General features: G+C 32.7%; 52 protein-coding genes, 1 tRNA gene and 1 pseudogene (1 of these 54 running past the window's edge). 4 read left to right on the top strand and 50 right to left on the bottom strand.

What is annotated here, in order from left to right:
• The 26 genes from carB to bshC form a co-directional block, all read right to left on the bottom strand.
• A protein-coding gene (carB, locus tag KA893_RS09645; protein WP_041080425.1) for a carbamoyl-phosphate synthase large subunit crosses the window boundary here: on the bottom strand, nt 1-2357 show its 5' portion. It extends 817 nt beyond the left edge of the window; the window shows 2357 of its 3174 coding nt (coding positions 1-2357); it begins with the start codon at nt 2355-2357; the stop codon falls past the left edge of the window.
• Entirely contained in the window at nt 2350-3450 is a 1101-nt protein-coding gene (locus KA893_RS09640) for a carbamoyl phosphate synthase small subunit (protein WP_002483526.1), read from the bottom strand. Before KA893_RS09640 ends, carB begins: the two co-directional genes overlap by 8 nt.
• Nucleotides 3450-4724 (bottom strand): dihydroorotase, encoded by a 1275-nt coding sequence (locus KA893_RS09635; protein WP_069821924.1) that lies wholly within the window; start codon nt 4722-4724, stop codon nt 3450-3452. The genes KA893_RS09640 and KA893_RS09635 overlap by 1 nt, the downstream gene beginning before the upstream one ends.
• On the bottom strand, nt 4721-5623 hold the full coding sequence (locus KA893_RS09630) for an aspartate carbamoyltransferase catalytic subunit (RefSeq protein ID WP_069821923.1): 903 nt from the start codon (nt 5621-5623) through the stop codon (nt 4721-4723). Before KA893_RS09630 ends, KA893_RS09635 begins: the two co-directional genes overlap by 4 nt.
• A 33-nt stretch (nt 5624-5656) precedes the next feature.
• Entirely contained in the window at nt 5657-6964 is a 1308-nt protein-coding gene (locus KA893_RS09625; protein WP_002483529.1) for a uracil-xanthine permease family protein, read from the bottom strand.
• Between the two features lie 273 nt (nt 6965-7237).
• Nucleotides 7238-7765, bottom strand: a complete 528-nt coding sequence (pyrR, locus tag KA893_RS09620) for a bifunctional pyr operon transcriptional regulator/uracil phosphoribosyltransferase PyrR (RefSeq protein WP_002483530.1) — start codon at nt 7763-7765, stop codon at nt 7238-7240.
• Nucleotides 7766-8249: 484 nt separating this feature from the next.
• Nucleotides 8250-9167, bottom strand: a complete 918-nt coding sequence (locus tag KA893_RS09615; RefSeq protein ID WP_002483531.1) for an RluA family pseudouridine synthase — start codon at nt 9165-9167, stop codon at nt 8250-8252.
• Between the two features lie 12 nt (nt 9168-9179).
• On the bottom strand, nt 9180-9656 hold the full coding sequence (gene lspA / locus KA893_RS09610) for a signal peptidase II (protein WP_011303317.1): 477 nt from the start codon (nt 9654-9656) through the stop codon (nt 9180-9182).
• A 194-nt stretch (nt 9657-9850) separates the two neighbouring features.
• On the bottom strand, nt 9851-10645 hold the full coding sequence (locus KA893_RS09605; protein ID WP_002483533.1) for a VOC family protein: 795 nt from the start codon (nt 10643-10645) through the stop codon (nt 9851-9853).
• 251 nt (nt 10646-10896) lie between these two features.
• Nucleotides 10897-13647: an isoleucine--tRNA ligase gene (ileS, locus tag KA893_RS09600; protein WP_129303510.1), complete on the bottom strand. Its 2751-nt coding sequence runs from the start codon at nt 13645-13647 to the stop codon at nt 10897-10899.
• A 242-nt stretch (nt 13648-13889) separates the two neighbouring features.
• Nucleotides 13890-14492, bottom strand: coding sequence for a DivIVA domain-containing protein (locus KA893_RS09595; RefSeq protein WP_069825833.1), 603 nt, complete (start codon nt 14490-14492; stop codon nt 13890-13892).
• 139 nt (nt 14493-14631) lie between these two features.
• A complete protein-coding gene (locus KA893_RS09590) occupies nt 14632-15462 on the bottom strand; it encodes a YlmH family RNA-binding protein (RefSeq protein WP_046199697.1) in 831 nt (276 codons plus the stop codon).
• 56 nt (nt 15463-15518) lie between these two features.
• Nucleotides 15519-15809, bottom strand: a complete 291-nt coding sequence (locus KA893_RS09585) for a YggT family protein (protein WP_002483537.1) — start codon at nt 15807-15809, stop codon at nt 15519-15521.
• Nucleotides 15810-15822: 13 nt separating this feature from the next.
• A complete protein-coding gene (locus KA893_RS09580) occupies nt 15823-16428 on the bottom strand; it encodes a cell division protein SepF (RefSeq protein ID WP_041080414.1) in 606 nt (201 codons plus the stop codon).
• Nucleotides 16429-16433: 5 nt separating this feature from the next.
• A complete protein-coding gene (locus KA893_RS09575) occupies nt 16434-17108 on the bottom strand; it encodes a YggS family pyridoxal phosphate-dependent enzyme (RefSeq protein ID WP_194375933.1) in 675 nt (224 codons plus the stop codon).
• Nucleotides 17109-17125: 17 nt separating this feature from the next.
• The gene (pgeF, locus tag KA893_RS09570; RefSeq protein WP_041080412.1) at nt 17126-17914 is read right to left on the bottom strand and encodes a peptidoglycan editing factor PgeF; all 789 of its coding nucleotides are present in this window, start codon (nt 17912-17914) and stop codon (nt 17126-17128) included.
• 448 nt (nt 17915-18362) lie between these two features.
• A complete protein-coding gene (gene ftsZ, locus KA893_RS09565) occupies nt 18363-19535 on the bottom strand; it encodes a cell division protein FtsZ (RefSeq protein ID WP_002483541.1) in 1173 nt (390 codons plus the stop codon).
• A 29-nt stretch (nt 19536-19564) separates the two neighbouring features.
• Nucleotides 19565-20995 carry a cell division protein FtsA gene (gene ftsA, locus KA893_RS09560; RefSeq protein ID WP_037538572.1) on the bottom strand — a complete coding sequence of 477 codons (1431 nt, stop codon included), beginning with the start codon at nt 20993-20995 and terminating at the stop codon, nt 19565-19567.
• A 104-nt stretch (nt 20996-21099) separates the two neighbouring features.
• Nucleotides 21100-21987, bottom strand: a complete 888-nt coding sequence (locus KA893_RS09555) for a cell division protein FtsQ/DivIB (protein WP_002483543.1) — start codon at nt 21985-21987, stop codon at nt 21100-21102.
• 15 nt (nt 21988-22002) lie between these two features.
• Nucleotides 22003-23352, bottom strand: a complete 1350-nt coding sequence (gene murD, locus KA893_RS09550; protein ID WP_002483544.1) for a UDP-N-acetylmuramoyl-L-alanine--D-glutamate ligase — start codon at nt 23350-23352, stop codon at nt 22003-22005.
• Between the two features lies 1 nt (nt 23353).
• The gene (gene mraY, locus KA893_RS09545; protein ID WP_041080411.1) at nt 23354-24319 is read right to left on the bottom strand and encodes a phospho-N-acetylmuramoyl-pentapeptide-transferase; all 966 of its coding nucleotides are present in this window, start codon (nt 24317-24319) and stop codon (nt 23354-23356) included.
• Nucleotides 24320-24512: 193 nt separating this feature from the next.
• Nucleotides 24513-26747, bottom strand: a complete 2235-nt coding sequence (locus KA893_RS09540) for a penicillin-binding protein (protein ID WP_194375932.1) — start codon at nt 26745-26747, stop codon at nt 24513-24515.
• A complete protein-coding gene (ftsL, locus tag KA893_RS09535) occupies nt 26728-27120 on the bottom strand; it encodes a cell division protein FtsL (protein WP_037538581.1) in 393 nt (130 codons plus the stop codon). The genes KA893_RS09540 and ftsL overlap by 20 nt, the downstream gene beginning before the upstream one ends.
• A gap of 14 nt (nt 27121-27134) precedes the next feature.
• Complete coding sequence (rsmH, locus tag KA893_RS09530; protein ID WP_194375931.1) at nt 27135-28070, bottom strand: 16S rRNA (cytosine(1402)-N(4))-methyltransferase RsmH; 936 nt, start codon at nt 28068-28070, stop codon at nt 27135-27137.
• A gap of 14 nt (nt 28071-28084) precedes the next feature.
• Nucleotides 28085-28516 carry a division/cell wall cluster transcriptional repressor MraZ gene (gene mraZ / locus KA893_RS09525; protein WP_011303330.1) on the bottom strand — a complete coding sequence of 144 codons (432 nt, stop codon included), beginning with the start codon at nt 28514-28516 and terminating at the stop codon, nt 28085-28087.
• A gap of 149 nt (nt 28517-28665) precedes the next feature.
• Entirely contained in the window at nt 28666-30279 is a 1614-nt protein-coding gene (bshC, locus tag KA893_RS09520) for a bacillithiol biosynthesis cysteine-adding enzyme BshC (RefSeq protein ID WP_115347437.1), read from the bottom strand.
• 263 nt (nt 30280-30542) lie between these two features.
• On the opposite strand from bshC, the gene KA893_RS09515 reads away from it, so the two are divergent.
• The gene (locus KA893_RS09515) at nt 30543-30983 is read left to right on the top strand and encodes an N-acetyltransferase (protein ID WP_037538588.1); all 441 of its coding nucleotides are present in this window, start codon (nt 30543-30545) and stop codon (nt 30981-30983) included.
• Nucleotides 30984-31097: 114 nt separating this feature from the next.
• Here KA893_RS09515 and KA893_RS09510 read toward each other — a convergent pair whose 3' ends face one another.
• From KA893_RS09510 to KA893_RS14050, 4 genes are all read right to left on the bottom strand, one after another.
• Nucleotides 31098-31781 carry a YjjG family noncanonical pyrimidine nucleotidase gene (locus tag KA893_RS09510; RefSeq protein ID WP_041080405.1) on the bottom strand — a complete coding sequence of 228 codons (684 nt, stop codon included), beginning with the start codon at nt 31779-31781 and terminating at the stop codon, nt 31098-31100.
• A gap of 134 nt (nt 31782-31915) precedes the next feature.
• The gene (locus KA893_RS09505) at nt 31916-32050 is read right to left on the bottom strand and encodes a beta-class phenol-soluble modulin (protein WP_002483553.1); all 135 of its coding nucleotides are present in this window, start codon (nt 32048-32050) and stop codon (nt 31916-31918) included.
• A gap of 598 nt (nt 32051-32648) precedes the next feature.
• Nucleotides 32649-34532: a glycosyltransferase family 2 protein gene (locus tag KA893_RS09500; RefSeq protein WP_075339739.1), complete on the bottom strand. Its 1884-nt coding sequence runs from the start codon at nt 34530-34532 to the stop codon at nt 32649-32651.
• A 481-nt stretch (nt 34533-35013) separates the two neighbouring features.
• Nucleotides 35014-35313, bottom strand: a complete 300-nt coding sequence (locus KA893_RS14050) for a P-loop NTPase family protein (RefSeq protein WP_228481166.1) — start codon at nt 35311-35313, stop codon at nt 35014-35016.
• A gap of 381 nt (nt 35314-35694) precedes the next feature.
• Here KA893_RS14050 and KA893_RS14245 point away from each other — a divergent pair.
• Nucleotides 35695-36319 (top strand): annotated as a pseudogene (locus KA893_RS14245) (LysE family translocator).
• Between the two features lie 558 nt (nt 36320-36877).
• Here KA893_RS14245 and KA893_RS09485 read toward each other — a convergent pair.
• From KA893_RS09485 to KA893_RS09460, 6 genes are all read right to left on the bottom strand, one after another.
• Nucleotides 36878-39409, bottom strand: coding sequence for a heavy metal translocating P-type ATPase (locus KA893_RS09485; protein ID WP_210125758.1), 2532 nt, complete (start codon nt 39407-39409; stop codon nt 36878-36880).
• A gap of 18 nt (nt 39410-39427) precedes the next feature.
• Nucleotides 39428-39742 (bottom strand): ArsR/SmtB family transcription factor, encoded by a 315-nt coding sequence (locus KA893_RS09480; RefSeq protein ID WP_041080402.1) that lies wholly within the window; start codon nt 39740-39742, stop codon nt 39428-39430.
• A 140-nt stretch (nt 39743-39882) separates the two neighbouring features.
• The gene (locus tag KA893_RS14180) at nt 39883-40335 is read right to left on the bottom strand and encodes a DDE-type integrase/transposase/recombinase (protein ID WP_256121641.1); all 453 of its coding nucleotides are present in this window, start codon (nt 40333-40335) and stop codon (nt 39883-39885) included.
• Nucleotides 40336-40344: 9 nt separating this feature from the next.
• Nucleotides 40345-40791: an IS3 family transposase gene (locus KA893_RS09470; protein WP_194375930.1), complete on the bottom strand. Its 447-nt coding sequence runs from the start codon at nt 40789-40791 to the stop codon at nt 40345-40347.
• Nucleotides 40752-41435, bottom strand: a complete 684-nt coding sequence (locus KA893_RS09465; RefSeq protein WP_002483560.1) for a helix-turn-helix domain-containing protein — start codon at nt 41433-41435, stop codon at nt 40752-40754. Before KA893_RS09465 ends, KA893_RS09470 begins: the two co-directional genes overlap by 40 nt.
• An 85-nt stretch (nt 41436-41520) precedes the next feature.
• A complete protein-coding gene (locus KA893_RS09460; RefSeq protein ID WP_011303344.1) occupies nt 41521-41628 on the bottom strand; it encodes a putative holin-like toxin in 108 nt (35 codons plus the stop codon).
• A 475-nt stretch (nt 41629-42103) separates the two neighbouring features.
• On the opposite strand from KA893_RS09460, the gene KA893_RS09455 reads away from it, so the two are divergent.
• The gene (locus KA893_RS09455) at nt 42104-42592 is read left to right on the top strand and encodes a P-loop nucleotide/nucleoside kinase family protein (protein WP_081324772.1); all 489 of its coding nucleotides are present in this window, start codon (nt 42104-42106) and stop codon (nt 42590-42592) included.
• A gap of 27 nt (nt 42593-42619) precedes the next feature.
• On the opposite strand, the gene KA893_RS09450 is transcribed toward KA893_RS09455, so the two are convergent.
• Nucleotides 42620-42784 (bottom strand): YolD-like family protein, encoded by a 165-nt coding sequence (locus KA893_RS09450; protein WP_081324771.1) that lies wholly within the window; start codon nt 42782-42784, stop codon nt 42620-42622.
• Nucleotides 42785-42977: 193 nt separating this feature from the next.
• Between KA893_RS09450 and KA893_RS09445 the strand changes: the two genes are divergently transcribed.
• Nucleotides 42978-44024 (top strand): tyrosine-type recombinase/integrase, encoded by a 1047-nt coding sequence (locus KA893_RS09445; protein WP_069821913.1) that lies wholly within the window; start codon nt 42978-42980, stop codon nt 44022-44024.
• A gap of 52 nt (nt 44025-44076) precedes the next feature.
• On the opposite strand, the gene KA893_RS09440 is transcribed toward KA893_RS09445, so the two are convergent.
• From KA893_RS09440 to zapA, 13 genes are all read right to left on the bottom strand, one after another.
• A tRNA-Arg gene (locus KA893_RS09440) sits at nt 44077-44150 on the bottom strand.
• 288 nt (nt 44151-44438) lie between these two features.
• The gene (locus KA893_RS09435; RefSeq protein WP_002483627.1) at nt 44439-44948 is read right to left on the bottom strand and encodes a YfcE family phosphodiesterase; all 510 of its coding nucleotides are present in this window, start codon (nt 44946-44948) and stop codon (nt 44439-44441) included.
• Entirely contained in the window at nt 44945-45529 is a 585-nt protein-coding gene (locus KA893_RS09430) for an XTP/dITP diphosphatase (protein WP_002483628.1), read from the bottom strand. The genes KA893_RS09435 and KA893_RS09430 overlap by 4 nt, the downstream gene beginning before the upstream one ends.
• A gap of 2 nt (nt 45530-45531) precedes the next feature.
• The gene (gene racE, locus KA893_RS09425) at nt 45532-46341 is read right to left on the bottom strand and encodes a glutamate racemase (protein ID WP_041080350.1); all 810 of its coding nucleotides are present in this window, start codon (nt 46339-46341) and stop codon (nt 45532-45534) included.
• A gap of 209 nt (nt 46342-46550) precedes the next feature.
• Nucleotides 46551-47372, bottom strand: coding sequence for a succinate dehydrogenase iron-sulfur subunit (sdhB, locus tag KA893_RS09420; RefSeq protein ID WP_002483630.1), 822 nt, complete (start codon nt 47370-47372; stop codon nt 46551-46553).
• Nucleotides 47373-47374: 2 nt separating this feature from the next.
• Nucleotides 47375-49138 carry a succinate dehydrogenase flavoprotein subunit gene (sdhA, locus tag KA893_RS09415; RefSeq protein ID WP_002483631.1) on the bottom strand — a complete coding sequence of 588 codons (1764 nt, stop codon included), beginning with the start codon at nt 49136-49138 and terminating at the stop codon, nt 47375-47377.
• Between the two features lie 44 nt (nt 49139-49182).
• A complete protein-coding gene (locus KA893_RS09410) occupies nt 49183-49794 on the bottom strand; it encodes a succinate dehydrogenase cytochrome b558 subunit (protein ID WP_011303381.1) in 612 nt (203 codons plus the stop codon).
• A 328-nt stretch (nt 49795-50122) separates the two neighbouring features.
• The gene (gene uvrC / locus KA893_RS09405) at nt 50123-51910 is read right to left on the bottom strand and encodes an excinuclease ABC subunit UvrC (RefSeq protein ID WP_041080349.1); all 1788 of its coding nucleotides are present in this window, start codon (nt 51908-51910) and stop codon (nt 50123-50125) included.
• A gap of 205 nt (nt 51911-52115) precedes the next feature.
• Nucleotides 52116-52430: a thioredoxin gene (gene trxA / locus KA893_RS09400; protein ID WP_002483634.1), complete on the bottom strand. Its 315-nt coding sequence runs from the start codon at nt 52428-52430 to the stop codon at nt 52116-52118.
• A gap of 81 nt (nt 52431-52511) precedes the next feature.
• A complete protein-coding gene (locus KA893_RS09395; RefSeq protein WP_041080347.1) occupies nt 52512-54860 on the bottom strand; it encodes an endonuclease MutS2 in 2349 nt (782 codons plus the stop codon).
• A 9-nt stretch (nt 54861-54869) separates the two neighbouring features.
• A complete protein-coding gene (gene polX / locus KA893_RS09390) occupies nt 54870-56582 on the bottom strand; it encodes a DNA polymerase/3'-5' exonuclease PolX (RefSeq protein WP_194440765.1) in 1713 nt (570 codons plus the stop codon).
• A 111-nt stretch (nt 56583-56693) separates the two neighbouring features.
• Nucleotides 56694-57215, bottom strand: a complete 522-nt coding sequence (locus tag KA893_RS09385) for a CvpA family protein (RefSeq protein ID WP_041080344.1) — start codon at nt 57213-57215, stop codon at nt 56694-56696.
• Nucleotides 57212-57481, bottom strand: coding sequence for a cell division protein ZapA (zapA, locus tag KA893_RS09380; RefSeq protein WP_002483638.1), 270 nt, complete (start codon nt 57479-57481; stop codon nt 57212-57214). Before zapA ends, KA893_RS09385 begins: the two co-directional genes overlap by 4 nt.
• Nucleotides 57482-57671: the final 190 nt, after the last annotated feature.

Below are 57671 nucleotides of genomic sequence, written 5' to 3'. Positions count from 1 at the left end.
ACAGCAATGGAATCACCTGAATGGACTCCCGCTCTTTCAATATGTTCCATAATACCTGGTATAATCACTGTTTCACCATCAGAAATCGCATCTACTTCAATCTCTTTACCTGTCAAATATCTATCGACTAATACCGGATGGTCTGGACTTGCTTTAACTGCTTGATTCATATAGTCTTCTAATTCTGCATCACTATTAACGATTTCCATAGCGCGACCACCTAATACATAAGAAGGTCTGACGACGACTGGATAGCCAATACTGCGTGCATTTTCTAATGCTTCTTGTGGTGACGTTGCAGTTTTACCATTAGGTTGTGGTACATCAATCGTGTGTAATAACGCTTCAAACTCTTTACGGTCTTCTGCTCTATTTAAATCTTCTAATGATGTTCCTAAAATCTTCACGTCATGTTTCGCTAGTTTATCGGCTAAGTTAATGGCCGTTTGCCCACCAAACTGTACAACGGCACCTTTAGGTTGCTCTAAATCTATAATGTTCATGACATCTTCTTCAGTTAATGGTTCAAAGTATAATTTATCCGAAATAGAAAAGTCGGTCGAAACAGTTTCTGGATTGTTATTAACTATAATCGCTTCGTAGCCCGCTTGTTGAATCGCCCATACAGCATGTACAGTGGCGTAATCAAATTCTACACCTTGTCCAATTCTAATAGGTCCTGAACCTAAGACAAGAATTTTTTCTTTCTCTGTGACTACAGATTCATTTTCATATTCATACGTGCCGTAATAATAAGGCGTAGCAGATTCAAATTCTGCAGCACATGTATCTACCATTTTATACACTGGTATAATGCCGTTTTGTTGTCTTAAATCGTACACTTCTTCTTCTGTCATATCGAATCGATGTGCGATTACTCTATCACTAAAACCGTAATTTTTTGCGAATTTTAAATAATCAATGTCACCTTTATTTGATTTCAAATCGTGTTCAATATCTATGATGTGTTGGAATTTATTTAAGAAGAAGTAATCTATTTTTGTCATTTCATGTATTTCTTCTAATGTAGTACCTCTGCGAATTGCCTCACCTATAAAGAATAAACGTTCATCATCTTGGTCTTGAATACGTTCTTTAATATAACCTAAATCAAATGTTTCACCATTAGGTAATCCTAAGTGATGTACACCATATTCTAAGGAACGAATTGCTTTTAGTAGTGATTCTTCATATGTTCTACCAATTGCCATTACTTCACCAGTTGCTTTCATTTGAGTTCCTAAGACACGTTCTCCTTTTTCGAATTTATCAAATGGGAAACGAGGAATTTTAGAAATTACATAATCTAAAGTTGGCTCAAATGCTGCATAGGATGTTTCTGTTATCGGATTTAACATTTCATCTAGTGTTAAACCAATAGAGATTTTAGCTGCTAATTTAGCAATCGGATAGCCCGTTGCTTTTGAAGCTAATGCAGATGATCTTGAAACACGTGGATTCACTTCAATAATATAATAATCTAATGAGTGTGGGTCTAATGCTAATTGCACATTACATCCACCTTCTATACCGAGCGCTCGAATAACTTTCAATGATACATCACGTAACATTTGATACTCTACATCTGATAGTGTTTGGCTTGGTGCAACAACGATTGAATCACCTGTATGTATGCCGACAGGGTCAATATTTTCCATATTACAAACTACGATTGCGTTATCGTTTTTATCACGCATAACCTCATATTCTATTTCTTTAAATCCTGCAATTGATTTTTCAATTAGACATTGTGTTGCCGGACTATAATGTAGACCGTTTGTTACAATTTCTTTGAATTCTGCATCATTGTGACAAATACCGCCACCTGTGCCACCCATTGTGAATGCAGGTCTAACGATGAGTGGATAACCCACTTCTTCTTTAAAAGCAAAAGCTTGTTCAACTGTATTAACGATATCACTTTCAGGAACTGGTACGCCTAAATCGTTCATAAGTGTTCTAAATAACTCTCTATCTTCCGCTTGTTGAATTGATTCCAATTCAGTACCTAATAGTTTTACATTATTCGCTTCTAGTTCACCACTATCATGCAACTGAATCGCCATATTCAAACCAGTTTGGCCACCAAGTGTAGGTAATAATGCATCTGGTTGTTCTTTACGTATAATACGTGCGATGAAGTCATGTGTTAAAGGCTCAATATAAACTTTATCTGCAATTTCGTTATCCGTCATAATTGTTGCAGGATTGGAATTCACTAAAATGACGCGGTATCCTTCTTCTTTTAACGCAAGACAAGCTTGAGTTCCAGCATAATCAAACTCTGCAGCTTGACCGATAATAATTGGTCCTGATCCTATTACTAAAATGGTTTCTATATCTTGACGTTTAGGCATTATTTGTAAGCTCCTTTGTTTTATATTCATTTATCATGTCTATAAATTCATCGAATAAGTAGTTTGAATCTGATGGTCCTGGACATGCTTCTGGATGATATTGTACTGAAAAAGCTGGTAATGATTTATGTCTCAAGCCCTCAACCGTATCATCATTAATTGCAATATGTGTCACTTCTAGGTCAGTATTTTTTAGAGATGCTTTGTCAATGGCATAACCATGATTTTGACTTGTTAAAGCTATCTTTCCAGTTTTTAAATCTTTAACCGGATGGTTAGCCCCTCTATGACCAAATTTCATCTTAAATGACGTAGCACCTTGTGATAATGCAAATAATTGATGTCCTAAACAAATACCAAAAAATGGTATTTTCCCTAAAATGCCTTTAATCATTTCAACAGCTACATGGACTTCTTCAGGGTCACCTGGGCCATTTGACAGCATAACACCATCAGGTGACATACGAATAATCGCTTCTGCTGAAGTGTCATAAGGCACTACAGTTACATTACAACCACGCGCGTTTAATTCTCTAACTATGTTTTGTTTTTTTCCAAAATCTACTAGTACGACGCTAAGTCCATAACCTGTAGAAACATATGGTGATTTAGTAGAAACAGTTGTGACTTCATTTCGCGGCAATTCAACGGATTGCAGCTTTGCAATCATTGAATCAATTTCACTTTTTTCATCTGTAAAACCTGCTTTTAATACACCATGGTTTCTTATTTTACGTGTAATGCTACGTGTATCTACACCTGAAATACCTGGTATATCATATTCTTGTAATACTTCATGGAATGTCTTTTGCTTTCTGAAATTACTTGGTTGGCGACTCGCTTCTTTCACTACAACACCATTTAACGTTGGAACAAGTGCTTCAAAATCATCTCTGTTAATACCATAATTACCAATCAATGGATAAGTAAATGTAATAATTTGACCAGTATATGATGGATCTGAAATTGTTTCTTGATAACCAGTCATAGCTGTGTTAAATACAATTTCACCTAATGTTAATTGATCTGAACCTATTGGATAACCTTCATAATATGAACCATCTTCTAATACGAGATAACGTTTTTTCAACATTATTTTTCCTCCTCAAATTTAACTTCGCCTTCAACCATTGTTAATACGGGTGTACCGTAAACTTTGTAACCGATAAATGGTGTATTGGTTCCTTTAGATGCAAAATCTTCTGCTTTAATTTCGCTTTCTTCTTCTAAGTTAATGACTGTTAAATCTGCTAAATAACCTTCTTCCAATCTTCCAAAAGGTAAATCAAATGTTTGTGCAGGTTTGATTGTTAAATAATCTACCAATTGTTGAAGTGTCCAATCTCCATTTTTAACGAAATGAGTGTATAGTAATGGGAACGCTGTTTCACTTCCAACTATACCAAATGGTGCTTTCGTCATTGGCTGATTCTTTTCTTCTGCTGCATGTGGTGCATGATCCGTAGCTATACAATCAATCGTGCCATCTAATAAACCTTCTAATAATGCCTCTCTATCCTCTTTACTTCTTAAAGGCGGGTTCATTTTATAAATAGCATCATCACCTGGTACATCATCTTCTGTTAATAATAAATGGTGTGGTGTGACTTCAGCAGTTACATGAATGCCTGCCTTTTTAGCATCTCTAATTGTTCTGACACTTTCCTTTGTAGATACGTGACATACATGATAATGTGCGCCTGCTGCTTCTGCCAGTAAAACATCTCTCGCGATTTGTACTGCTTCACATATATTTGGAATACCTGGTATACCTAACGCTTCACTACGCTGACCTTCGTGCATCGCTCCGCCGTATATTAAACTGTTATCTTCACAATGTGCAACAACTGCTTTATTTACTTTTGCAGCCGCTTGCATAGCTTCGTACATCATGCTAGCTTGTTGTACACCAACACCATCATCTGTAAATGCGAATGCACCGTTGTTAGCAAGTGTTTCAAAATCCACGTGTTCTTTCCCAGCCTGTCTAACTGTGATTGCTGCATATGGCAATACTCTTACTTGTGCATTTTCTTCAATTAATTGGTTTAAGCGATTCAGATTTTCTTCTGAATCAGGCACAGGTTTCGTATTCGGCATTGGACATACTGTAGTAAATCCACCTCTCGCCGCTGCTTTCGTACCCGTTTCTATTGTTTCTTTGTGTTCACCGCCTGGTTCACGTAAATGGACATGGACATCAACTAATCCTGGCGAAACGAATTGTCCTTTAACGTCTATGACTTCAGTCTCTGATGTATCATCAATGTGTGGTGCGATTTTTTTAATATGTTGTCCCTCAATTAAAATCGATACCGTCGTTAATTCAGCATTTTTTAAGATTTTTGCATTTGTTAATAATTTCATTTTGCTGTTGCCCCTTCCGTTTGTAAGATATGATCTATAACTGCCATACGTATATACATACCATTTTCCATTTGTTTAAAAATACGTGATTTCAGTGCTTCTACTAATGTATCTTCAATTTCTACACCGCGATTTACTGGTGCAGGATGCATGATAATTGCTCGATCTTTCAATAAATCATAACGTGATTGCGTTAAACCAAAATTTTCATGATATTGACTCACTTCAAAGCTAGTAACTTCACTATCCTCATGTCTCTCGTGTTGGACTCTTAACAACATGACAATATCGATTCGATCGATCACTTCATCAATATCAACATAAGGTGCTTCTAATGTTTCATCTTTCCATTCATTTGGACTAGAGAACATGACATGCGCACCTAATGCTGTTAGACTTTGGTAATTACTTTTCGCTACACGTGAGTTCTTGACATCACCACAGATAAGTACATTCAAACCTTCAAAAGTCTTGTATTCTTCATAAATTGTCATGAGGTCTAGTAAACTTTGTGTCGGATGTTGTCCGCTACCATCTCCAGCATTGATGATAGGTATATTTAAATGCTTTAATTCATCATAATAAGTTGTTTGTGAATGTCGAATAACTAACACATTGGCGCCAATTTGTTCCAGCGTTTTACAAGTATCATACAATGATTCACCTTTTTGAACGGATGATGTACTTGTCTCAAAATCTATTAACTTTAGTCCTAATTTTTGTTCCGCTACTAAAAAACTACTTTTTGTACGTGTGGAATTTTCAAAGAATAGATTAGCGACAAATTTATCTTCAAAACATCCTGGCTGCGCGTTACCATTTTTAAAAGCGCTCGCACGTTGTATTAGATCGTAAATTTCAGTCGTATTTAAGTATTCCATTGAAAGTAAATTATCCATTTTTATTCAGCTCCCTCATCATCAGAATTTCTTTTAATTATTGGTTGGTGCTGTTTTAGGTAAAATCAAGTTAAGTATAATACCTGCTAACGCTGCTAATGCCATACCTTCTATTTCTAAGTTAATCCCTAATCCATTTAAATTGAATACTAGATTGCCAATACCAATAACAAGTATGACCGATGCAATGACTAGGTTTCTATTGCTCGCAAAATCTACTTCACTTTCCACTAACATCCTCAAACCACTTGCTGCGATAATGCCAAATAACAGGATGGATACCCCACCCATGACTGGGGTTGGTATAGATGAAACCAGTGCTGTAAATTTCCCGACAAATCCTAAAATGATTGCAATGACTGCTGCACCACCAATCACATAAACACTATAAATTTTTGTGATTGCTAAAACGCCGATATTTTCACCATATGTTGTACTTGGAGGACCACCGATAATACTTGCAAACATCGTTGAAACACCATCACCAATGATTGATTTGTCTAAGCCTGGATCCTTGAAAAAATTACGTCCTACAATCTTATTGATAACCATTTGGTGCCCGATATGTTCACTTACCGTCACAAATACAATAGGTATCAAGACGAGTATGAGTCCTAGATGAAACGAAGGTGTATAATCTTTAAATGGTATGTAGACTTCTGGAAACTGTAGCCATTTCGCTTTAGCAATCGGTGCAAAGTTGACTAATCCCATACAAGCCGAAACGATGTAACCTGTTATGATTCCTATTAGAACAGGAATGAGTGATAAGAATCCTTTAAAATAACCTTGAACAATGATTGTTACTAATAACGTAATCATAGCTACAATCAAGTAACTTAAGTTGTAACCTTTCATGTCCCCTGAGTTCTCAAACATGGCCATATTAACTGCTGTTGGTGCTAAACTCAATCCTATGACCATAATCACTGGTCCTACAACAACAGGTGGCAAAAGATGCATAAGCCAGCCCGTACCACTCAATCTAATTGCTAAGCCTATTAATACGTACATCACGCCGCTCATAAAGAGTGCCATCAGCATATCACCAAGGCTATGAGAATTTAACCCTGTTATAATCGGTGTGATAAATGCAAAGCTCGATCCTAAATATGCTGGTATCTTAGCTTTTGTTATTAGGATATAAAGCAATGTTCCTATACCTGATGCTAAAAGCGCTGATGATATGGGTAATCCAGTTAAAAATGGTACAAGTACGGTCGAACCAAACATTGCGAATAAATGCTGTGTACTTAAAAATGCCCACTGTCCAATTTTTGGTTTATCTTGTACATCTAATACTGGCTTGACTGTCCGTTCAAACATTGTTTCATTTTCCATGGTTATGCTTCCTCTCATAAAAAAATCTCTTTACATTAAATTCATGTAAAGAGACTAAAAAGTATATTATCTAATTTACTCATGCACATATAAAAAGTTATGTAACTTCTATAATATTAATGTGCTTTAAAAATAAAGTTAGATAATTGAAGAGGTTGTTTCATTAATTGTTTAATTTATAAACGGATGTATTACAATAAAACATTTATCGATATTATTGCATCCGTTTAACCCTCTTCCCTTTTTCAGTCTCTCGTACCGAATTAAAAGGTGTTATTCAATTACAACTGCATTTCTTTCATCTATTTCTTCTAAATATACTGAAACATCTTCTTCCTTGGCTGTCGGGATATTTTTACCTACAAAGTCAGCTCTTATTGGTAACTCTCTATGCCCTCTATCTACTAGTGTCGCTAGCCCAATCTTCTTCGGCCTAGCATACTGTAACACTGCATCTAGTGACGCTCTTACAGTTCTACCAGTATATAAGACATCATCGATAATAATGACTACTTGATTAGTAATGTTTACATCAATTTCATATGATCTTTCATCTACTTGATTTATCGTTTGTTTCAAATCATCTCTAAATTGTGTTATATCGATTGTACCTGTAGGCACAGCAATTTCATCAATTTGCTCAATTTTTTGTTGAATTCTTCTTGCTAAAAATGCGCCACGTGTCTTAATACCTAATAAGATTAAATTATCAGTACCTTTATTATATTCTAAAATTTCGTGTGCAATACGTGTCACAGTACGTTGAATTGCCGCTTCATCCATAATAATGCGTTCTGACATCTTAGGCACCTACCTTTTAAAATGATGATGATATAAAGAAAACCTCATGTCTTTATTAAGACATGAGGTTTGTTAAAGTGTATGACAAACGTATAAGAGACATATGCTTTCTTATCCAAGCTGATTTCTCTTTACAGTGTTTTTACTAACGACTGTATCTTCCGTTGCGTTATATGATACTAACTACAACAGGTATTTTTCTCAAATGAGAAAAATATTGTTTGTCTACCTTTAATAAATACATGTCTTCGAAGCCTCTCTGGACTTACAATTAAAGACGTACGCTCTTTATTAAACTGTCACCATACTACCATGAAACGCATTCACTTGCAAGCCACTTAAGAAATAAACACAGTAGTGAGACAGAAAACGGTATGCTTGTTTCAATTTAAAATGTGTATCTTTAGTGGAAATGACAGTGTGATTAATTAAAAATTAGGCACTATGAATGTTTAATAATCCATTTTATAAAATTTTATCATTTTTATTTATCACTTCTACGTAATTCTGATAATAACTGTTCAAAATCTTCAGGTAATGCAGTTGATTTTTCAATATACTCATGTGTAACTGGATGTTCAAAGCCAATAATTCCAGCGTGTAGCGCTTGGCCACCTATATCTAATGTTTTTTTAGGGCCATATTTGGGGTCACCAACTAATGGATAACCAATATATTTCATATGCACACGGATTTGGTGGGTACGTCCGGTTTCTAATTGACACTCTATTAATGTGTATTTATTAAAATGTTCTAAAACATTAAAATGTGTAACCGCCTCTTTACCATCATCCACAACATCCATAGATTGACGATCGTTTTTATTTCTACCAATCGGCGCATCAACAGTACCATAATCATGAGGAATATTACCATGTACCAAAGCGACATATTTACGTGTCACGGTTTTATTAACGAGTTGATCAACTAAACTACGATGTGCCACATCATTTTTAGCAACCATGAGTAAGCCTGAGGTATCTTTATCAATACGATGTACAATACCTGGACGTATTTCACCATTAATACCTGATAAATTTTTCATTTGATACATTAGACCATTCACTAATGTACCGGTATAATGACCTGCAGATGGATGCACAACCATACCTTTAGGTTTATATACAATCGCTACATCATCATCTTCATAATAAATATCTAAATTTAAATTTTCTGGTTGAATATCCGCTTCAACGGTTTCTTTTTCGGTTACAACAATGTGATCATTCATTTTTGTCTTATAATTAGATTTAATGACCTGATCGTTTACTTTTACTAGAGAAGCTTTAATCCAGTCTTGAATTTGTGTACGTGACCACTCCGAATGATATTCAGGTAGTAATTTATCGATACGTTGGCCTGTATCTTCTGGATTTTCAATCTTAAACTCATGTATATCCATACAATATCTCTCCTATTCTTCTTTCTTCATATCTGTTAGCAAAGCGATAATAATTAATAAAACGCCTATCGTTAAACTTGAGTCAGCTACATTAAATATTGGAAAATTATATCCAAAGATATATGTATCTACAAAGTCTACAACTTCTCCATGTAACACACGATCGATGAAGTTCCCTAATGCACCAGCAAACAATAAACTAATTGCGATTTGCATCAATAAATTGTTTTTCGCTTCTTTAATATAAAATACGATGAGTACAACCAGTATAATGATTGTGATAATAAAGAAAAAACTCATCTTTCCACTTAAAATTCCCCAAGCTGCACCATCATTACGATGCGAAGTTATATTTAAAAAGTTGGGAATAACTTCAAATGAATCTCCCACTTTCATTGAACTAGCAATAATAAATTTTGTGATTTGATCTAATACTAATATAATGATTGTTATGAATAAAGAAATACCAATATAGTACTGACGTTTCATGTCCGTACCTCCTATTCTACGTTCAGTCGCTTTTACAACAACTCTCATTATATCCTACTCAAACTTATAAAAAAAGTTACAGTTTCATTATCTGTAAAAAAACTACATTTCCTATACGAAATTTTGACGTTTAAAATTATACCGATGCAATCAGGAAATTTCTAACTATGCTTTTCATTTTTTATTTCGCTTCTTTATATCACTTTGTAGAAATTGAATCTAAATTGAATCCCATCGGGTCCAGTTAAGCGTTTATGAGTCGATTCAGGATAATGGTAATCTACACAAGCCAAACCATAGGTACGTTCATTTTCAATACGTTTGATACTAGAGTACCAATTATTCACAACGATATGCTGATGATAACCATTTGATGATAAATATACTGAATGATTGGTTTCTAAAGCGGATGGTTCTAAACCAAAAAATCGCTTGTAATATAATTTAATACGTTTTAACTCTATTGTCTTTAGATTAATATAACCAATAATACTTTCATCTGGAATGCCTTGCCACTTTTCATTTGATACATAAGTCAATAGATGTGGCACATTAATCGGTTGGGTCTCTAATACAACTTGTCCATTTTCAAAAGACCAATCTTCCATTGGATTATCGACATAGAATTCAAGTCCATTGCCTTCAGGATCCTCTAGAAAAATTGAGGTAGCCGTTTCGTGTTCACCGCCGTTAACTGGAATTGTATATTCACTTAACTGTACAAGTAAATCTGCTAAGTCTGTCTTTGAAGGTAACTTTATAGCTAAATGAAATAAGCCAGCTTCCGATGTTAATGGCTCTCTCCCCATATTTATTTGATTTAATGTTAAAAAATGATTCATATTTCCTATTTCATAATGAACAATAGATAGTGATTCATTCACTACATTCAATCCTAATATGTCTTGATAAAAATGCTTCATTGATTCTTTATCTCTTACATTTAATGTGATGCCATTTACAAAATGCGCACTTTGATTATGAAACATGACAAACACCTTTCCAAATGCCAATTTCTTATTCATTAAAATGACACTTTACGTTTAATTTTTATCTATCTACCTATGCTAATTCATACGTCCTTCATTATTGATATTACTGTACATCCGCGCCATTAGCTTTTTATTTTCACTAAATTATAACAACAATTATTGCCATAAGAAAAGGTTACTTAATTTGCTTAATGCAAATATAAGTAACCTTTGAACTTATTGAATCATTTTTACTTACTTTCTAATTCTTATACAAGTGTTTTTACAACTGCTTGACAACGAGGACATAAGTTATCTAATTCACCTACTGAACCTAATTCCTCACTATAATTCCAACAACGTTCACATTTTTCTCCATGAGCATGTTCGATACGGATATCACCATGTTGATATGCAACACCGTCATCTACTTTATCGACAACTTCAGCTTGAGAAGTGATAAATAGTTGTTGTAAATCTTTGAATTGTTGTAAGAATGTCGTCGCATCGAAGTTTTCATTAGAGCCAATCACAACTTTTGCTTCGAGTGATTTACCGATTACTTTTTCATTACGTGCAACTTCTAATGCACGGTTAACATCATCACGTAAGTTCATAAATGTATTCCATCTATCAACAAACGCTTGATCAATTTCTACGCGCTCTGGCATATTTGTTAAATGTACACTCTCTTCTTCTACGTGTGGAATATGAGACCAAACTTCTTCAGCAGTATGAACTAAGATCGGTGCAAGTAGTTTTGTCATATCTACTACAATTTGGTATAACACCGTTTGCATGCTGCGACGTTTGTGTGAATCACGTTCTTCAATATATAGAATATCTTTACCATAATCTAGATAGAAATTACTTAATTCCACATTGATAAAGTTTTGAACTTCTTGGTAAATATCTAAATAATCATAGTTATCATAGTGATCTAATGTGTTTGCAGTAAATTCACGTAATCTATTTAATATATATTTATCTACTTCTAGTAAATCTTTTTCTGCGATAGCGTCTGTGGCAGGGTTATAATCACTCACATTTCCTAGCATAAATCTTAGCGTATTTCTAATCTTACGATATACATCAGAAGATTGTTTTAAGATTTCATCAGATATACGAACATCTGCTAAATAATCTACACTACTTACCCATAGACGTGCAATGTCTGCACCTTTTTGTTTAACGATTTGATCAGGAACAATCACATTTCCTAATGATTTACTCATTTTTTTACCTTCGCCATCCATGACAAAGCCATGAGAAAGTAACATTTTATATGGTGATTGTCCCCTTGTAGCTACAGAAGTTGTTATTGAAGAGTTAAACCAACCACGATACTGGTCACTACCTTCAAGATATAAATCTGCAGGATATGATAATTCTGGACGTGCCTCTAATACACCGCGGTGTGAAGAACCTGAATCAAACCATACATCCATGATATCCGTTTCTTTTGTGAATTCGCCGTTAGGGCTACCAGGATGTGTAAAACCTTCTGGCAGTAAATCTTTCGCTTCACGTTCAAACCAAATATTTGAACCATTTGCTTCAAATAAATCTGCAACATGGTTTACGGTCTCACTTGTCATGATGATGTCACCATTTTCTGCATAAAATACTGGTAATGGCACACCCCATACACGTTGGCGAGAAATAACCCATTCTCCACGATCACGAATCATATTATAGATACGTGTTTTACCCCAATCAACTTTGAATTGCGTATCGTCTATTGCACTTAAGATGTCCTCACGTACTTTATCAATAGAAGCAAACCATTGTGGTGTCGCTCTAAAGATCACTGGTTTCTTAGTACGCCAATCATGAGGGTAACTATGTGTAATAAATTCTAATTTTAATAATGAGCCATCTTCTTTTAATAAATCTGTGATTTCTTTGTTTGCTTTATCATAGAACATGCCTTCAAATTGACCTGCTTCATCAGTGAACACACCTTTATCATCAACAGGACTGATAACAGGTAAATTGTATTTTTGACCAACAATATAGTCATCTTCACCATGACCTGGTGCTGTGTGTACACAACCCGTACCTGCATCAGTAGTTACGTGTAACCCGTTGATAACTAATGATTCACGATCAAAGAATGGATGTTGCGCTTTAATGTACTCTAAGTCTTTACCTTTGAATTCTTTTTCTAATTCTAAAGTATCTTCGTCCCAATCTAGCGCTTCAGCCACATCACTCGCTAAATCTTTACCGATAATATATTTTTTGCCGTTAACATTATATTGACCATAAGTTAAATCTGGGTGTACTGTAATGGCAACATTTGAAGGTAAAGTCCATGGTGTTGTTGTCCAGATGATGAATTGTGCATCGTCATCTACAATACCTTTACCATCTATAACATCAAAAGCTACATAAATAGACGGTGAACGTTTATCTTGATATTCAATTTCAGCTTCAGCTAATGACGATTCACTTGATGGTGACCAATAAACAGGTTTTTTACCTTTATAAATTAATCCTTTGTCTGCCATTTCACCAAACAAACGAATTTGAGCTGCTTCATATTCAGCTTTAAGCGTAATGTATGGATTATTAAAATCACCTTTCACACCTAAACGTTTAAAATCTTTTTTCTGGTTGTCGATTTGTTCTAATGCAAATGCTTCACATTTTTTTCTAAATTCAGCGATTGATAGTTCTTTACGTTTAACGCCCTTTTTAGTCAATGCTTGTTCAATTGGAAGACCATGTGTATCCCAACCTGGAACGTATGGTGCATAGTAACCACGCATGGATTTATATCTCGTAATAATATCTTTAAGAATTTTATTTAAGGCATGGCCCATGTGTAAATTACCATTCGCATACGGTGGTCCATCATGTAAAATAAATGACGGATTACCTTCATTTTTATCTAATACTTTTTGATAAATATTTTTGGCATCCCATTCTTCTTGTATTTTTGGCTCTTTATTTGGCAAACCTCCACGCATTGGGAAATCTGTTTTTGGCATTAACAACGTATCTTTATAATCCATTTTCAATACACTCCTTCTTCCGATTTTCTAAGTTAGTTCATTTTATACAATAAAAGAACCCTAAGTTCAATTAACAGGGACGATATTGACCGCGTTACCACCCTGGTTAACTCAACTTAGAGTTCTCTCATTTATGTTATATAAGTTGTGACAACAGTGATATTAGAAACGCACATATGAAAGGCTCTCACTATTCCTAACTCGCTTTGATATGTGTTTCGTTTCAAACGTGTCTGTTATCCTTATGCTTTATTCGAATCATCATTTGATTGTGCAGTATTATCTGCTTCTGCTTTTGCTTTCATAGCTTTTTCTTCTTCAGTTAAATCCTTTTCATTCAAATGATTAATATTTTCTTGAGTCACTTGTTCAGAATCCAAATCATAATTTAATAAGTAATCCCAATCTTCACTTTTAAGTAAATCTAATTGTGCTTCAACTAGCATACGGAAACGCGATCTGAAAATTTTTGATTGACGTTTCATATCTTCTGTTTGGAAAGATAAGCGACGTGCTTTTTCCACACCATCATTAACAATTTTATCCGCTTCTGCTTTTGCTTTTGCTACTGTTGCTTCTGCTTCTTTTGTAGCAGCTGCTTTAGTTTCCTCACCAGCATGTTTTGCTTGAATTAAAGCATCACTTACGGATTGATGTACATCCTTGTAAGATTGAATATTTGTTTCTTTATCTTCAATGACTTTTTCTAACTGAGCTTTGTCTTCTTTTAGACGTTCAATTTCATTACTTAATTGTTCTAAATAGTCTTCAACTTCTTTAGGTTCAAACCCACTTTTTACTTGAGTAAATGTTTTGTTTTTTATTTCACTTGGTGTAAAAGGCATACATGATCCTCCTTCTATAATACACTATTATCAGCTTTGATTAAATAAGATAAATAGTGTTTTTCCTACAATATTCTTTTATAATATATCATTTAGTTAATTGTGCAAAGTGTTTATATTCGCTTTCATAAACTTCATATTATTTAAACAGCGTTTTATATGAAATGCGTATTTTATCTTTTTTTGTTTTACCACCAATATCAGTAATCATCGCTCTTCCAAATCCTTGGATAGACAACAAATCCCCACTATCTAGTTGGAAATCTGCAGCATCAATCACTGTATGGTTGACTTTAACACGCTTTTTATCAATAAGTTGCTTAGCTATCGAGCGTGATTTACGTACCATCTCTTTTAATACGACATCTAATCTTAAACCACTAACAGTCGTTTCAAAAGATTGCCAATGCTCTTTTGATTGTATCATATCTTTTATAGGAATAGAATTAAGTTTAACTGAAGCACCTTTGATTTTAGTTAATTCCAATATAATATAAGATTCTAATTGTTTTGTCAAAGTAAATTGAATTCGATCATCTACAACAATGTCACCTAGTTGATCTCTTTCAATACCTAAAGACATGATTGTACCCAATATGTGTTGGTGCTGTAATGTTACAAATTTTTGAGGATAATCTATTTCAATTAATACAATTTCAAATGCCTCTGCATCTGGTTGAAAATAACTTGGCGCAATCATCGCTCTTTTTCTTTCCGCGAATGGCCCACCATAAAATGTAACTTCTAAATCTTCAAAACTGCCAGCCACCACATTCATAATATACTGACCACGTGGATCTAAAAATGGCGTTAAAATAGGCGAATATTGATCATTAGCCCGATTACATTTATCTATAAGTTGATCTATTAATTCATGCTCTTCTTTTCTGAAATGCTGATATATATCTATGACGCTCACCCCAAATACAAGACAAAGCACCTCGCGTCTATGAACGTAGGTGCTTATCATTTATTTTATACGTAGTTTTTTAAATTCACTCTAAATATTAATTATTGCTTTAATCATTACATTAATTTACTCAAAATAAGATTGAAGATACTTGCCAATCCACTTCTGAATAATACAAGTACAATGATGGCAACAATTGACGAAATATCAATCATTCCGAGCGGCGGAATAATCTTACGGAATTGTTCTAAAAATGGTTCATAAATTTTGGCTAAAAATTGACCAAATCTGTTTTCTCGTGCATTTGGAATCCACGACATAAAGAAATAAACAATCATTCCATAATAATAAATTTGAACCAAGAATAAAATAAAATTAAATATATTTGCTAATAAACCTATATCCATTTATTTTTAACCTCTATTCACCTTGGTATTCCATATTTTCTATTTGATCCGTGATACTGCCAGCAACTTCAACATTGTCTGGTGTACATAAGAATATATCTGATCCGACGCGTTGGATGTCTCCACCAATCGCATATACAGTACCACTTAAAAAGTCTATGATGCGTTTAGCTGATACTTTATCGATACGTTGTAAGTTAACTAATGTTGCACGACGATTTTTTAATTCGTCAGCTATATCTTGTGTATCTGAAAAAACACGTGGTTCAAATAAACACATTTTAGAACTTTCTTGTGTAAAATCATAATTTTCTTGCTCTTGATTATTCATATTCACAACGTTCCTAGCATTATTTTTTGATGTAGTGTTATTCATTTGATACTTCCTTTCACCCGATGATTGTTGTAATCTAGTTGACTGCTTTTTGGGCACGGATTGAATCGATCTCAGTCTTTCTGAATTCACATTTCTAGGTTGTTCTGTAAATTGATTTTGAGACTGCGCTTGTTGTTTAGGTTGTTGTCTTTCTTGTTGCTCATTTTCTTCTGGTGGTGCTTCTAATTCGTCATCTTCCTCTTCAACCACGAAAAATCCACTAAATAAATCTTTTAAAGCCACGGGGCTCACTCCTCTTTTCCTACAAGTTTAGTCCCAATTCTCACAAATGATGCACCTTCTTCAGCCGCTAAATGGAAATCATTACTCATTCCCATTGACAACTCAGTACATGGTGCATAATTTAAATTGAGCGCTTTAATTTCATCTCTTTTTAATTTTAATAATTGAAATAAACGTTTAATATATGACTCATCGTCAGTTAATGGCGCCATAGTCATAAGTCCTATAATTTCTATATTTTCATATTGCTTTAATTCTTTTATAAATGTTTCTACTTCAGATAATGAAACACCTTGTTTCGATGATTCACCTGAAACATTGACTTGAACAAAACACTTAATTTTATGTTCAGCACGTTTATTGATTTCTTTTGCCAATTTTAACCGATCCAACGCGTGAAAATAATCTATTTCATTGATAACATCTTTAACTTTTCGTGTTTGCAATGAACCAATAAAGTGCATCACAACATCATCTGGTAAAGCTGCTTTCTTTTGTTGAAAGCCTTCTAAACGATTTTCACCGAAATGTCTAATGTCAGCATTATATGCATCATTAGCTCGGTCTATTGTAACATACTTTGTCACTACTATCACGTCTGGCTTCGTTGTAATATTACCTTTTTTACAATGTGTTTCAATTTGTTCATTTATTTTTTCTAAATTATATTGTACATCCAACTTTAAACACCTCTTCATTATTGACCAATAAATGCTAACATTCTACCTGTGTTCCCCTTTTCAACTCGATAGGAAAAGAACAAAGATAAATCTTCAGATGTCGCATAATTTGTTATATATATATTATCTTTGGGGACACCCGCATTTTCAAGTAATAATGCATTGGCGCGTTTTAAATCAATACCATGTCTGTCTGTGCCTCTAGTATCAATATATTGGTTGATATCAATGGGAAGCGTTTCAAATTTTGATTTAATATCATCATTAATTTCATATGATGTCGAAGTAGCAGGTCCAATAACAACATTTAAATCATTTAAGTCAAAATCAATATTTGAGATTAATGCATTCACGATTTGTCCAACCGTGCCTCTCCAACCAGCATGCGCCAGTCCAATAAAATGATGTTTTTCACTGTAAAAATATATTGGGACACAATCTGCATAGCACATTGTAAGTAATAGATTGGGTTCATAAGTATATAGTGCGTCTACACCATGCAATGCATCATTTAAGGCATCAATATTTGTTCCTTTATCGTTGCTAGTTACTTTAACAACTTTGTTTTCATGTGTTTGGATAGGGAAGACCCATTGTTCTCTTGGAAATCCAATAACTGTTGCAAGCATTTCTTGATGTTTCGTAATGTTTTGCTGAGAATCATCAATATATCTTGCCATATTAAACGCATTTTGAGGATATGGACTTAAACCGTCTTCTCTTGTTGTTATACCCAGTTTTACATTTATTAATTGTTTATCCTCATATTCCAAGATATGACGCTTTTTAATAAATTTATCTTGCATCACAACGAACCTCCATTAATTTATATTATTCAATTTTAATATTATGAATCAACATGCCCTTCCAAAATAATGGCTAGTTTCAACTTTCTGCTTATCTGAAAAACATTTGTCATTCACATTACAGACACACTTTAATTATAATAAAATATCTCTATTTATACTAGCATTTGTAAATCTATGAGTAGATCCATTTGTAATTAGAAGCCGAGACTCATTTTATTTTCTTTAAATTTGAAAAAGAAACAGTAAGAAAACGGATTACCTGAGCTAAAGCTCATGTATAAGAACTACTATTATTCATAAATGAAAAAGTAGTTCTGAAAAGTAGTTCTATAAAGTAGTTCTATGGATAAGCGATACTTTATCATATCAGAAAAGAGCCTGAAGCATTGTTTATGCCTCAGACTCAACTTTTATTTATAATCATATATTACAAAAAGATTTTAAATTAACGTCTAGTTCTTCTTGAACGTCTTTCTTCTCTATTTCTAATAAAGCTTGGAATGTCATCTTCATTCGTAGTATGTGCTCTACCTTCACTAGCACTATCTGATGATTGAGACGCATTCGTTGTGTTTGAAGCGAATGTGTCTTCTTTAGTTGTATTGCTGCTTGTAGCACTGCTTCCAAATCCTGTGTTTGAAGCTTTGCGACCTTGTGATGAAGGTTTATCTTCAAAACCAGTTGCGATTACTGTTACAACAATTTCATCTTGTAGTTCAGGATTAATTACAGTACCAAATATCATATTAACATCTTCGTCAGCTGCATCTTGTACGATGTCTGCTGCTTCTTGAGCTTCGAATAATGATAATGATTCTCCACCTGTAATATTCATAAGCACACCTTGTGCACCAACGATTGAAGTTTCTAATAATGGTGATGAAATTGCTTTTTTAGCAGCTTCAACAGCACGATTTTCGCCAGAAGAAACACCGATACCCATTAATGCTGAACCTTGGTTAGACATAATTGTTTTAACGTCTGCAAAGTCAAGGTTAACTTCACCTGATACTGCGATTAAATCAGAAATACCTTGAACACCTTGGCGTAATACATTATCGGCTTCTTTAAATGCTTCCATCATAGGTGTTGATTTATCAACGATATCTAATAAACGGTCATTAGGAATAACAATTAATGTATCAACAGCAGCTTTCATAGCTTCTACACCTGCTGCAGCTTGAGTTTGACGCTTACGACCTTCAAAACCAAATGGACGTGTTACAACACCAACTGTTAACGCACCCATTTCTTTAGCAATTTTAGCTACTACAGGTGCTGCACCAGTACCTGTACCGCCACCCATACCAGCAGTTACAAATACCATATCTGCACCTTGGATTGCATCTTCGATTTGTTCACGTGATTCTTCAGCTGCTTTTTTACCAATTTCAGGGTTAGCGCCAGCGCCTAAACCACGAGTTAATTTTTCACCAATTTGGATTTTTGACTCAGCTTTAGATAAGTTTAAAGCTTGTCCATCCGTATTAATAGAAATAAACTCAACATTATTCATACCATGGTCAATCATACGGTTTACAGCGTTATTACCGCCGCCCCCTACACCGATGACTTTTAACGTCGCTAAATGATTAAATCCTTGTTCAAATTCTAACATTTATATTTCCTCCTAGTTTTAATGGCCAATCAATCGAATAGAGATTTCATAAGTTTTTTAAATTTACCTTCTTCTTTTTCCTGAGGTTTACGTTCTTCATCGTGGTCGACATTTACTTCATCGTCGTATACCTCTGGTTCTTCTTCATCAACAACAGGTTCTTTTGTTCGAGTTGATTCTGAAGAAGTAGCTTGAAGTTCATCATCTTGCTTGTTCGATTTTTTCTTGAACCAATCAAATCCGCTTGATTTTGTACTGTGTTCTCTTTCATCAGATTCGATGACTTCCTCTTCGAATTCTTCACTGTCATGATTACTAATTGTAACATAATCTAGCAATTCGTCGAAAGTAATGCTACTAGAAATTGTTGAAATTGCTGATGAGAATTCAGGCTTTCTAATTCCCATTTGTGATGGTGTATGAATTCTAACTTTCTCACTCACCATATCTTGCAACAATTCTTTGACTCCTAATAAATTAGCCGAACCACCAGTAACTACGAAACCGCCGTTTACTTTTGTAAGTCCTAAGTCTTGTAAAACCTCAAATACATTGAAGAAAATATCTTCAACTCGTGCTTCGATAATATCTGCTAAATCTTTTTGAGTAAATTGAACATCTTCTTCGCTATCTACTTGATCAACAGTAAAGATATCTTGATCCGATGCAGATTCAAAGAAAGCGTGTCCATATTGGTGTTTAACTTTTTCAGCAGTCTCAAATGAAGTATTTAACCCTTTGGCTATATCTTCAGTAATATCACGACCTGCCATTTCTAAAGCATCTGCATCAACTAATTCTCCACGTTCATAAAACGCAAGTTGTGTGATGTCTTCACCAATATCAATTACACAAGCACCTAATTCTTTTTCAGTAGCAGAAAGCACTGAGCCATAATTATATGCGTCAGAATAAACATCTAGTACATCTACTCCACAAGACTCAACACATTTAATCATATTAATTAAAATTGATTTTTGAATTGCGATGACGCCTGCTTCAACTTTCAAACTATGTCTTGCAATCAGTTCTTTTGGATCAGAAACTTCATTTTCGCCATCAACAACAAATTTAATTGGAAATGCGTTAATAATTTCAGTTTCTGGTACATCATTTTTGTCTCTAATACTTTCAAGCACACTTTCAATGTGCGTACCATTTAATTCAGTATCTTCATAAAATTCTATTTCATTAGACTCATCAAATACTTCTGTTCCGATTATTGGAAGTTTTAAAAAGACTTCCTTTATATCTACTCCTGAAGCAATAGAGGCTTTTTTGATTGTATCTTTTATCGCTTGTTTCGCAATATCGAAGTCATCAATAAGACCATTTTTAATCCCACTTGTGTAGGTCTGTCCTGTACCTATCACATTTATTCCGTTGTGAAATTTTTCGCCCACTATTGTTTTAACACTTGATGAACCGATATCTATACTTACATAATAATGCTCTTCCATAGATAGGCACCTCCTGACAATCACTTATTCAAGTTCACACTATTAACAGTTTACAATACGTTTTAACGCTTGTGAACTATAAACACATGTATTTGTCTAAATTTTTAATTATTTTCGTTTGACTTATCTGCAATTCTATTTAATGCACTTTGCAACTCATCTTTTGCTTCATTTTCTTCGCTTGTTTTTTTCTGTACATTTTGCTCACTCGTAGATTTTGTACTACCTCCATCACTATATGGAATAAATGATGCACCTACTGATAAATCAATATACCCTGATTTTTTCAAGTTACCAGATTCATCACGTTCTAAGGATTGCGACATTTGTGGATAATACTTCATTTTATTAGTAATTGTATTTAAATTACCTACTATTTGTATTTCATCTGTTGTAAATAATTTGATTTGGCTTTGCGCATTTTCTTGAGGATCGTATTTAATTTCTGCAATCATGCTTCTCACATTTGCTGGCATGCTTGATAATTCATGAATAATTTTTTCTTTTTTATCTTTTTCGAACCCTTCAAGAATTGGACCATCATCCGTCGCATTTCCATCATAATTCTTTAACTCTGATCCATCTTCTAAAATTGGCACATAATTATCTTTCTTTTGAACCATCGCAACGATTTGCTTTTCAGTCACTTTAACGGATAGTTTATTTGGAAAAACTTTTTTAACTTCTGCACTTTTGATAAGCTCATTGTCTTCTAAATTGTTTTTAGCTTTTGTAGTACTATACGTATACATTCGTGAACTGCTTTTTACATTAATAGCTTTATCTATCGTACTTTTAGAAACATTATCGTTTCCAGCTATCTTCACACTATTAACTTTGCTTAAGGGTGTAAACATATAAATCAAGATTAAAATGATGATGAATAACAAAACACCAAATATTGAATATTGAATTTGTTTCTGTCTTTTTCGTCGTTTTGCTCTTTTTTCTTTCAAATAATCCGAATCAAATTCTTTTACTTTATCAGCCATTCATTTTCACACCCTTTAAAAAGAAGGTAAATTTGCTTGGAAACTTTTAATGAACTTATTTCCTCGCTCTTCAAAAGTATTGTATTGATCCCAACTTGCGCAAGCCGGAGAAAGTAACACAACATCGTTTGGCTCTATAACTGACTGAATTTTATCAACAGCATCTTGCACGTCGTTTGCTGTAATTACATACTTTCCTTGACTTTCACCTAATTTGATAAATTTTTCTTTCGTTTCACCGAAAGCGACCATCATTCTGACATTTTTCATATGAGGAATTAATTCATCAAAATCATTTCCTCTATCTAAGCCACCACATAACCAAATTATTGGTTGTTTAAACGAATCCAATGCAAATTGTGTCGCAAGTGTATTCGTCGCTTTAGAGTCATTATAATATTTATTTGTTTTATTCGTGCCAATATATTGTAATCTATGCTCAATGCCAGAAAAAGAAGTCAAACTATCAATGATGGCTTTAACGGATATACCTGAAAGCAGCGCAGCCAATACAGCAGCAAGAATATTTTCTAAATTATGCTCTCCTGGTAATACTAAATCGTCTTTATGGATAATTCTAAAACCTTTGAAAACGATGTAGTCATCTTTAACATATATCCCATCAACTTCTTGTTGTGTTGAAAAATAATACGTTTTTGCTCTTAGTGTCTCTGATTCGATTAAATGGCGTTGATGATAATTACATATTAAATAATCATTTTCAGTTTGGTTTTTATAAATTTGCTTTTTGGCATTTTGATAATTGTCTAAAGTTTCATGATAGTCTAAATGCGCAGAATAGATATTTGTAATAATAGCAATGTGAGGTTTATATTGATCAATGCCTAATAACTGGAATGATGATAATTCAGTCACTAAGTAATCATCAGCAGTCACTTCTTGTGCTACTTTAGAAGCCACATAGCCAATGTTACCAGACAATTTCCCAGTCACTCTACTTTTTTGGAACATATCTCCTATTAATGAAGTCACAGTTGTTTTACCATTTGTACCCGTTACACCTATAATTGGTGCTTCCGATATTAAGTAACTCAATTCAACTTCAGTTAAAATAGTTAAACCTTTTTCAACAGCCGCTTCTATCAAAGGTACTGTATAAGGAATCCCCGGATTTTTCACAATAATGGGATGACTATCCAGTAAAGACAATGGATGTTCTCCACCAATGACTTTAATACCCTCATTTTCTAAATCAATTGCATGTGCATCCTGACTTAAATCTTTACCATCATTCACAATCACATTTGCGCCAAGTTTATTTAATAATTTCGCTGCCTCATAGCCACTTTTTGCTAGTCCAATGACTAAAACATTTTTATTTTCTAATCCTCTATATTTAAGCATGTTAACTCACTCCAATCCATAAACCAATTAGTCCTGTAATTAGACCGACTGTCCAAAATACCGTTACTACTTTAGTTTCATTCCAACCGACAAGTTCGAAATGGTGATGTAAAGGTGACATTTTGAAAATACGTTTACCTGTTAATTTAAATGATGTTACTTGTATCATCACTGATAATGTTTCAGCTACGAATACAAATCCAATAAATATCAATGAAAGTTCTTGGTTTAACATAATAGAAATCGTAGCAAAGATACCACCTAAGGCTAAACTACCTGTGTCACCCATAAATACTTTTGCAGGGTTTAAGTTAAATGGTAAGAATCCTAATAATGCAAAAATCATGATAATACAGAATAAACCAATAGATGTTGCACCTTGGAAATAAGCCATAATTGCATACATAACGAAACCAATAATTGATAGTCCAGTTGCTAAACCATCTAAGCCATCTGTTAAATTAACTGCATTTGAAAAACCAACTTGCCAAAAAACTATGAAAATTACATACGCAATTGACAAAGGAATTTCAAAATTGATAAATGGTATATGAATTCCTGTTGAAAAGTCCGTTAAATTAAACACTTGGCTCAATATAAAGAATATAACTGCTATCGCGATTTGAGCTAAGAACTTTTGTTTACTAGTTAAGCCTTGGTTATTTTTCTTTACAACAATAATGTAATCATCTATAAAGCCAATCAAACCAAATCCAATTGTTACAAATAACAATAAAATAATAGGATTAGAATTATCTATAAAAATAATCGCTAAAATTGAAGTTATGATGATACTAATTAGGAAAGTGAGTCCACCCATTGTTGGTGTACCTGTTTTTTTCATGTGACTCTGAGGACCTTCTTCTCGGATGCTTTGCCCAAATTTCATCCTTTTCAATGTCGGTATTAATACTGGGACTAATATAAATGTGATTAAAAGTGCGATGATTGCGAGTAGATAAACCATATTATGCTCCTTTATATACTTAATTAATTGGATTATGTCGTTATGCTGAGTGTTTAAAACTATGTATAGAGGTCATAGGCGAACATTCCACAGTGTTGACTCCACTTTAAAATATTCGCACTATTGTTTAAAACCTCAATTTAGTACAAAGGTATGCATGATAATATCAATGTAATACCGTATTCGTTATGCGCTATGAATCTTTACTATCTTTCGAATCTTTTTCACTATCTTGCTTCTCTGAGGACTGACCATCAATAGCTTCTGAAGATAAAGTTACTTCAATCTTATCATTTTTGCTTACTTTCTGACCTTTGGTTGTTGATTGTTGTGAAACAAATCCGCTACCTTTAGTCATTATCTTCACATTCGCAAGATTTTCAAATGCTACCACTTCTTCTTTTGTCCAACCTGACATATCTGGCATTGTTATATCGCCATCAGTAAGTAACAAGACTTTACTGTTTGGTAATACTTTTTTATTTGCAGTTACCGATTGTTTTGTAATTTTCTCACCGTCACCAATAACGATTGGTTCTAACGATTTGCTATTCACTTTATCTTGCGCTTTTTGAGTTTCTTGACCTTCAACTTCAGGTACTTCACTATATTTAACATCTGACTTGTCTTTAGATTCTTTATCTCCAACATTTAGATATTTCAATGTGTTTTCCATAATTGGTTTGAACGCCTTACTGACACCCATTTCGTATGCCTCTTGATCATTTTTCTGAGCTAAACTCATACCAGCGTAAACAATCACTTCTGGATCATCTTTAGGTGCATCACCAATAAAGCTAACAAAATAAGGATTTTCTCCATTAACATAACCACCGTTATCTGAGTCAGCTACTTGTGCGGTACCTGTTTTACCAGCTACATCATAACCATCAATTTGATAATTTTTCGCGTGACTATCCTCACTATTAACTACTTTATCTAATTCAGTACGAACTTTTTTAGCAGTATCTTTAGTTATCGGTTTGCCTGCATATTCTTTCTTACCTTTGAAGAAAGTATCTTTGCTTATTGGATTTGAAATACTGTTAACATACCATGGTTTCAACATATTACCATCATTAAAGAATGCTGATTGTGCTCTTAGCATTTGCACTGGGGTAACTGTTGTAGATTGACCAAAGGCAGATGTTTTCTGTTGAGCTTCATTATCCCAAGCAATGCCGCCTGTAGCTTCACCGTCAAACATACCATTTGTCGACTTACCGAAACCAAATTTCTCGTACCAATCCTTCATTTTATCTGCACCTACTAAATCTTGCAAATGCATCATCAATGTATTTGAAGAATAAGTGAAACCAAGTGACATTGGGATTTTACCCCAACCCACTTTATTCCAGTCAGAAATTTTTGAACCCATTACTTCTCTTGGTTCAGCTGTATATTTTTTATCTGGATCAAATTTACCCTCTTGAATAGCTGCTGCTAAACCATATGATTTAAAAGTAGACCCCGGTTCATACGTATTTTGATACAAGTCGTTTGCCCATTTTTTACCAAAATCTTTACCAGTTTCAGGATTAAAGGTTGGTCTTTGGCTATACGCCAATATCTCTCCTGTATGCGCGTCCATCACTACTGCAAATAAATCTTTTGGTTTGTAATGTTCTACCATGCCATCCAATGCTTCTTCAACAAATACTTGAATATTCGAATCTAGTGTAAGATGAACATCATCACCGCGTTTAGGTGTTTGCTCTTTCTTAGTATTTGGCGCTATATATCCCCAAATATCATGAATATAAGATAATGCACCTTTTTGACCAGATAAATAACTATCAAAAACTTTCTCTACGCCCATAGCACCTTTTAATTCTCCATTGTCTGGATTCTTTTGTGCCATACCGATTAAATGAGACGCAAAGTTTCCATTAAGATAAAATCTTTCGGTTTCAGGATATAGTGTGATACCTGGGAGTTTCATTTTTTCTATTTTTTCTTTTTCTTGATAAGTCAAATCTGTACCTTTTTGACCAAATTCAACTTGGAAAGCTTTTTTATTATTTAATTTATCTTCAATTTCTTTAGCCGACATATCAACAACGGTAGCTAATTTTTTCGCAGTTTTCTTTTTGTCAGTTACATGTTTAGGTTTATCGCTACCTTCACTTGCTTTTTTATCAACAATTGCAACTACTTTATACCGTTCAACATCTTCAGCTAATACCTTGCCGTTTCGATCGTAAATTTTCCCTCGTTCTGGTTGTTCTTGGGTGTTTACTAAGTATTTCTCATTTGCCTTCATTATTAAGTCTTCACCAGAAGAATGTCCGGTCAACATAATATATGAATATCTTAAAACCAACGTAAAAAAGAGCAGTCCGAATCCAAGGATGAGTAGGACTGCCCCTATTTTACTTTGTTTTATTTGAAATTTGGGTTTTTTAAATCTAATTTTTCGCTTCGCCATTATTACGCACTACCTTTACATTGTCGTTCTTAAGGCTCATTCCTTCGTTTTTAGCCTTATCGTAAATGCGTTCATATGAAGAGTTCTTTTTAATTTCAGATTCTATTGCGCTGTTTTCACTTGATTGTTTTTCGATTTTTGTATCTAAATCTGCAATTTTTCCTCGAGTATCATACGCATCCATTTTTAAAGATAGCATATATATACTTATTAAAGCAATTACTGTTATTAGTCCTATGTATAACATCTTCTCAAACTTTGTAAGTTGAACTACTACCTTGCGTTTTACGGTTTTGGTCTGGGTCGACGGTGGCGACTCAGGTATTTGTGTCTCTATGTCGTTATAAGGTTGATATATCTTTTCTACTGCCACTCAACATTCACTCCTTATTTTAATATTTCTGCAACACGTAACTTCGCACTACGCGCTCGATTATTTTCTTCAAGATCTTCGTCAGTTGCGATAATAGGTTTACGGTTAACGCGTTTCAATTTAGGTGTGTATGCTTCAGGTATTACTGGTAATCCCCTTGGTACATCTGGCCCCTTTTCGTACTCTTGAAACATTTGTTTACATAACCGATCTTCCAATGAATGGAATGTGATGACTGAAATTCTACCATCCACTTTTACTGCATCAATTGCTTGTTCTAATGAATCTTCAAATGCCGATAATTCGTCATTTACAGCAATTCTAATTGCTTGGAATATTCTTTTAGCTGGATGTCCACCTTTACGTCTTGCTTTAGCTGGAATACCTTCTTTAATAACATCTACAAGTTCTAATGTCGTTTCGATTGGCTTTTGCTCTCTATTTTGTTCTATGCGTCGGGCAATTTGTTTAGAGAATTTTTCCTCGCCATAACGATGAAATATTCTGACTAATTTTTCGAATTCCCATTCATTTACTACTTCGAAAGCAGATAATAATTGTGTTTGATCCATACGCATGTCCAGTTTTGCATCATGATGGTAACTAAAACCTCGCTCAGGAACGTCCAGTTGCGGACTAGAAACACCAAGATCGTAATAAATACCATCTACTTTTTCAATATTCAGATCATTTAAAATTTCAGTTATTTTTCTAAAGTTGTTATGGACGAAGGTCACTTTATGTAAGTGTTCTTTCAATACTTCTTTTGCGTTTTCTATAGCTGTTGTATCTTGATCTATCGCAATAAGTCTACCTTCGTCTCCGAGTTGATTTAATAAATAGAGTGCGTGGCCTGCTCCACCTAATGTACAGTCGACATACACGCCATCTTCCTTAATATTTAAATAATCAATGGTCTCTTTAAGCATTACACTGACATGATGAAACAATTTAGCACCTCCATTTAAAAATCAAAATCAATTAAGTCTTCAGCAATATCTTCAAAACTTTCTTCAGATTCATCATAGAAACTGCTCCAAGTTTCTCTGTCCCAAATCTCAATGCGATTTGAAACCCCTATTACTGTACATTCCTTACTTAAGTTCGCGTATTGGCGTAAATTTTGTGGAATATTAATACGCCCTTGTTTATCTAACTCAACTTCAACAGCACCAGAGAAGAACATACGCATAAATTTACGTGCGTCTTTTTTAGTCATTGGTAATGTCTTCATCTTCTCTTCGATGACTTGCCATTCTTCTAAAGTGTAGCCAAACAAACATTTATCAAGGCCGCGAGTGATTATAAAACGCTCATTTAAGTCATAGCGAAACTTGGATGGAACGATCATACGTCCTTTTGTATCCAATTGGTGCTCGTATTCTCCCATGAACATTTATAATCACCTCACCTTCTCATATATATAATTTACCACATCTCACCACTATCCTCCACTAATTATACAGATTTAACTAATTTTTCTTAAAAAGCGTAAAAAAATACCCGATTCATCAATTTGATGAATCGGGTAAATCCCTTTCATATCTAGGGTTTAACAATAATATGATCAAATGTATAAGAAAGTGGGGGATAGGTGGAGGGACTGAACACATCTATCCCAAAATCGTTCATTATTTGAAGTGGATTCCAAATTCTTTCTTGCAATCCGCCCATCGGATGAAGTGTTTCACTTAATTCTTTAAAGTGCTTCATACTTATTTCATTTTCTCTTTCAATATTCAATAAATACCTATTAATTAGATACTCATATTGTTTTTGGTGTATATGATTGTTTTTCTCTACTAATAACTGGTTATCATTATTACCAGCAACTTCAGTTAGTAGTGATTGATACAATTTTTCTTGTTGCACCTTAATTTCTTCCACTTTATCAACAAATGTTTGAGATGCTTGCGCACGTATGAATTTTTCCTTATCTTTTTCAATACCTTGTTCTATAATCGAACGCTGTTTTAATTGATATTGACTAAGTAATTTTTCAGTTCGTGGATACAAGTAACTAATTCTTAATCGTGGTAATACAATTGGCATCGATACATCCAATGTATTAAAAACTTCACTCAGTTCCGTCCAATATTTAATTTCACTTGGACCACCAATAAAAGCAACTGTATTAAATAACCATTCTTCCATTATTGGTCGTGTGACTACGTTATTTGAAAAACGTTCTGGTTCAACTTCAAGTATTTTTAATAATTCCTCTTTAGTCATGTATTTATCTGATTTACTTAGGTAAAATTGATTATCTTTAAAAGTAAGTAACTGTCTCATGTTATCTTCATGTAAAAATAAATGTACATTCGTATCAGTCTGTATCATTTGTTCTAATCCACTAGCAATCGTGTTTTGTTGATTATTTCTAAATGATGCATCTACATCTTGATGATGTTCAATAATTTTTTGGATAAATGGTTGTTCTAATTTACGTAATTCAGTATTGTTTGCGTCAATCAATAATAAACCATATGCTTTAAACACTTCGTTCAACAACGCTTTAAACATATCCGTCCAGCTATCATACTGATCAATAATCTTCGTACACATTTCAATCAGTTGCTTAGAATGTGTTGTTTCATTCATTTCTTTAAAAAATAGTTTCAACGCGTCTTTTAATTGCGCTTTATCAGGATAATATGTTGAGACGCTTGCTTCAGGTGGCGTCATTGTATGATATTTTATTTTTTGTAATTTTGCATTTTGAGCATTATAGGCATAAGTATGATTTACTTCATCAAAATCATGATCTTCACCAGCAATCCAAAATACTGGTATTACATTTGTATTATAGTCTTTTGAGAGTTTTTCACTCATCGTTATAATAGAAAATATTTTATGAAAAGTATATAAAGGCCCACCAAACAATCCAGCTTGTTGTCCACCTATGATGACTTTTGCGCCTTCGCTTAATAATGAAATATTTTGCAATTGCTTCTCTGTTAATGTTAAGTCGCTCATGTAATTTTTAATAACTTGAGCTAATGCCACTTCTCTGCCATTATTCGGCATTGATAAACGTTCACTATAGCTCTTTTCTTGCATAGCATCAAAGTGATAAAACTGTCCTATTTTTGAATCACTATCTTTAATTTTAGAAATAAATTGATCTTTTTCATTAAGTTTTGTAATCATACAATCCATGCGTAATTCTCCTTATGATACTCTATTCCTAATTAGTATAAAGTTTATATACATCATTGACAATTTAACGGCTTATAATTTTTAAATTTTTAATAACCTATATAATAAGTACACACTTGGATCACTGCATTTTTCAAAAAACTTCAGTATCTATTTTTTATAAATATAAACAACTATACATATATGTTTAAACTATCGTTTTTGTGAAAAAACAATAAAAATAAGGTATAATAGAATAAATGATAACAAAGGGGGAAGATGCGATGAGTAGTGTAAAGCGTCTTGATATAAATTATAAAACAGACGAACTATTCGAAGATTTCAGAAACTTCGGTAATAAAGATTTGTATTTAGTAGATGAACTTCGAGGAGAAATGATTGATGCAAGTTCAGATTCACCTTTCTATGGTATTTATGTAGGTGATCGTTTAGGGGCTCGAATGGCACTATATCGTAAAGGAGAAGTTGAGGAAACTCATTTCCCGGGCTTTGATGATTATAACGTGATTTGGAAATTAGAAGTGCTACGTGATTTTCAAGATCGTGGTTACGGTACATCTTTATTAGATTTTGCCAAAGATCAAGGCTTACCAATCAAAGTCATCGCACGAAATCAATCTAAAGATTTTTTCATTAAACAAGGTTTTACAGATTTAGAAGAAACAAATAGAGATGGTCATGATGTTTTAGTTTGGACTCCATAATCAAACGGGTCCTAATAAAATGAAAAGTGCCCTTCAAAGCAATCATTAAAAAATGAAAACTTTGAAGGGCATTTTATATGACTTGAATTCGTTTAGTAATAATTAAATTAACGGTTAAACATACGCGATTACTTCTTTTAACGAATTCACTACATAATCTGGTTTAATTTCCGTATCATTTATTTTATTTCTTGGATTAAACCAACATGTCTCGATATTCGCATTTTTCCCACCTAAAATATCAGAAGACATAGAATCACCTATAATCATTGCGTAACCTCGTTTATCTTCACCTATCTTATTAAATACGTAATCAAAAAATTCAGGCATCGGTTTTTGGTATCCTGTTTGTTCAGAAACAAAAATATCTTTAAACCAATGGCCTATCTTCGTTTTTTCAATTCGTCTTTCTTGTGTTTCTAAAACACCATTAGTCACTATATACAAATCGTGATGTTCTTTTAATTGTTTTAAAGTTTCAATTGTTTGATCAAAATGTTTAATCGGTGCATTCGCAAGTTCATCTCTAAAGATTTGATCAGCTAACTTACCATCTATCTTCATTTGATGTAAATGAAAGTATGCCTCAAAACGTTTACTTAAAACTTCATCTTTAGTTAATTCATTCTTTTGAAAAGCATCCCAATGTGCCTGATTTATTTTTTTAAATGTATGCAAATCATTTTGATTGGTCTTTATTTGAAATTGTTGTGTCATTTCATAAAATGCATATGCTTCTGCATCATCAAAATCCACCAATGTGTCATCAAAATCTATAAGTAAACTTTTCGTTCTCATTTTGTCACCCTCTAGTACGCTTAAATATATTTATTTCAAATATATCATATTCTTTAATTTCTCCATATTATTCTTATATAACACAAAAATGGCCAAGGTTATCACCCTGACCATTGTTTATGATATTAATAATACTAGAATCCGAATAATTTTGATAATACGCCTACACCGTTTTCTACGATGCTTACGATACTTGTACCTAATTTCGCGCCGTCTCCAGCGATGCCTGCTTGTACAGTGTTTTTGATTGCTTCGAATAAACCTTCCATTATAAACACCCCTCGATAAAAAATTAGATGATTATGACTTTTTTTAATGTAGTGAACGATATTTACAAAATCTTATTTCGTCTAGCTATCGTTCGATATATATACTATAAGATATGACGTGATTTAATTGTGCGATTTTTCTTACTTAGTCATAAATTGGCTTTAACTGTCCTTTTATCTCAAATTCAAAACAGTATCGCATGCCTAACTATATTATATGCAATTTAATATTGCGAAATTAAGTAAACAAAATATTTCTTTTGAGTTTGTTTAGTATTTTAAAGTATGAAATTGAATATTACTTTCATGATCTAACCGCAAAATGGATGCTAATTTAAAAAGTATGATAAATAGAGGCCATAAAGTAAAATGCCATGCCCTAATCAATGCAGTATAAGCACATCAACAGCAATGTGTTTTAGAGATTAATCATTATTTACAAAAAAAGACTAAGCACATAAAAAATGTCTTAGTCTTTTTAGCCAGTCAGTGAATGGCTAGATGGAACTATGAAATCGTTATTGGACCATTCGATTTCTGTCGCTCGCTTTGTTTTTTTACTTTTCGTTTTATGGACCAAATTTAAATCTCTTGGATCTTAACTTTCCTCTACAAAATCACGATTAGCAGTGATAAATGTATCTTTAAAAGTTTTGAGTCTTGGCGTCCCCTTAGGTGATAATACAATTTTTTGAATATCTACATGATCGCTAACAGATAATACATTCACTGCTTCTCCATCGAATTTTCTGTTTGAGTATTCCTTACATTTTTTCAAGATGTTAACGCTTCGAGGTTGATTATAAATATATTGGGCTTGTTTCGATTTATTAACTGCTTGTATAAATTGCTTATTTGCAGTTAAATAGTGACCTTTTTCTGTCTGAAGTCTTGGTGTCCCGTTTCGCGTATATACCAATGATTTAATATTTATTAATTCCCCCATTTCAATGGTTATTTGAGCAGGTTGTTTAAATTCAACATCATCATACAGTTTGGCTTGTTTCACAAGAGAAACCGCTTTAGGTTTATATGTTAAATATTTATTATCGTCCACTTTTTTGGACTTCGGTTTTGTTGTTGATATGAACTCTGCTTTAAATCCTTGTCTTTTAAGATTTATAGTAGTATTTGCATTGGGTAAGTTCATATTGACGTTTACGAATTTATAACCATCGTAAATAATACTAATATTGAAATCAAAATCACATTGCTTCAAATCATCAGTCCTAAAATAAATATATTGATTTTTTTCCTCAAATTCTACATCTATTGTATTGATTTCATTATTAAGTTCAGTCAGTACAACCTTGTTAATTACCTTTTTATCATCTTTATATAAACGAACGACCTCTTTCATTTCATTATCGATAAAGTGTGTGCCTTCATAAACTGCGAAAAGGGGTTCTTTGATAGGTAACGCTTCTGTTAAATTATCAGACATTAAAAAATATATTTGGTTATCTTTAACATACTTTTTAGCGTTTCCACCTTGTATAACCAATTTTATGAAATCACATAATTCCTGATATGACTCATGTTTTAAAAAGTGATAGATATTTCTAAATTTATCATTTAATAAATAGTATTCTAAATTTTTACTATGAGTTTCTAGCGTGCGCTCCATCTGATTAAACAAATCATAAAACGCTTGCTTATCTTCAGCATTTAAAAATCGCTTGTTATTAAATAAACGCGACATAAAATCCATTTCAATAATTCTACTAATCGCTTGATATTCAGCGTTTTCAGGAATATCTAATTTTAGTACTTCTTCTAAAACAGATAAGTTTAATTGTGTTTTCTCAATAATGCTCGTTTCGCCGACTAAAGATTGGTTATAAGAATAACGGTTAACATGATATACCGGACTCGGATTCATCGACGCCGTTTGACATCTTGAGATCGCATCTATAAAAAATAACTTATCTTCTCCATACTTCATATGTTTGAATTTTATATTATTATCTAAAATAATTTGACGTTTTATGATTTTTCCAGGTGGACCTACAGCTCTAAATATACGTTCAATTTCATAAGGAACTAAATAATTGGCGACTTTATACGAGCTAAACCTACCTAATTTTTTAATTGCTTTTTCAGTATGTTTAACACTTTGACCAAATGCAACATCTGAATGATGATCCACTGCTTGATTTAATAATGTTGGCAATCCTTCTGCGTCTAACCAATCATCGGCATCCAAAAACGTAATATACTCACCTTGCGCATTGTTTATCCCTACATTTCTAGGTTCCGAAGGGCTCCCTGTATTTTCATTTAATTTAATCAATTTAATAAAATTGTATTTAGCCACAAATTCTTCTATTATTTCTAAAGACTGATCATTAGAACAATCATCTACAAAAATTGCTTCAATGGCTTCTTTATTTATATTTAAATTATTAATAGACTCTACACATGATTCTAAAAATAACTCTTTGTTGTATACAGGTACTATGATAGATAGCAATTTCTTCATTGCATGAATCCCCTTTTAAATAAATTCTGTTTGATACTTATATATGGTAATGCTAAATGTTTTCTAACACTTTTATAATCTAAGTTGTAGATATAATTGAATACTTAAAAATTAATTTTTGAGAAAGTCTTATCTTACGTTAACATACAATAACCATATACTACACATATAATCATTAAATATATTATAGGAATATATTTAATAGAAAAATCAATATTTCAACCTTCTAAGTATAAGATGAAAAATCTGGAATTTTAATCATATTGCGTCATATAAATTAACAATTCCTCAAAAAATTTCGAATTTGCTTTTGACCCTTCAATACAAATACATGTTTATGGTTACTTTGCATTTTAATTTTTTCTAGCACTTGTGGTTTTCTATCAATTGGATAGCGCCAAATATATTTTAAGAATGTGAAAGTTAATCTTTCTTCACAACCTTCTCTCATATCTATACGTGTTTTTCCTATATTTGAAAGTTATCTTTTAAACACTCTGTAAAAACAAACGACTCTAGGTAAATCTATAAAAATGATTGTATCTGCTTCATTAATTCTTTCATCAAATAGCGCTGAATAATTGCCATCAATTATCCATTTATTATTTTGAATCAATTGCTTATGTATCTTAATTTGTTCATCATAATGCATCATCTGCCAATTTGGTTTCCAAAAATACATATCTAAATGATAAACAGGGACTTTAAATATCTTTGATAATTGACGTGAAAACGTTGATTTTCCTGATCCAGAAGACCCAACAACCATTACCTTATCCATCGTTCTACCTCCATTTAACTATGTTGAAAGTTATAGACATTATGATATGAGTGGTAAGTAACGTTAAGCATATACGATTAAGCATATATTGTGAATCATTTTGTAGAATATGATACTAAATATCACTGTAATGGAAACAATAGCCAAACACTAAATCTGTATATTTTACGTTTATTAGAACGTAGAGCCTTTGAATATTTTTTATTGTTTCTCTGTCCTTACTATTTCCAACCAACCATTTCGCCCATTTTCGCAATTTTAAAAAACAGCTAACTATTTATTTGAATGAGTTGTTAATTTATTTGATTTTGCATATTATTAAATTAACATGAAAACAAGGTGTAACTCATTTCTAAAATTCAATATAAGGGGGAATTTCATATGAATCATTGGATTAACTTTATTATTATGTCATTACTCATACTTATCGTACCGGGGCCTAGTTTTTTTGCAGTTATAAAAAACAGTACACATGGTGGCATTAAAAGCGGTATTTCCACAACATTAGGTATCGCCAGTGCCCATTTAATTTACGCTACATTAGCAACACTTGGACTTATTTTTATACTCGTAAGTTCACAAACTATATTTTTATTAATCAAAATATTAGGTGCAGCCTTACATTATTTATCTTGGTTTGAAAAACATACTGAATGCGCACAAATTTGAGTATGATAAATCAGATGGCTTAAATACAGAAAAACCCGATTTATTTAAGTCATATAAACAAGGATTCATCACTATGATTTTAAATCCAAAAGCAATTCTATTTTATATTAGTATATTACCTCAATTTATAAACCATCAAAGTAACCAAAGTATCCAAGTAGCAATATTTTCAATCCTATTTATAATAACTGTAATCACATGGTTTAGTTTATGTACTTTGGTCTTTAATTACATAAAAATCATCTTTGAAAAACCTAAGGTTAAAATGTGTTTCGATTATATCGTTGGTACAACTTTAATTGCATTATCCCTCAAGATATTAACTACAAAACATTAAATGATTACAATATCTTTTTGTTAATTACTTTTTGGTTATTGCGAGTCTTATATATAAATAAATGTCTTAGAGTCAAAATAGCTTAACTTATAAACAATTTAAAAACTCATAGTAGATTGTCCACTAAGTATTTTCATATATATGACCACACTATGATTTATGTGTTCAATGAATTACTAAAATATTATAAAACTGCTTGCTTATATAATTTGTTGATATTTTTGTGTTGTTTTAATTTGTATATTGAAAAAAGGGCAACACACATAAGTTTATCGCCCAATTGAGCCCGTTAAAAAGACGGTTCCTGAAATTTATAGTTAAAAAATAACCATCAACCTGCCAAATAAACCACTACCGTCAAGTTAGACACCTTAAATATAAAATTAATTATTTAGATACGTTCCAGAGTTTGGCAATAATTTGTGAAATTACAGAACGTATCTTTTATTTTTATAATAATTTCACTTAATATAGAAGTAAATACAAAAGCTAGAATAGCATTTACTGTTCTAGCTTTTGTATTAGTTAATATTATTTCATTCAAACTGTTGGACAAACTTATAATAAATTGTTTTTCTTAGTTCTTAATAAGCGCAATGAATTTAGTATAACTAATATCGCTGCGCCAGTGTCGCTTAATACGGCTAACCAAAGTGTTAGTAACCCAGGGAATACTAAGATAAAAGCAATCATTTTAATAATAATAGAGAAATATATATTTTGTTTAATTATATTCTTAGCTTTGTTACTAATAGTGATAGTGTCTGTTAGTTGATGTACATTATATGACATTAATACAACATCTGCTGTTTCCATTGCAGTATCTGAACCAATAACGCCCATTGCAATACCAACTTCGCTTTGTGCTAAAGCAGGGGCATCATTGATACCATCACCAATCATTCCTACACGATAGCCTTTGCTTTGTAAATCTTTGATAGCTGATAATTTATCTTCAGGCATTAACTCAGCATAAACCTCTTTGATACCTGAAAGTTGCGCTATTTTATGTGCAGTTCCTTTATTATCACCTGTAAGCATTATAGTATTTTTAATATTACTTCCATTTAATTGTTGTAATGTTTGCTTAATATCCGACCTTAATGGGTCTTCAACAGTAATAAAGCCATGGATTTTATCTGCTGTTGCAATAATAATAACTGTATATCCTTGTTGCTCATATGAATATATTTCTTCTTTATAATTTACAATATTTTCATTTATAGATTCGATTAACTTTATGTTTCCTGCATAAATAATATTATGGTCAATTTTACCTTTAATACCTCGTCCAACAATATTTTCAAAATCAGTAACATCGTATGTTATAGATTTAAATTGTGAGACATAATCAACAATTGCATTGCTAATTGGATGCGTTGAGTATGATTCTAAACTTAGCGCAATATTCAAAAACATTTCTTTGTCAGATTCGATTGTTTTAATTTCTGAAACTTTTGGGCGTCCTTCAGTCAGCGTTCCAGTTTTATCAAAAGCTAAAGCTGAAAGTGTACCTAAAGCTTCCAAATGGTTGCCACCTTTGATAAGTACACCTTTTTTTGCTGCGCCACCAATCCCAGTAACAATAGCTACAGGAGTCGAAATAACTAGTGCACACGGACATGCTATGACAAGTAGTTCAAGTCCTTTATAAAACCATTCTCCCCATGTTCCTAAAGAAAAAATAGGAGGGATTACCATTACTAATAATGCTAATATGAATACAATGGGTGTATAAATTTCAGAAAACCGGTCGATAAAAGCTTGTGTAGGTGCTTTGTTTTCTTGTGCTTCTTCAACCATATGAATGATTTTAGACAGTGTGGTATCTTTAACTAATCTTGAAACACGTATTTTTAAAGTCCCGTTTTCATTAATAGAACCTGCATAAGCTTCTTCATTTATCGTTTTGTCTACAGGAATAGATTCACCAGTTATAGGTGCCTGATTTAAACTTGAATATCCTTCTATAATCGTACCATCTAGTGGTACTCGATCGCCTGGTTTTACAAGTAAAATTTCTCCAATACTAATATCTTTTAAGTTTTTTGAAATTATCCCCGTCTCTGTTACAACGTTTGCTTCTGCTGGTGTAATATCCATTAACGATTGAATAGAATTTCTTGTTTTATCTATAGAAATAGTTTGTAATAAAGTGCCAATAGTAAATAGTAAAACGACGATTGCGCCTTCAAAAAACTCACCAATTAATATGGCACCAATAACAGCTACAGACATTAAAACATTCATATCTAAACTCTTAGATTTAATAGCATAATAGGCACTTTTTAAGGGTTTTATACCACTGACTACAATAGCTATTATATACATCAAATTAGTTATCCAAATGGGTAGTGATACCATAGATGAAACAATACCAAGGATAAGAAATAGTGTTGATATAATAGGCTTACTAAACAAACGCCACTTTGTATTATTATTTTTATTACTGGATTGTAATGTAGCAGAATAACCGATTTTAGAAACTTCTTTTTCAATATTTTTAGTTTGATTGCCTTCAAAATCAATCTGCATTTTTCCAGTTGAAAAACTAACTTGTGTGTCATTTACATAGGGTAAATTGTTCAAATGTTTTTCAATACTTTTAGCACAACTACCACAATCCATACCTTCTATTGAAAATATTGTATAGTTTTGATTGCTATCATTTTCTTCGATACCATAACCCAATTTTTTTAGTGTTTGAGTCACTTGATTAATACTACTTTGAGATTTTAGTCCAACGCTTAATTTACTTGTAGAAAAATTAACTTTAGGATTAGTTACATCGTCTAAAGGTCTTAACGCTTTTTCAATGGTTATTGCACATGAACTACAATCCATACCTGTTACTTTAAAATTATAATTTGAAAATGGGGTGGCTACTTCATCGTCTTCTTCAGAACTATTACTCATAGCATTACATGAAATGTTATGAGTTGAATCGATGCTTTCACCGTTATTTGTACAGCATTCGTCATTTTGATTTGCTACCTTAGGCTCATTACTACAACACTTATTTTCGTTAACTGAGTTACTTGTACAACAAGTATTAGATTCAGCTTTATTATTACAGCAATTAGTACTCATTTAAGTCATCTTCTTTCGTTATATAGTATGATACTGGCAACTTTGAATATCATCTTCAGTATTTTCAACTACAGAATCAATAAGTTTAAGCAGTTCTAAAATTTGATTGTTTTTTATTTGGTAATAAACGTATTTACCTTCTTGTCTAGAATTAACCAAACCACACCCTTTGAGACAAGATAAATGTTGAGAAATACTAGATTGACTTATTTGAGAATGTTTAACAATCTCATTGACAGTCATTTCTTTCGATTTAAGTAGCTCTAATATCATCAAACGTACTTTATTAGAAAGACCATGTATAAAATGTGCTTTTAACTCAATATCATGCATTTAATCACCTCATATTACCTAAAACTAATATAAATAACATATTACCATTTGGTAATATGTTATTCAATCCTTTTTATAATGTTAATTAGAATTTCGTTTGTCCTAATTAATTTTATTAGTTAGTCTGTAATTATTCTTTCTTAAGATACGTTCCTATATTCATTTGGTGTTAGTCCATCAAATTTTGGAACATATCTTTTATTCATATAATAATTAATATATTCACTGATGCCTGTTTCAAGATCTTCATATGTGCTGAATTGATTTCTATAGTAATATTCTGATTTTAACGTACCCCAAAAAGCTTCTATCGGTTGATTATCTAAACAACTTCCTGCTTTTGACATACTAATTTTTACGTTATGTGTATCTAAATAGTTCTTGTAATGTTTAGAAGTGTATTGAAAACCTCTGTCACTATGTAAAACTGTATTAGATGCATCATTATTTTGTAAGGCTAATTTCAATATGTCCATAACCAATTTTAAATCATTACACTTACTCACTTTATAAGCAATTATACTTAAATCATACCTATCAATTATAGCGCTAATATAAGCTTTTTGACCTTTTCCATAATTTAAGTAACTAATATCTATAAACTATTTTTGATTTGGTTTATTGGCTTCAAAATTTCTATTCAATATATTTTCAGCTGTGAAATGTGGTTTGATTCTAGTCCAATTAGGACGTTTTTTTCTGATTTGTGCTTGTAAACCTAAAATTCGCATAATTCTTCTAATACATTTTATATTAACATTTAAATTGCACTCTCTTTTTAAAGCGTAATGTATCCTTACTACACCGAATGTTTCTTTAGAGTTCTTAAATATATGCTTAATTTCTTTTGCAATTAATTTAGAGCGTTTTTCATTATTAGAAATTTCTTTATTACACCATTTATAATAACCACTACGGCTGACTTCTAGACGCTCGTATAACATTTTAATACTGTAATTTTGTTCTCTGTTGAGCTCAAATATCATTTGATATAAATGTTCTTTATGACCTAATGAAAATGATTGTTTCGATACTTGAACTCTTGCCACTTTTTTACGATTGCTTTATCCATTTCTAAGTATTCTATTCTTGTTTTTAGTTTTTTATTTTCTAATTTTATTAGTTCTATTTCAGATAATTCTTGTTTTTTATTTTTTCCACGTTTATCTTTTAATCCATCTATACCATTCTTTTTATAGCTCTTCACCCAATGGTATATTTGATGGTAGGAAACACCATATTCCACGGAAGCCTCTTGATAGTTATAATTTTTAGCTATGACATTTTCAGTAATTTCAATACGTTCAGATAAAGTTGTTTTTCTTGATTTATTCATAGTGGAAAACCCTTTCCCTGTGTGCTTGTTAGATTTTCCCTTTTTATAATTTCTTAACCACAATTTTAAAACTGATATAGAGCTAATATTATACTTGTTAACAACTTTATACAGTGGAATATTCCTTTCTAACACATCTTCTATAGCTATTGCTTTAATCTCTGCAGAGTATTTATTTCTTTTACTAAAAGGTTTTAATCCATCTACACCATAAGCTTTATATCTTCTTACCCATTCTTGTAATGTAGCGCTAGAAACTCCATTATTTTTTGCTGTACTATATCTTGATATATTTCCATCAACTATATCTTCAACTATTTTAATATGCTTTTCTAAACGCATCTTATTTGTAGTCATAAAAAATACACTCCCCTAATTATAGTTCACTTTTTATATTTAAAGTGTCTACTTTTAGGGGAGTGTATCAAAAAAGTTGGGATGGTTATTTTTTATGGCTTGATTTAACAATTGTGATTGCTATACCTAACAAGGTAACGATGAATGTACCGAAACCTAACATTAAGTACGGCACTTCTACAATTGAAACCAAACAAGGCGTCTCCTTTCTAAAGATTTTGTCGGTACTTTCATAAGCACCACCTCACTTTATACTGAGATTAGCCACCATCTATCCAACTTACTCACCTTAATCTGCTTTCTTCAAATCTTTCCATTTCGCTTACTATCCCGCTTACATTAATTCTATAAAAAAAGAACCTTGCAAGCGCAAGATTCTTAATTGAATAATATGTAATTTATTCTTTTAGTGTCCTGGGAGACCAAAGTTAAACTTTAGAGGTTAGACGAAAAGCGCATAACTAAAGCATTTCGCTACCTTTACTTTCGGAGCAAACAGAAAGAAACCGAACTATTTTGACACGTATTTGACACGTGACCCCATCCACCTATTCATATAAATGAGCGGGTGGGTTGTTTGTTAATTTACTTTTTCATATAATTAGTATCAACATAAGAAGAACTCATTTACACGCTTTTCAAAAAAAGAAATTCGGGGGTACATAAATTTGAATAATTTAGGAACTTTATATTTTTTATCAGGGAAAATGGGAGCCGGAAAATCAACTAGATCTAAAGAAATAGAACAAACTGAAAATGCAGTTTTATTGTCTGAAGATGAATGGTTAGAAAAATTATATCCAAATCAAATAAATGATTTTGATGATTACTTAAGTTACTCAAAGTTAATAAAACCATTATTGAAAGAGCACATCCAGCGAATTTTAAAAGTCGGTAGTAATGTAGTATTAGATTTTCCAGGTAACACTAAAACTCAAAGAAAATGGCTATTAAGTGTAGCTTCAGAAATTAATGCAAATCATCAATTAATTTTTCTCAATATAAGTGATGATAAATGTTTGAAACAAATTAATATAAGACGTAGTGAAGAACCAGAAAGAGAACAATTCGATACTAAAGAAACTTTCGAATATGTTTCTAGTTTCTTCGAACCCCCTGAATTTTCAGAAGGTTTAAATATTATAGAAATCAAATAGTTAACCCCATCTATTCATTTAGGTGGGCTACTTTATATCCACAATATCCTTTAAATTAATCTTACTTAAACTAGTTTCTTCATATAAATAGAGTAACTGTGTATGAACATCTACTTTGTGTATGTAACCCTCTATTGTTTGTATATAACCTTTCACAAAATAGCGAACTTCTATCGCTGGATCATTGTACATTTTAAATATCAATACGATATATCTAAATATTTAAGATGTTATTTTGTTGATGGAAAAGAAATCCAAAATGACAATCCAAAATGTTTACTGTATTATGATTCAAGTATTTTATAGCTTTATATACAAATTATACACCAACGGGCAGTCCCTACTGCCCTATATATTTTTATCTTTTTTAGGAGGAATGAATAAAATGGCAACATTTACAGTAACGAAACGAAAAAACAAATCGTCAACTTCATGGCAATACGATGTGAAAGATTCAAGTTTCAAGTCGGGTAAAAAGCGTAAGTCTGGTTTTAAGACTAAAGCAGAAGCTACTTATGAAGCGCAACAATTGATTAGAGATATTGAAGACGGGAACAATATAGAAGATAACAAAAGGTTTGAAGATTATTATAGAGATTGGTTGATAGCGAATGGGAAAAATAAACTTGGTGAGAAACAACAATATTGGTATGATCATGCACTTGATTTATTTCTAACTCATTTTGGTGAAGATATTCTAATTAAAAACATTACTAGAAATGAATATCAAAAGTTTATTTCTAATTATGCAAATGGCAGAACATCAGAAACAGTTAGAAAAGTACATTTGTATATATCTAGTTGTATTAAAGATGCTATATATGATGGCTATTTAAAGAAGGACCCAACTTATAAAATGAATTACAAAGGTACTAAATTACCTAAAAAAGAAAGTGTTAAGTTTCTTACAATATTAGAGTATGAGCAGTTAAGAAAATATTTCAAAAGGAAAGATGATAAGAGTACACTTGTGTTATATATTCTTTTGATAACTGGTGCGAGGTTTTCAGAAGTAAATAGAATGACTTATAAGGACTTATATTATAAACCTGGTTTAATTCATTTGCCTGGAACTAAAACAGAAAACGCAGATAGAGAAATAGAAATATCTGACACTGATTTAAGCTACATTAAAAAAGCAATTTCAAAACAACCACAAAAGATTAATGGTGATTTATTTGGATTATCTCAAACTGCTATATCTAAAGTGTTTAAAAAAGCAAAAAACGAATTTAATATCAAAGATGAAATCACACCTTATTCATTAAGACATACGCATGCTAGTTACCTTATTAGTAAAGGAATATCGATTGAATATATTAGTAAAAGATTAGGACATGCAAGCATAGCCATTACACTTGATGTTTATACACATTTACTTGATGAACATAAAAAAGAGCAAGGTCAACGTGTCAGAGAATTATTCTCTTGACACATATTTGACACTCACTCTCTTGAAACGTTGTCACAACAACGGGTTATAGTGTCCTGGGAGGGATTCGAACCCCCGACCGATGGCTTAGAAGGCCATTGCTCTATCCAGCTGAGCTACCAGGACATATTGTTTTTGAACACAAAAATAATTATATCTAACTTAGTGCTATAAAGCAATACTCCAAGCGCTAAAAATAAATATGATTTTTCACTTTAATGGACTTTTTATCATCTTTTCTAAATATATTTTAAAATTCTAATTAAAAACTAAGTTATCTCATTTGCTTTTACTGATCAATGATTATCATAAAGCAGCACTATAAGAAATCAAATACGTGTATATTTGATTTCTTACTTCTGCATATTGAAAGCAAATTTTCGTATTAACATAACCATCGTATGTATTTAACGATTAGATTTCAAAAGTTTCACTATCAATGACCTTATGATCACGATTGTAAAAATTCAGTACTACTTCCTTACTTTGTTCATCAATAACTAATTCTGCATACGTTTCTTCAATATTGCTTCTCGATTGTGATATACTTCCTGGATTAATTACGTGTACGCCAGCGATATTTTCATGTTTAGCCACGTGTGTATGACCGTAAAAAGCAAATTGACAACCTAATGATTTAGCCTGTTCAGCAAGTTGCATGCGTGAACGATTCACATTATAAAGATGGCCATGCGTATAAAAAGCTTTAATACCATCTATTTCTATAGTCTCTTCATTAGGAAATTCAGGATAAAAATCTGTATTTCCTTTAACTCTATAAAAATGACTTAGTTCACTATCATCATATGCAAATTCTGAATCGCCTAAATGAATTGCAACATCAATATGACTGTGATGATTTATAACATCAAACAGCACACCTTGCTCTGTGTGATTATCACTAACTATAATCCATTTTGTCATGATTCATCACCTTCTAAATATTGTCGTAATTTTTCTATTGCTTTACCTCTATGACTGACTTCACTTTTTTCTTCTGCAGAAAGCTGTGCCATCGTTTTGTTTTTATCATCTAAGTAAAAAATCGGGTCATAGCCAAAGCCATGTTCACCTATTTTACTCAATGTAATCTCACCTTGTACGTTACCTTTAAATTGTACAGTTTCCTCACCTGGCGTACTCATACTAATCACACATACAAACTGTGCGCTTCTGTCTGTTTCACCACCAAGCTGGGTTAATAATTTATCGATATTGGCATCGTCGTCTTTATCGGTACCAGCATAACGCGCAGAATAAACGCCTGGTTCTCCACCTAAAGCAAATACTTCAAGTCCACTATCGTCAGCAATCACGCGTTTATTCAATACTTTTGCAGCAGCTTCTGATTTCAATTTAGCATTTGCTTCAAATGTATCTCCCGTTTCTTCAACATCGAAATCTTCTATAATTTCAGCTATACCTATAACATTAAAATCTGGAAATATAACTTTAAAATCGTTAATTTTACCTTTGTTCGTCGATGCAATTACAATATCTTCCATTGTTATGTCTCCTGTTCTTTTAAGTCTATTTTTTCAACGGTAGCACTTATATTTAACCATTCTGTTATGATACGTTCTATATATTCTGTTTCACCAGTCACGAAAAAACGATGTTTAGGTTGACGTTGATAACCAGCATGTTCATTACTAAATGTTAGTAAAGCACTGACTTCACGAGCAGTTTCTAGCCCAGAAGAAATCACTGTCTTCTCTCCACCAAAATAATCATTAATAGGTTGGTAAAGCAATGGATAGTGTGTGCAACCCAGAATAACTGTATCTGCATTGCTATTTCGCCAGTGTTTTAAATTTTGATGAATAATAATACTAGTAATGGTTGGGTCTTTATAACGCATTTGTTCTACCATAGGTGCGAAACTTGGACATGCTATACCTGTCACTTCAACGTTCGGGTTAATTGCCTTAATATGATGTCTATATGCTTCTGATTTAATTGTACCTTCTGTTCCTAAAATTAAAACATCATTATTTTTTGTTGTCATAATCGCTGTACGTGCGCCCGGTTCAATGACACCTATCACTGGAATCGGTAAAATATTTTGTAAATGGTTGAGTGCAACGGCTGTTGCAGTATTGCAAGCAATGACTAGCATTTTTATGTCAAAGGTCATTAGCTTTTGCGCTAATTCAGTAGTAAATTGTCTTACTTCAGATCCTTCTCTAGATCCGTATGGACAACGTTCAATGTCGCCTAAATAATATATTGTTTCATTTGGTAGTTGACGCATAATTTCCTTTGCGACTGTCAGACCGCCAACACCTGAATCAATTACACCAATTGGTTTTTCCATATTCAATTACATCCTTACTTATCATCTTCTACTTTATTGTAGCATAGACCTGTTTTTATTATCATTTAACAACACTGTCATTTATTAATAATTTTTAGTATGTATCCTTTACTAAACAAAATATATAACCTATCGTACTTTATTTTATAAAAAAAGACCTAGCATTTGTACTAAACAAATGCTAAGTCCTATTTATTTAATTTGAGCTTTTATTGTACTTGGTGATCTGAACCAAAGAATGATTTGAACATATGGAATGATGTTTCTCTATTTAAAGCAGCGATAGAAGTTGTTAAAGGAATACCTTTAGGACAAGCATTTACACAGTTTTGTGAATTACCACATGCTTGTAAACCGCCACCACCCATTAGTGCTTCAAGTCGTTCATCTTTAGTCATTGATCCTGTTGGATGCAAGTTAAACAATCTAACTTGAGAAATTGCTTGCGCACCAACAAAGTCATTTTTCTTAGTAACGTTAGGGCAAACTTCCAAACAAACACCACATGTCATACATTTAGATAATTCATATGCTGTTTGTCGTTTTTTCTCTGGCATACGAGGGCCTGGTCCCAAATCATACGTACCGTCAATTGGTACCCAAGCTTTCATACGTTTCAAGTTATCAAACATTCTAGTACGATCAACTTGTAAATCACGAATGACTGGGAACGTGCTCATTGGCTCTAATTTAATTGGTTGTTCCAATTGGTCAACAATCGCAGAACAAGACTGTCTTGCTTGACCATTGATAACCATAGAACAGGCACCACACACTTCTTCTAAACAGTTCATATCCCAAATGACAGGTGTTGTTTTCTCACCTTTACTGTTAACTGGGTTACGTCTAATTTCCATTAAACATGCAATCACGTTAAGATTTTCTCTATATGGAATTTCAAATTCTTCCATATAAGGTGTTGATTGATCCGTATCTTGACGTTTAATAATTAATTTAATTGTTTTTTGGCTAGGTTGTTGATTTTGTTCGTTTTGTTCAGGAGCATCATGTACTTCTTGAGTATCTGCCATAATTATTTACCTCCTTTTGAAACACTAGAATAGTCACGTTTACGTGGTGGTATCAAGCTAATATCTACAGGCTCATAAGTAAACTTAGGCGCCTCTGTTTTACCTTGATATGTAGCTAGTGTTGTTTTTAACCATTCTTCATCATTTCTATCTGGGAATTCTGGTTTATAATGCGCACCACGAGACTCATTTCTGTTGTATGCACCGATTGTAATCACTCTTGCAAGCACTAACATATTCCATAATTGACGTGTAAAGAATACCGCTTGGTTACTCCAAGTTTGCGTATCTTCGATATCTATATTTTGATAGCGTTCCATCAATTCTACAATTTTTCTATCTGTTTCTAATAACGCTTTATTTTCACGAACAACTGTGACATTCGCTGTCATAATTTCACCAAGTTCTCTGTGAAGTTTATACGCATTTTCAGTTCCTTTCATATTCAGTAAGTGATCAAATTTTTCTTGTTCTTCTTGTACACGTTTTTCATAAAAACTTTGATCTAAATCTGTATATGAATCTTCGATATTTGAGATGTATTCAACCGCATTTGGTCCTGCAACTGTTCCACCATATATTGCTGATAATAATGAGTTTGCACCAAGACGGTTACCACCATGTTGTGAATAATCACACTCACCAGCTGCAAATAAACCTTTAATATTTGTCATTTGATCGTAGTCAACGTATAGACCACCCATTGAATAGTGAACTGCTGGGAAGATCTTCATCGGAACTTTACGAGGGTCATCACCAGTGAATTTTTCATAAATTTCAATAATACCACCAAGTTTAATATCTAACTCATGTGGATCTTTATGTGATAAGTCTAGATATACCATGTTTTCACCATTGATACCTAATTTTTGGTTAACACATACATCAAAGATTTCTCGCGTTGCAATATCACGAGGTACTAAGTTACCGTAATCTGGGTATTTTTCTTCTAAGAAGTACCATGGCTTACCATCTTTATATGTCCAAATACGACCACCTTCACCACGTGCTGACTCACTCATTAATCTAAGTTTGTCATCTCCAGGAATTGCGGTCGGATGAATTTGAATAAATTCACCGTTTGCATACATTGCGCCTTGTTGATATACAATAGAAGCTGCTGAACCTGTATTAATCATTGAGTTAGTCGTTTTACCGAAGATAATACCAGGACCACCTGTTGCCATAATGACTGCATCTGAACCAAATGATTCAATCTCTGATGTTGTCATATTTTGAGCAACAATACCTCTCGCCATATTATCGTCATCTTTAACGATACCTAAGAACTCCCAACCTTCATACTTTGTAACTAAACCATCGACTTCAAAGCTACGAACTTGTTCGTCCAAAGCATAAAGTAATTGTTGGCCAGTTGTCGCACCAGCATACGCTGTTCTGTGGTACATCGTTCCACCAAAACGTCTAAAGTCTAATAAACCTTCTTTAGTTCTGTTAAACATTACACCCATACGGTCTAGTAAATGGATAATCTTTGGTGCAGCTTCCGTCATTGCTTGAACTGGCGGTTGATTTGCCAAAAAGTCTCCACCATATACAGTGTCATCTAAATGTACTGATGGTGAGTCCCCTTCACCTTTTGTATTTACCGCTCCGTTTATACCACCTTGTGCACAAACAGAGTGTGATCGTTTAACAGGAACAAGTGAGAACAAGTCAACGTGTGCGCCTTGTTCTGCTGCTTTAATTGTTGACATCAGACCGGCAAGTCCTCCACCGACAACAATAATTTTCTTCTCTGCCATATATGTCACTCCCTCAAATATATATGAAACTTAGTTTTAATTCTTTATAAAAATGCTAAGATTGCACTGATTCCGATATAAGAAACAACTAGGAATACAACAAGTGAAACCCAAGTGAAAATTTGTTGAGATTTTTTAGATTGTAAAACACCCCAAGTAACTAAGAATGACCATAAACCATTCGCAAAGTGGAATGTTACTGCTAATAAACATACAATGTAAAAAATTAACCAAAATGGATTCGTCACAATGTCATGAACCATGTCAAAGTTCACTTCATGTCCTAACGCACGTTGGATACGTGTTTGCCATAGATGAATTGCTACAAAGATAAATGTTATGACACCAGTCACACGTTGTAGTAAAAACATCCAGTTTCTAAATGCAGAATAATGCCCTACATTCTCCTTTGCCGTAAAGGCAATATGTACGCCGTAAACCGCATGATACAGAATTGGAATATAAATAACGATAAATTCCACTGCAATTAAAAAAGGTATAGATTCCATAAATCCAGCTGCCTTGTTAAACGCGGCCTCACCTTGTGTTGCCTGATGGTTAACAAGTAAATGAACTAATAAGAATCCACCTATTGGTATTACGCCTAGCAAAGAATGTAAGCGTCTTAAATAGAATTGATTTTTCGAATATGCCAAAAGGAAGTCCCCCCTGTGAAACAGATAATTTTTTTGGATTTCTTTTTTTACCGTACAAAGTAATGGCAATTTTCATATAAACCTTATGAACAATGATTTTTTTGTGACGTATGTTTTTTACAACACAATAACATTGCATAATTATTTAAACGTCACTGCATTTTTTAGACGTTGTAGTTTACAGTTTAAATAAAAGGCTGTTGAGAACATTCTCAATTAGAAAACGCTTCCATATAATTGTAAAAAAAGAACTCCTGTTATTTGTTATTGTAACACTAATTAAATAGAAATTGGGCATGAGAATGATTCTCATGCCACAAAGTTATATCTATGAATTATTGGATAAGGCGTGATGAAGATTCTCAGCCACATTTTGGGGAAGACCAGAGTTTTTTAAATCTTCTACACTTGCTTCTTTCATTCTCTTAATTGACCCAAATGTACGTAATAATTTAGTCTTACGTTTGGCACCAATTCCATCAACTGTATCTAGAACAGATTGTAATCCTGTCTTTTGTCTTGTTTGTCTATGGAAAGTGATTGCAAATCTATGCACCTCGTCTTGAATTCTTTGCAACAAATAAAATGGTTGGCTATTTTTTTTCATAGGTACAACCTCTGCTTGCTCTCCATATAAAATTTCTGACGTTTGGTGCTTATCATTTTTACGCAATCCGGCAACGGGAATATCTAAACCTAATTCATTTTCTAGGACATCAATAACACCACTCATGTGGCCTTTACCACCATCTACAATAATTAAATCTGGTAATGGACTGCCCTCATTTAATACACGTGTATATCGCCTGCGTACCACTTCACGCATTGATTTATAATCGTCGGGTCCATCAACTGTTTTAATTTTATATTTTCTATAACCTTTTTTGTTTGGTTTACCATCAATGAAAGACACCATTGCAGACACAGGATTTACACCTTGGATATTAGAGTTATCAAAAGCCTCTATTCTTATAGGCGTTTGTATACCCATTACATCGCCTAACTCTTCAATCGCTTTAACAGTGCGTGATTCATCCTTTGCAATGAGTTCAAATTTATTTTCTAACGTAACTTCTGCATTATGATTTGCTAAATCAACCATATCTTTCTTTTTGCCTTTAAGTGGTTGTACAATTTTTGTGTCCACAACGGATTGTATCAACTCTTTATTTAAATGTTTCGGTACATGTACCTCTTTAGGCAAAATATGTTGATTTAAATCATAAAATTGTCCAATAAATGTATAGAACTCTTCTTCTTCTGTTTGTTGGAGTGGTATCATCGTTGCGTCTCGTTTAATCATATTACCTTGTCTAATAAAGAATACTTGAATACACATCCATCCTTTAGAAATACTGTAACCAAACACATCTCTAATCGTATTATCAGAAGATGTGATTTTTTGTTTTTTATTAAGGTTATGGATATGTTGTATTAAGTCTCTATATTCTTTGGCACGTTCAAAATCTAGTGATTCACTTGACTCTTGCATTTTTTGCTCTAAATTATGCAAAATTGTTTTGTCTTCTCCATTTAAAAAATCCGTTATTTCTTTTGTCATTTCAGCATACTTTTCTAAATCTACTGGATACACACAAGGCCCTAAACATTGGCCAATATGATAATAAAGGCATAATTTGTCAGGCATTTTATCACATTTTCTAAACGGATAGATACGATCTAGTAATTTTTTTGTTTCTTGTGCTGAATATGCATTGGGATATGGTCCAAAGTATTTTCCACTTCCCTTTTTCACTGTTCGCGTTACAACGAGCCTTGGATATTTTTCTTTCGTTATTTTTATAAAAGGGTAACTTTTATCATCTTTCAATAAGATGTTATAACGCGGTTGATATTGTTTTATAAGATTTAATTCTAATAGTAGCGATTCAGTTTCACTGGATGTTACGATAAATTCAAAGTTTCGAATTTCACCGACAAGTCTTGTGGTTTTCGCATCATGCGCACCAGTAAAATAAGATCTTAATCTATTTCTAAGTTTCTTTGCTTTACCTACATATATAATTTGATCATTTCGATCTTTCATTAGGTAACAACCGGGCTCTGTTGGTACTACTGTCAGTTTCTGCTTAATTTTTTCTTGGTATGTTTCCATAAATTGTCCTCCTCCTTTCACACAAAATTTTATAGTTCGATTTTTCAATAAATAGCTTGGTTTTATATGATATCAACGTAGTTTTAATTTACATTTATTTATATTATAAAATAGCTTCGCAATGTTTCTCAATTGATTGATATGCTTATAAATTGAAAACTGGGACATTAATCAAGATTAATGTCCCAGAAAGTTGCTCAATTTATTATAAGTGTTTTTCGATTACTTCAGCTAAGTTTTCTTTTGGTTGGAAACCAACAACTTTGTCAACTGGTTCGCCATCTTTAAAAACGATTAAAGTTGGAATACTCATAACTTCAAATTTAGCAGCTGTTGATGGATTTTCATCTACATCTAGTTTTAAAATGTTAGCTTTGCCATCATAGTCACCAGCTAATTCTTCTAATACTGGAGCAATCATCTTACATGGACCACACCAAGTTGCCCAAAAATCTACTAAATTGACCCCTGATTGAATATTTTCATCAAAGTTTGAATCTGTTACTTTTACGATTGCCATAACTGCCAATCCTCCTTAAATTTCAAATGATGAAGAAATTATAACAGACTTTATACAAATCTGCATACCTCTTGCTCACAATTATTTTATTTCTACAACGGTAACGCCAAATCCACCTTCACTCGGCATACCGTTTCTATATGATGCCACATTTTTATGTCGTTTTAAATGATTTTGCACACCTTTTTGTAATGCACCTGTACCTTTACCATGAATAATGTAAACTTGCTCATAATTGCTCAATACAGCTTGATCTAAATATTGATCTACAGCAACCATTGCTTCATCATAACGATAGCCACGTAAATCGAGTTCCATTTTAATGCTTTGACGATTTTCTCGTTTAATCATTTTCGTTGGTTCCGATTTCGTTTTCTTCGTTTTTTCTAAGTCTTCTAATGGTAATTTCATCTTAATAATACCCATTTGAACAACCGCTTCATTATGATCAATCAATTCTAAAACTTCGCCTTTTTGGCCATAAGTTAGCACTTTAACTTCATCACCTGCATTGATTTCATCCCATTTTTTCTTTTGAACATTTTGTTTTAGGGATTTGGCTTCGTATTGATCATCAAGTTGTTTCTTCTTATCAATGAGCTCGTGTTCTTTTACATCGGCACCTTTTTGGTCTCTCAATTCACGCAGTTCTTTTAATATATCGTCAGCTTCTTTTGTAGCTGATTTCACACGTTGGTTCGCTTTTTCTTTTGCTTCGTTCATCAATTGTTTTTCATGATTTTGATATTGTTCATATTGTTTTGCTAAAGCATCATGTGTATCTTGTGCTTCTCTTAATAAATAATCTAACTCGATACGTTGTTCATCTACGCGTTTTGAATTAGATTCTAATGAAGCAATCATTTCATTAATTTCTTGCTCATCTTGGCCAATCATTGATTTTGCTTTTTGAATGATTTTCATATTTAACCCAAGTTTTTTAGAAATATCAAATGCATTTGAACGTCCTGGTACACCCATTAATAATTTGTAGGTTGGACTTAATGTATTGACGTCAAATTCGACACTGGCATTCATTACACCTTCTCGGTTATAGCTATATGCTTTTAACTCTGGGTAATGCGTTGTTGCCATAACTAATGAGCCTATTTCATGAACATGATCTAAAATACTCATTGCTAGTGCAGCACCTTCACTCGGGTCAGTTCCAGCACCTAACTCGTCAAATAATATCAAACTGTTTTTAGTTGTATCTTGTAAAATTTCAACAATATTCTTCATATGTGAAGAGAAAGTAGAAAGTGATTGCTCAATAGATTGTTCATCACCAATATCACAGTAAACATTTTCAAAAATACTTAATTGGCTACCATCTAATGTCGGAATAAGTATACCTGATTGTGCCATAACAATGATTAAGCCTAATGTTTTCAATGTAACTGTTTTACCACCGGTGTTTGGACCTGTAATAATAACTGTTTCAATATCTTGTGCAAATTCAATTGTATTCGCAACAACTGTTTGCTTATCAAGTAATGGATGAAAAGCTTTTGGTAAATAAACTGTTCTATCTTTTGTAAATTGTGGTTTGGTTCCTTTAATTGAACTTGCATAGCGTGCTTTGGCTGTTAAGAAATCAATTTGGCCCATGATTGACTCTGAAATTAAACATGCATCTGCTTCTTCAGCTACTTCTACTGTCAATGCGGATAAGATGCGTTCTCTTTCAATCGCTTCATCATTTTTTAAACGGCTTATTTGGTTACTCATCTCTACAATGGATGAGGGCTCAATATATAAGGTTTGTCCAGAAGCAGACTGATCATGAACAATACCATTAAAATCTTGGCGATACTCTGCTTTCACTGGAATTACATTTCGCTCATTACGTACAGTGACAATCGCGTCAGATAGTTTCTTCTGGTTAGCTTGACTCTTAACAATCTTGTCTAAATTTTGTTTAATTCTTTGATTCGTACTAGAAATTTTACTTCTAATTCCTTGTAATTCATAACTTGCATTATCATATAAATCATAAGTATCACATTTTTGATGAATACTTTGATATAAATCTGACAATACAGGCAGTTGTTCCATTCTATCGTTAAGAATAGGGTAATTAATTGTTTCTTCTTCATTTAATAAATTATTATAAAATGTTTTATATTGATTTTGGATTTGTATTAGGCGTTTAATGACATTTAATTCGCTAACACTGAGTACACCACCGATTTTCGCTCTATGAATATACGTGGATATTTTAGCTAATCCACTTAAACTAGGCATACGATGTTTGTTATAAATTTGTGAAATCTCATCTGTTTCGTTCATTTGAAATTCAACCGTGTTAAAATCAGTTGCTGGTGCCATATCTACAACTTTTTCTTTACCTAAATCACTGATTGTTTCATTTTCTATCAATGCTTTTATTTTATCGAATTCTAAGACATTTAAAGATTTCTGTCTCATCTAATCCCTCTATTTCTTCAGTTTAATATTATTCTCAACGAATGATTTAAATTCTTCTCGAGACATTGTATTAATCACTCTATCTTTTGTAACAAATCCTTTTTGTGCAGTTGCAACACCATATTTCATAAATTCTAAATGTTCGACATGATGTGCGTCAGTATTGATTGTTAGCTGTATATTTGGATGTTTTTTAACTGTATCTGCATTTAAATCTAAACGTTTTGGATTTGCATTAATTTCTAAAATGGTATTAGTTTCTTCTGCAAGTTGACATAATTTATCTATGTCTGGTTCATAGCCAGGACGTTTACCTATAATGCGACCTGTTGGATGTGCAATATGGCGTACATAAGGATTACGGCAAGCATTTTCCAATCTGCGCATGATTTCTTCTTGCGACTGATTAAAACTTTGGTGTATCGCAGCAATGGGATAATCTAACTTCGCTAATATCTCATCATCATAGTCTAATTGACCATCAGGTAAGATATCCATTTCTATACCTGAGTATATATCAATTTCCTTATATTTTTCATTTAGCGCTTTAATTTCTTCATTTTGACGCAATAAACGTTCAACTGATAAGCCGTTCGCAACTTTCAAACTTTGAGAATGGTCAGTAATCACCATAAATTCATAACCTTTCTCAATGTTCGCTTTTACCATATCTTCAATACTAAATGCACCATCGCTATATGTCGTATGCATATGGATATCACCATGAATATCTGTTAATTTGATAATATTATCTAAGTTTTTATCAAATTCACTTCCGTCCTCTCTCAATGCAGGTTCTATCCAATTCACTCCAAAATGTTCATATATTTCTTTTTCGCTTTGATATTGAATGATTTCCCCATTATTTTGTTCAATACCATATTCGCTTACCTTTTCGTCTTGTTCTTTAGCCAATTGTCGTATTCTAATATTATGATCTTTTGAACCTGTAAAATGTTGTAAAGTATGATAGAAAGCTGCAGGTTCAATTAACCTAAAATCAACACCTATCGTTTCATCATCATAAGCTAATTCAAGTGATACCTTAGTCTGACCTACTGCTACTTGCTTAACAATGTTAGACATTTTTAATAATGACTGTTGAACTGAAGTAGGATGATATGTGCTAATAATATAATCTAAATCTTTACTCATTTCTTTATATCTTCTATAACTACCAGCGACTTCGTATTTGTCTATATCCTTGACTGTAGCTAAATAGTCATTAATTTCACTATTTAAACCACGTATTTGATCGATTGGATATTTTTCTTTCTTAGCGCCTAAAGCTTTTACAGCTTCAAGGATATTCTGTTCTGTCTTTTTAGCAAAGCCACTTAACTCACTAACTTTTCCTTGTTCACAAGCAACTTGCAGTGCTTCTTTACTATCAATATTTAATTCTTTATATAGCTTTGCAATTTTTTTACTTCCAAGACCTTGTATTTTTAATAAAGGAATAAGTCCCTCAGGAACTTCTTTTTGCAATGCTTCTAATGCACTTGATTGGCCTGACTGACGATATTCATCAATCACTTCTCCTACACCTTTACCAATCCCTTTTAATTCAGTCACATCTTCAATTTCATCTAACGTACGTTCGTCCATTTCAAGACTTTGTGCAGCTTTTCTATATGCAGATACTTTAAACGTATTTTCACCTTTTAATTCCATATAAGTCGCTATTTTTTCTAGTAATTGAATAATATCTTTTTTTGTCATTATTTTCACTCCATAAAAAAAGGTCAAGACAGATTACTGTAGCACGCATTCAGTAAATTAATTGTGTCCTGACCTCCTATATTTTATAAGACCATTCTAATCTATAACACGCTATATATTCACAACATAGTTGGATATATAGGGGATATGTAAAATTAAAAATTCTGAGATTTTCCCACTTATAAGCTGTTGTTGCACTATTTTTAATGGATACAACGAAATAGTGTAAAGCAATGTAGCACTGATAATGATTGAAGAAATCAGACTCATTATCACACCAATCACTCGACTTATGACATTAGGACGCTTAAATTTTAACACATTATCGAAAATCACTATAATACCATAACATATGATTTTAGTAAGGATCGCAATAATTAAAAATGCGATGATATGATCAAATCGTTGGTGTATATTATCAAATTGAATGGCATAATTCAAATCAAATGCACGTGTCTTGGGAAATGGTATAAATAATTCTAATCGCTGAGCAATTTGATGATAAAATCTTTGTGCAATCCATAATGAAAACAAAGTAGAAGTTAAATGCAAAGCACTTAACCAAGCACCTCTTCTAAAACCAATCATTCCAATATAAAGAAAAATAATTAGAACAATCAAATCTAAAATCATTTGTCTTCACTATTTTTCAACTGTTTTATTTCTTGTTGCAGACGAAGGTTTTCTTCTTCTAATTGAACTTTTTCATGCATAATATTGACAGCTGTAAGTATCGCCTTTCTCGTCGTATCTAATCCAGCACTTTTACTAGCTAACATTTTGAGTCTTTCGTCTACTAAATGCGCAACGTAACGGATATGCTCGGGATTGTCCTCACCGACAATAGTATAATGTTGATCATTTATAGTTACGTTAATCCGATTTTTAAACTCGCCCATATCATAACTCCTGACTTTTTAATATATTTCCGAACTTATTTTCCTATTTGTTTCAATTAAGTATGTAATTTAGTATTTTAGAATATTCACGAACCATTATACACGACATAATATTATTTTGTAAGAGGTGAGAATTGTTATATAAGAAATATTTGTTATTAATGCTATTTTAGTCAAGTCCAGACTCCTG

Source organism: Staphylococcus sp. GDY8P126P (assembly GCF_017891965.1).
In the GTDB taxonomy this organism is placed as follows: domain Bacteria; phylum Bacillota; class Bacilli; order Staphylococcales; family Staphylococcaceae; genus Staphylococcus; species Staphylococcus saprophyticus.
This window is presented reverse-complemented; position numbering and strand designations above follow the sequence as displayed.

Bases quoted from the DNA above. Each gene is read 5' to 3' on its own strand.
- KA893_RS09640 (WP_002483526.1), bottom strand. From the start codon at position 3,450: ATGTTGAAAAAACGTTATCTCGTATTAGAAGATGGTTCATATTATGAA.
- KA893_RS09635 (WP_069821924.1), bottom strand. From the start codon at position 4,724: ATGAAATTATTAACAAATGCAAAAATCTTAAAAAATGCTGAATTAACG.
- KA893_RS09630 (WP_069821923.1), bottom strand. From the start codon at position 5,623: ATGGATAATTTACTTTCAATGGAATACTTAAATACGACTGAAATTTAC.
- KA893_RS09625 (WP_002483529.1), bottom strand. From the start codon at position 6,964: ATGGAAAATGAAACAATGTTTGAACGGACAGTCAAGCCAGTATTAGAT.
- pyrR (WP_002483530.1), bottom strand. From the start codon at position 7,765: ATGTCAGAACGCATTATTATGGATGAAGCGGCAATTCAACGTACTGTG.
- KA893_RS09615 (WP_002483531.1), bottom strand. From the start codon at position 9,167: ATGGATATACATGAGTTTAAGATTGAAAATCCAGAAGATACAGGCCAA.
- lspA (WP_011303317.1), bottom strand. From the start codon at position 9,656: ATGAAACGTCAGTACTATATTGGTATTTCTTTATTCATAACAATCATT.
- KA893_RS09605 (WP_002483533.1), bottom strand. From the start codon at position 10,645: ATGTTTCATAATCAAAGTGCGCATTTTGTAAATGGCATCACATTAAAT.
- ileS (WP_129303510.1), bottom strand. From the start codon at position 13,647: ATGGATTATAAAGATACGTTGTTAATGCCAAAAACAGATTTCCCAATG.
- KA893_RS09595 (WP_069825833.1), bottom strand. From the start codon at position 14,492: ATGCCTTTTACACCAAGTGAAATAAAAAACAAAACATTTACTCAAGTA.
- KA893_RS09590 (WP_046199697.1), bottom strand. From the start codon at position 15,462: ATGATAAGCACCTACGTTCATAGACGCGAGGTGCTTTGTCTTGTATTT.
- KA893_RS09585 (WP_002483537.1), bottom strand. From the start codon at position 15,809: ATGGATATAGGTTTATTAGCAAATATATTTAATTTTATTTTATTCTTG.
- pgeF (WP_041080412.1), bottom strand. From the start codon at position 17,914: ATGCAAGATAAATTTATTAAAAAGCGTCATATCTTGGAATATGAGGAT.
- ftsZ (WP_002483541.1), bottom strand. From the start codon at position 19,535: ATGTTAGAATTTGAACAAGGATTTAATCATTTAGCGACGTTAAAAGTC.
- ftsA (WP_037538572.1), bottom strand. From the start codon at position 20,995: ATGGAAGAGCATTATTATGTAAGTATAGATATCGGTTCATCAAGTGTT.
- KA893_RS09555 (WP_002483543.1), bottom strand. From the start codon at position 21,987: ATGGCTGATAAAGTAAAAGAATTTGATTCGGATTATTTGAAAGAAAAA.
- murD (WP_002483544.1), bottom strand. From the start codon at position 23,352: ATGCTTAAATATAGAGGATTAGAAAATAAAAATGTTTTAGTCATTGGA.
- mraY (WP_041080411.1), bottom strand. From the start codon at position 24,319: ATGGTTTATCTACTCGCAATCATCGCACTTTTAATCACATTTATATTA.
- KA893_RS09540 (WP_194375932.1), bottom strand. From the start codon at position 26,747: ATGGCGAAGCGAAAAATTAGATTTAAAAAACCCAAATTTCAAATAAAA.
- mraZ (WP_011303330.1), bottom strand. From the start codon at position 28,516: ATGTTCATGGGAGAATACGAGCACCAATTGGATACAAAAGGACGTATG.
- bshC (WP_115347437.1), bottom strand. From the start codon at position 30,279: ATGGATTGTATGATTACAAAACTTAATGAAAAAGATCAATTTATTTCT.
- KA893_RS09515 (WP_037538588.1), top strand. From the start codon at position 30,543: ATGAGTAGTGTAAAGCGTCTTGATATAAATTATAAAACAGACGAACTA.
- KA893_RS09510 (WP_041080405.1), bottom strand. From the start codon at position 31,781: ATGAGAACGAAAAGTTTACTTATAGATTTTGATGACACATTGGTGGAT.
- KA893_RS09505 (WP_002483553.1), bottom strand. From the start codon at position 32,050: ATGGAAGGTTTATTCGAAGCAATCAAAAACACTGTACAAGCAGGCATC.
- KA893_RS09500 (WP_075339739.1), bottom strand. From the start codon at position 34,532: ATGAAGAAATTGCTATCTATCATAGTACCTGTATACAACAAAGAGTTA.
- KA893_RS14050 (WP_228481166.1), bottom strand. From the start codon at position 35,313: ATGGATAAGGTAATGGTTGTTGGGTCTTCTGGATCAGGAAAATCAACG.
- KA893_RS09485 (WP_210125758.1), bottom strand. From the start codon at position 39,409: ATGAGTACTAATTGCTGTAATAATAAAGCTGAATCTAATACTTGTTGT.
- KA893_RS09480 (WP_041080402.1), bottom strand. From the start codon at position 39,742: ATGCATGATATTGAGTTAAAAGCACATTTTATACATGGTCTTTCTAAT.
- KA893_RS09465 (WP_002483560.1), bottom strand. From the start codon at position 41,435: ATGACTACAAATAAGATGCGTTTAGAAAAGCATATTAAAATAGTTGAA.
- KA893_RS09450 (WP_081324771.1), bottom strand. From the start codon at position 42,784: ATGTACAATGATCCAGCGATAGAAGTTCGCTATTTTGTGAAAGGTTAT.
- KA893_RS09445 (WP_069821913.1), top strand. From the start codon at position 42,978: ATGGCAACATTTACAGTAACGAAACGAAAAAACAAATCGTCAACTTCA.
- KA893_RS09435 (WP_002483627.1), bottom strand. From the start codon at position 44,948: ATGACAAAATGGATTATAGTTAGTGATAATCACACAGAGCAAGGTGTG.
- KA893_RS09430 (WP_002483628.1), bottom strand. From the start codon at position 45,529: ATGGAAGATATTGTAATTGCATCGACGAACAAAGGTAAAATTAACGAT.
- racE (WP_041080350.1), bottom strand. From the start codon at position 46,341: ATGGAAAAACCAATTGGTGTAATTGATTCAGGTGTTGGCGGTCTGACA.
- sdhB (WP_002483630.1), bottom strand. From the start codon at position 47,372: ATGGCAGATACTCAAGAAGTACATGATGCTCCTGAACAAAACGAACAA.
- sdhA (WP_002483631.1), bottom strand. From the start codon at position 49,138: ATGGCAGAGAAGAAAATTATTGTTGTCGGTGGAGGACTTGCCGGTCTG.
- uvrC (WP_041080349.1), bottom strand. From the start codon at position 51,910: ATGGAAACATACCAAGAAAAAATTAAGCAGAAACTGACAGTAGTACCA.
- trxA (WP_002483634.1), bottom strand. From the start codon at position 52,430: ATGGCAATCGTAAAAGTAACAGATTCAAACTTTGATGAAAATATTCAA.
- KA893_RS09395 (WP_041080347.1), bottom strand. From the start codon at position 54,860: ATGAGACAGAAATCTTTAAATGTCTTAGAATTCGATAAAATAAAAGCA.
- polX (WP_194440765.1), bottom strand. From the start codon at position 56,582: ATGACAAAAAAAGATATTATTCAATTACTAGAAAAAATAGCGACTTAT.
- KA893_RS09385 (WP_041080344.1), bottom strand. From the start codon at position 57,215: ATGATTTTAGATTTGATTGTTCTAATTATTTTTCTTTATATTGGAATG.
- zapA (WP_002483638.1), bottom strand. From the start codon at position 57,481: ATGGGCGAGTTTAAAAATCGGATTAACGTAACTATAAATGATCAACAT.